Raw genomic sequence first — 57,671 nt, 5'->3', positions numbered from 1 at the left:
CCAGAAGCCGCAGGTGAAGCAGTTGCTGGGCATTGACAGCACTGCCGGCAGGGCGCTGGGGCTGCCGAATGATTATGTGGTGCTGGTGGTGAAGGCCGTTGGCAATTATGGCGAGAGCTATGAACGCAATGTGGGCACCGGCTCCAAGCTGGGTATTCCGCGCGGCATCAACCAACTCTGGAATATGGGTGGCATCCAGTATGCCCCGCCGGTGAAATAAGCTTCGATTCAGCGCTTTTTCCGCCCATCATGGTGCCGTCCGGTTGTTGCCGGGCGGCATTTTTATTGCGGGGATTCCGGGCTCATTTCCGGGTGCGCTGGTGCGGGCGCTTTTCATGGGCGGGAAGGCCGTGCATCGTAGGTCTCATATGGGCCTGCCATCAGGACAGGCCGGACTGGGCATGCAGCATCCGCGCCTCATGATCGCGCAGGAGCCGCCCGGAGCGAAGGGCCGGAGAGCACGATGAATACAGTATCCCGTCGCACATTTCTGGCTGGCGCGGCCGGGCTCGCCGGGGCCGGGCTTCTGGCGGATGCAACCGCAGCCGCCGCACCGGAGGCCGGGGAGATGGCCCCGGTGTCGTCATCTCCTACAGATGGCAGGCCATGGCCCAGCGCCTATCGCTACAGGGTGGGCAATGTCACAGTCACCGCGATTGCCGATGGGCTGCGTACTTTTCCGATGCCAGAGGGCTTCGTGCGCAATGCGCCGCGCGAGGCCGTAAATGCCGCGTTGGTTGCGGCGCATCTGCCTCCTGATGAGTTGTCCATTCCCTTCACCGTTCTGCTGTTGGAGATTGGCGGCCGGCGTATTCTGGTGGATACGGGCAATGGCGTGCCGCAAAAGGCAGGCAAGGGCGCAACCACTGGCCTTTTGCAGCCCACTCTGGCGGCTCTTGGTATTGCGCCGGAAAGCATTGACGAGGTGTTGATCTCCCATTTTCATGGCGATCACATCAACGGCCTGCTGACTGCGGAAGGGGCGAGCGCCTTTCCAAAGGCGCGGGTGCGGGTGCCAGAGGCCGAGTGGGGTTTCTGGATGGATGAAAGCCAGATGAGCCGCGCCCCGGAGGCATTGAGGGGCACATTCACCAATAGCCGGCGGGTATTCAAGCCGCTGCTGAAACAGGTGGAAACCTATGGCTGGCAGGATGAGCTGGCTCCGGGCCTTGAGGCTGTTGAGGCCGCTGGCCACACGCCCGGCCACACCGCCTTTGAGCTGGCTTCGGGGAAGGATCGGCTTTTCATCCAGTCTGATCTTACCAATATTCCGGCCCTTTTCGTGCGTCATCCGAACTGGCAGGTGATGTTCGACATGGATGGTGAAAAGGCGGCCCGCACGCGCAAGCGTATTTATGACCGCCTCGCCAGTGCGCGTATTCTGGTGGCCGGTTATCATTTTCCTTTCCCCGGCGCAGCCTGGATTGACCGCGACGGGGAAGGTTTCCGCTATGTGCCGGTTTTGTGGAATCCGGTGCTGTAAGGGCGTTCAGGCGGTTTCAGGGTGGCGCGTCTCGGTACTGATCCAGTCGAGATAAGCAGGCAGGCCGCCTTCCAGTGGAAGCACGATGATGGCTGGCACATCATAGGGGTGCATCTGTTGCAGGGTCTGAGTGAGTTCTTGCGTACGGTCATGCGTGGTTTTCAGAAGTAGAACGGCTTCCTCGGCCCGTTCCAGCACGCCATTCCAGCGGTAGATGGAGGCCACGCTCGGTATGATATTGGCGCAGGCGACAAGGCCGCTCTGCACCAGTTCACGCGCGGCTTCTTCCGCCGGTGCGAAGCCGGGGAAGGTGGCATAGACCAGACAGGCGCGTGTTGTGCCGGCTTTCTCTGCGCTTTCTGCCTGCTTGTGGGGGGCGGTTTGGGTTTCCATCGTGGCGTCCTCCTTTTGCGGCATGGCTGGCCATCATGGCCCATGGAATCGCATTCGTCAGCCGGAGGAGAACTCGACAAGGCGGGGCAAGGCGTTTAGACGAAGGCGCTATGTTTCACGCATCGGGGCGGATTCCATGCTTCCCGGTGTGCCCCACACTGCCATGCCAGAGGATGCCGCGCCCACATGAGCGACGCCGAAAACTGCGACGCAATGGCCAGCGCCGCCCATAGTGATAAAGGGGACTGCGCATTGGGGCGGATTGCCTTTGTTTCCAGCCAGACCCCGGAAGCTGAAGCCGCACGCATGCGCCTGAATGCCCGCTATAATGGCGTGCCCGAGGATGAGGCGGATGTGATTGTGGCGCTGGGGGGCGATGGGCTCATGCTGCAAACCCTGCATCGCTTTCGTGATCGGGGTATTCCCATTTACGGCATGCATCGCGGCTCTGTCGGCTTCCTGATGAACACCTATTGCGAAGATGATCTGGTGGAGCGGTTGGCTGCCGCGCAGCATGTGCGCATTCATCCGCTGCTGATGGAGGCCATGGATATCAATGGCGTGCGCCATCGGGCACCGGCCATCAATGAGGTTTCGTTGCTGCGCCAATCCTATCAGGCGGCCAAGCTGCGCATTTCCATTGATGGCAAGGTGCGGCTGGAAGAGCTGATCTGTGATGGTGTGATTGTGGCGACACCAGCCGGCTCCACAGCTTACAATCTTTCCGCCCACGGCCCTATTCTGCCGCTCGGCACCAATCTGCTGGCCCTCACGCCCATTTCGCCCTTCCGCCCGCGGCGCTGGCGCGGTGCCTTGGTGCCGGACAAGGTGCGCGTGGATATTGCGGTGATGGAAGCGGGCAAAAGGCCTGTAAGCGCTGTGGCGGATCATTTCGAGGTGCGCAATATCGTGGCGGTGACGGCGCGCCTTGATACATCTTCTGCGATTGATATGCTTTTTGACCCGGATCATGGGCTTGAAGAGCGTATTTTGCACGAACAATTTGTGTATTAGGGGCGTTAGGTCCTGTTATGGTCTTCTCGTCAGTCTCCTTCCTTTATTATTTCTTGCCCGCATTCTTGGCGTGTTACTTTCTCATGCCGAATGTGCGCGCGAAGAATTTCGTTCTGCTGCTGTTCTCGCTGCTGTTTTATGCGTGGGGTGGGCTGGCAGATCTCCTGATCCTGTGCGTCTCAATCATCGCCAACTATTTTCTGGCGCTGTTCATTGATGCGCGCCCGGACAAGACACGCCTGCGTGCGCTGGCCTTTGCTGTTGCTGTCAATCTGGCTGGGCTGATCGCTTTCAAATATGTGTTCTTCCTGACGACGAACCTGAATGTGCTGCTCTCCCCGCTGGGGGTGGCCGTGCCTGTGGTGCAGGCGGAGTTGCCGCTGGGCATCTCCTTCTTCACCTTCCACGCCATTTCCTATCTGGTGGATGTGTATCGCCGGAAGGCGAAGGCAAATGGTCGGTTCGAGGAAATTGCGGTCTATATCACCATGTTCCCGCAATTGGTGGCTGGCCCTATCGTGCGTTATTCCACCATTTCGCATCGCATCAGTGAGCGGCGCACAACGCTGGGGCGGGTTTCTGCGGGCCTGCGCATCTTCATTATCGGCCTGTCGTGGAAAGTGCTGATCGCGGATGAAGTCGCCCCCATTGTGGCGCAGGTCTATGACCATACGGCCCTGCCGACCATGGCTGAGGCGTGGCTGGGGGTCAGCGCCTACGCCATTCAGCTCTATTTTGATTTTGGCGGCTACTCCAACATGGCTATTGGCCTTGCCGTGGCGATGGGGCTCAAATTCCCGCGGAACTTCAATCTGCCTTACCGTTCCCGCTCCATTGGCGAGTTCTGGCGGCGCTGGCATATGAGCCTTTCAAGCTGGTTCCGCGATTATGTCTATATTCCGCTGGGCGGGAACCGGGCGGGCGAGCACCGCACCATAATCAATTTGTGGACCGTCTTCCTGCTGTGCGGCCTGTGGCACGGCGCAAGCTGGAACTTCGTGATCTGGGGCGTGCATCACGGTTTCTTTCTGGTGCTGGAACGCACACGTCTGGGGGGATGGTTGGCGCGGGCTCCGGCTGCGGTCGGCTTCATCTACACCCAGCTTGTGCTGTTCTCGGGCTGGGTCTGGTTTCGAACCACGACGCTGGATGAAGCCTTTGTGCTGTTCCGTTCCCTTGTGGGGCTGAATGGTGTGGGCGGCCTGTCTGTGGGGCTGATGACCGAGTTGCAGTGGTTCACTATTGCAGTGCTGGTGTTGGCCTGGCCGCTGGCCATCTGGGGGCTGCCGCGCCCAGGGCTGAAAGCCTGGCCGCAGAAGGTGCGCTATGCGATTTATGGCGCAGGCGATACAATTGTGATGCTGCTGCTGTTTGTGCTCTGCGTGCTTTCCGTGGGCGCGGCGGCTTACAGCCCGTTCCTCTATTTCCAGTTCTGAGCGGGAGGAACCTATGCCACTTCTCATGAAGTTCCGCCGCATCTGGGCCATCATCGTCTTTCTGGTGCTGCTTCTGCCCACCATTGGCTTCTTCGTGCGTGATCTGCCAGCACCAGTGCGCACCGTAGTGGCGCCGGAAGCGGAATGGTGGATGCAGGCCTCGCGCCGGCTTGACCCCTATATCAACAATGTCTTCGGTTTCCGGGGGGCTGTGCTGGCCGCCCATGAAACCTATGGCCGTTGGCTGGGCGGCGGTGAGAATGAGCGGGTGCTGAAGGGCGAGAATGGCGCGCTCTTCATTCGGGATGAGTGGGCGCTGGAGCAATCCATTGGCCAGATCATCCGTGAGCAGAGGGTTGAGGACACGGTTCGGTTGGCCGGCGAGATGGACCGGAAAGCCCGCACCCATGGCGGCACATTCGTCATGATCGTGCCGCCTAACAGCCAGACCGTGAACCCTGAAAATCTTCCGGCCTATGCTCGCAATAGCCGTAAAAGCCCCACCGAATATGATCTTCTGGCTGAGTTGCTGAAGGAGAAGGGCATTCACTTCGTGGATCTGCGCGAGACAATGGCGCAGGCCAAGAAGGATGGGCCAGTCTACCGTAACAATGATACCCACTGGAACATGCGCGCCGCGCTGGAGGCGTTCAACGCCACCATGGCGGGCATAGGCCACCCCGAGCTGACTTATGAGCCGAAGGATGTTCTGGGCGAGCGTTATATGCGCGATGATGGTGATCTGGTCCGCCTCAGCGGGGGCACCAAGGCAGATAAGCCGGATGTGGATTATCATCCCAAGGGCGCGATGCTGCCGAAGGGGAACCTCAAGCCCATGGAAGGTATTGCGCACATACCGGAAAAGCCCGGACCCTTCCCGCCACAGGTTTTTGAAACGGGCCATGCCGGCCCGCGTATCATGGTGGTTGGGGATTCCTTCACTCAGAATTTCTGGCGTGGCCTGCTGGCGGACCGGGCCTCGGCTTATGTGTGGATGCATCACAATAGCTGTGGCTTCGACAAGGGTGTGATCGACCGCTTCAAGCCGGATATTCTGATCTACGCGCCGACGGAACGCTCCTTTCCCTGCAAGCCGCAGCACATGCCCTGATGGCGTGGCCTGCCGGGTTTCTGGCAGGCTGCCGTTCAGTTCTGGTTTTTCGGTTTTTGTGCAGCCGCTTTCGCCACAGCCTCACGGATGCGGGGCAGGGCCTCTTCGGCTGCTTCCGCGCCAATGGCCATGGCCTCTTCAGTCCGGTGGAAATCGAACAGCCCAATATCCCGCAGGCGCGGCACCAAAAGCACTTCGGGCGGGTCTTCCGCCAGACGTGCGCGGGTGATGCGATCCTGGGTGATGGTGAAGGCATCCAGAATGACTGACGAGAGCGTATGCTGATTGCCGCGCATTCGCGGCGGCCCCAGAAATTTCCGGCGCAGTCGCTCGGGATTCAGAAAATCTCCAATATTCTCAATGCCCGGAGCGTCTTCAGCATGGGGTGAAGAGGGCTTTTCTGTTGTCGGGGCCGGGTCTTCCGTAGGGCGGGAGTGGGCCAGCGCATCTGCGTTGAGATCAACGGCAATGATGACATCTGCACCCGCAGCCCGCACAGGCGCGACGGGAACGGGGTTCACCAATGCGCCATCCAGAAGCCAGCGCCCTTCCACATGAGCAGGCGTGAAAATGCCGGGAAGGGCATAAGAAGCGCGGATGGTGGTGACGAAATCTCCCTGTGTCAGCCAGATTTCGCGGCCTGTGCCACATTCCGTCGCCACGGCTGTGAAAGGCGTGGGCAGCTGTTCCAGAGTGGTCTCGCCAACCTCTTGCTTCATCCGCTCCATCAGGCGACGGCCTGCGATGAGCCCGCCGCCATCCAGGGTGAAATCCAGAAAGCCCAGCATGTTGCGCCGGTTGAGCTGCATGGCCCATTCCGTCAGCTCATGAAGGCGCCCCGCCGCCCACAGCCCGCCCACGACCGCGCCTATGGAGGTGCCTGCGACCAGATGTGGACGGAGCCCCTCCCGCTCCAGCACATGCAAGATGCCCAGATGTGCCAGCCCGCGCGCCGCCCCGCCGCCCAGAGCAAGGCCGATCACAACAGGTCCTTGAGGGTTCGAGGCCAGAGCGAGTGGAGAGGAGGGGCATGGCGTCATGGTCTGTCACCCATAGGCTGGCTTATCCGTGCCAATCGGAAAGGTCAGGCCGGTTGCATGTTTCTGATGAGGTACAGGCTTCATTCGGAACAGATATGGAAACAAAGCTAGCGCACGCAGGTGTCGGAAGCGTGTCTTGCCGGACCAATGGATGCTGGGGAGGAAGCCTTGCCGTTCATGAGCTTGCGCCTCTATAGTCCCGCCAACCATGCTTTTATGTGCGGTGCGCGTGCGTACTCGCAAGGCCGGGGTATCCTCAGTGGACGGCCCAGCCATAGCCGGAGACCGTGATGTGAGCCGGAAGAGCAGCACATATCTTTCCATGCGGGTCTGTTTTCCTGACGGACGCCACATTGATGACAGCAGGATTGCGCTGCTGGAGGCCATTCGCGCGCACGGTTCCATGCTGGCGGCGGCCAAGGCCATCAGCATGAGTTACCGCCATGCCTGGCTGTTGATGGATGAGCTGGACCGGATGTTCGAGCAGAAGGTCATCATCACCCATCCAGGCCGGCGTGGCGCGGGGACGGAGGTGACAGCGTTCGGGGAGCGGCTCATCGCCCTCTACCGGGCCATGGAGCAGCGGGCCAATCGCAGCAACAAGGCCACGCTGGATGAACTTATGGCTGCTCTTTCCGTGTCGTCGGCACAAGATGAAGAGCCGGAGGCGCACGTTCAGGCCGGCTAGGCAGGCCGGCCAGTGGTTCGCTACGGGGGGCGAAGTGGCGGGAGCGGTTGTCCACCGCCACCGTTTTTATCATGGCCCAGACGGTCATGCCTGGTGCCAGTGCCAGCCGGGCGACGCTTTCAATGGTCACCAGGGCTTGCAGACGGCTGCCTTTGCCGTCCTTCCCCAGCCCCATTTCAACGTTCACATAAGGCCCTTCCTCCCGCCGCAGGGCATAGATGATACCGGGTAGGCGATTGGTGATGGAAACATCCATGGGCCGAGAGAGAGCGAGCGAGACATCGCGGGCGCGAATACGCGCGCGCGCAGCTGCACCGACGGGAAGATCCACCTGCGGCACCCGCAATTCGCCTTCCGGGAAGCGCAGGGTGGAGAGAGCCATTTCGGGGTCATGTTCCGCAACCTGGCATTCAAACACGCTGCCCAGATCAAACCGCCCGACAACAGGCAGTGCCTCTGGCCGGGTGAGAACATCCGCCAGCGGGCCAGAGGCCACAATCGCCCCTTCATGTACCATGACCACCGTATCAGAGAGGCGAACCACCTCTTCTATGGAGTGGCTGACATAGAGAATGGGTAGCTTCAGATCATCTCTCAGGCGCTCCAGATAGGGCAGAATCTCGCGTTTGCGCATCTCGTCCAGAGAGGCGAGGGGTTCGTCCATCAACAGGATGCGGGGTTGAGAGAGCAGGGCCCGTCCAATGGCCACGCGCTGCTTTTCACCGCCCGAAAGCGTATGGGGGCGGCGCTTCAGCAGATGGCCGATGCCAAGCAGTTCCACCACCGTATCAAAACTGATGAAGGCCCGCCCTCTGGCCCGGCGCAGGCCGTAGCGCAGGTTGCTGTTGACCGACATATGGGGAAAGAGGCGGGAGTCCTGAAATACATAGCCTACCCGGCGTTTCTCAATCGGCAGATTGATGCCGCGGGCGGCATCAAGAAACACCTCTTCTCCTACCTGAATGCGCCCGTGATCGGGTTGCACTGTCCCTGCAACGCTTTGGATGATGGTGGTCTTTCCCGAGCCGGAGCGGCCGAACAGGGCCGTGATGCCGGAACCCGGAACCATGATCTGGGCGGAAAGTGAAAAGCCGGTGCCGCGCTTCAGCGCAATGTCGATCTCAATCATGCGCGTCCCAGAGCCAGCTTGAGCCGGCGGTCGGCCATTTCAGCCAGCATCAGCGCACCAAGGGCCAGAAGGATGGAGACAAGCGTGAGGCGCATGGCGCTGGCGTCTCCATCCGGCATATGGGTGGCGCTGTAGATGGCCAGGGGAATCGTGCGGGTCTGCCCTTCCACATTGGAGACGAAGGTGATGGTCGCGCCAAACTCGCCCAGCGCTGAAGCCAGAGAAATCAGGCAGCCGGAAAGAATGCCCGGCAACATCAGCGGCAGGGTGATGGTGAAAAAGGCGTCCAGACGGCTGGCCCCCAGTGTGCGGGCGGCGGTTTCCACGCCCTTGTCGATACCATCCACGGCGATGCGAATGGCGTTCACGATGAGAGGGAAGCTCACCACGGCCGCGGCCACGGTGGCGCCTGCGGTGCTGAACATGAGATTGATGCCCAGCCACTCATGCAGATACTGTCCCAGATAGCCCCGGCTTCCCAGCGCCAGAAGTAGCAGATAGCCCACGACGACGCGCGGCAGCACAAGCGGCAGATGCACCAGCCCGTCAAACAGGCCCTTGCCGGGAAAATCCAGCCTCGCCAGCATCCAGCCCACCAGAATGGCCGGTGGCATGGTCCAGAGAGTCGCCCAGAAGGCCACGCGCAGACTGAGCGCGACCGCAGTCCATTCTTCAGGTGTCAGCATCTGGGCATCTCTGGGGCAGGGCGGAAAGCTGGCGCAGAATAATGCATCCGGGGTGGATGCGGCCAGTATCAAAGCTGTGTGTGAGGAGGGAGGGGCCGGTATGGAACCCGACGCTTCCCGCGTCATGGCATGGTGATGCGCCGGCTTACTGAATGGAGAAGCCGTATTTCTTGTACACGTCCTTGGCTTCCGGCCCGGTCAGATAGGTGAAGAAGTCTCTGGCTTCCGGCGTATCGTGCCCCTTGATGAGCGCGAAGGGGTATTGCACGGGCGGGTGGCTTCCGGCCGGAAAGGTGCCGATGACTTTCACATTTTTCGCAATGGCGGCATCCGTGGCATAGACGATGCCGAACGACGCCTCGCCGCGTTCCACCAGCGCCAGAGCTGCACGCACGCTGGATGCGCCGACAATGCGAGCCTTCACACTCTCCCACAGGCCCAGAGTGGTGAGGGCGGTTTTGGCGTAAATGCCGGCCGGTACGCTGTCCACCAGCCCGGTGACAATGCGACCGTCCTTGCCCAGCATGGCGGACAAATCCAGAGTCTTGCTGATTTCAACGGGCTTCACATCCGAAGAAGCGGATGTCACCAGCACCAGCGCATTGCCAATGGGCGTGACGCGGGAGGAGGAGATGATCATCTCCTTCTTCTCCAGATAATCCATCCACTTCACATTGGCTGATGCAAAAATGGCAGCCGGTGCGCCGGCTTCAATCTGCCGGGCGAGGTCGGACGACGCCGCGAAGGAGAGCTTCACTGCGGGGTTACCCTTTGCTTCCCACGCCTTTTCGATATCTTGCACGGCATTTGTCAGGCTGGCGGCTGCAAAAGTAAGGGCAGTGGCTGCCGCATTCGTGGTTGCAGTCGTTTTTTCGGCCTGAGCCGGAATGGCGAGAGCGGAGGCGAAAAGCAGGCCGAGCACAAGCCCCCGGCGGCGAAAACCAAAACTGAGCATGCCGAATATCTCCTTGGGTGCGAGCACGATAAAGAGACATTCAGATATGTTCAATAGTATATAGCTTATGGTTGAGGAAACGGCCAGTTCCACCTCTGTCCAGCTTTGAGCAGAGGCGGAAAACTATTTTGAAATCAATATGTTATTATTTCAGGCTGTCACATGCCAAACAGCTTCAACGCCAGCGCGCCCGGAGCCAGCATGGCGAAAGACCAGACAATGGCGCTGGCGACATTCGCCATCTGGAAATGGCTCTGCCGCATGGCCAGTATGCCGGCGATCAGCGGCACAACAGCGCGGATGGGGCCGAAGAAGCGCCCGATGGCGACACTCCAGATGCCGAAGCGGGAGAAAAAATGTTCCGCGCGCGCCACGAGATCCGGCCGGCGGGAGAGGGGCCAGAACATCTTGGCCCGCTCCTTGTAATGAAAGCCAAACCAGTAGGAAACGGCATCGCCCAATGTGGCCCCGAAAGCGGCCGCGAACCAGATGGGCAAAAAGCTTAGCCCGCTGGCTTCCACCAGCGCGCCTATAGCCAGCAGAAGAACTGTCGCAGGAATGAAGAATGAGAGCAATGCGATGGATTCGCCAAAGGCGAGGCCAAATACCACCAGCGGTGCAAGCTGGTGGTGTTCTTTTACAAAGGCGGTTGTGGCATCCACAATGGCCTGCATGTCAAACATTTTGTCTCCATCGCCTTCTGGCGGTGTTGCTGCCCTGAGAATCTTTGGCGGCAGAGCTGTACATGCAGGGACGCAGGTGAATCCAGCATCCGGCATCATGCTGCGCCGGAAATGTGTATGCCGGCTTCTGTGGCGGAGCACTGCGGCAAAAAAGCGGGTGTTCCGGCAGAATGCCTTGAAATTGTCATGGGTATGGGCCATATGGCGCTCTGTAGCGTTTCGCGCTGCCATGTTTTGGGCGTTCCATACGCACGGCAGGGGCACAGTTTGGCGAGGCGCTTTCGGGTCGCGTAGCGGAGACATACGGCATCTTCTTCCTGGCTTCAGGAAAGAGCCTCATGGGTCTTAGCCCGAATTGCTTTTCCTTCTGGACACCCCAGGCCACGCGGGATGTCGGAGACCTCGCGGACTGCATCGGCAGACGGTTTCCGCATGGCTTCGCTGGCCGGCTTCTGGTTGCCGGGCTTCATGCCAAAGCGCCGTCCTGCCTCACATATGCTGAGGCAGCATGTTGGTGTGGTTTGCGCCATGAAAGACAGAACTTGACTTCTTTTTCCAGTCTCGGCCTTGCCGAGCCTATTCTCCGCGCTCTTGATGACGCGGGTTATAAGGCCCCCACGCCCATTCAGGCGCAGGCCATTCCTGAAATTCTTTCCGGTCGCGACCTGATTGGTATTGCGCAGACCGGCACCGGCAAGACTGCCGCCTTCGCCCTTCCTATTCTGGACCATCTGATGCGCCAGCAGCGCCGGCCGGAACCGAAGAGCGTGCGCGCGCTTGTGCTTTCTCCGACCCGCGAACTGTCCGGGCAGATCGTGGACAATTTCCAGGCTTTCAGCCGCCATGCCCGCATTTCGGTGGGGCTGGCGATTGGTGGCGTGCCCATGGGCCGGCAGGTGCGCGCGCTGCATCGCGGCACTGATGTGCTTGTGGCGACGCCGGGCCGTCTGCTGGATTTGGCTGAAAACAATGCGGTGCGCCTCGATCAGGTCGAGGTGTTTGTGCTGGATGAGGCCGATCAGATGCTGGACATGGGCTTTGTCCATGCCATCCGGGCCATTCTGCGCCGCCTGCCGCGTCAGCGTCATTCGCTGTTCTTCTCGGCCACCATGCCGAAGGCGATTGCGGATCTCGCTGCCTCCATGCTGCATGAGCCGGCTCAGGTCGCTGTTACCCCCGTGGCCCGGACCGCCGACAAGGTGGACCAGCGCGTCGTGCTGGTGGACAAGGCCAACAAGGGGCGTCTGCTGGCCGAAGTGCTCTCCAGCGAGCCGATCGACCGCGCCCTTGTCTTCACCCGCACCAAGCATGGGGCGGACAAGGTGGTGCGCACTCTGGCGCGCACCGGTATTGCGGCGGAAGCCATTCATGGCAACAAGTCGCAGAACCAGCGTGATCGCGTGCTTGCGGCCTTCCGCAGCGGGCATGTCCGCATTCTGGTGGCGACGGATATCGCCGCCCGCGGCATTGATGTGACCGGCGTGAGCCATGTGGTGAATTACGATTTGCCGAATGTGCCGGAAAGCTATGTGCATCGCATTGGCCGTACCGCGCGCGCCGGACGTGAAGGCATTGCCATTTCCTTCTGCGATCAGGAAGAGCGCGCTTATCTGCGTTCTATTGAGCGCCTCATCAAGATCCAGATTCCGCACAGTGATCGTCGCGGGGCCGGGGCGCGCTTTGAAGTGCCGGCCGGCGAGCCAATCATTCTGCCGGAACCGTCTGCTGATCCGATGCCCGGTCGTGGGCGTCGTGGCGGTAACGGGCAGGGACAGAACCGTGGCCGGGCCCGGCAGGGCAATGGCGGGGAAGGCAGCTTCGGCGAAGCCCGTGGCGGCCAGCGCCAGAACCGTGCCAAGCAGGGCGAAGGTGCCCCGCGCGGCGAAAAGCGCGCCAGCGTCCAGGGTGAAGGGCGTGCGGATGCTCCGCGTGGTGAAAATCGCGGTGGCGAAGGGCGCGGCAAAGCCCGTGGCGCCCGTGGCCAGCGCGCGGCTTCAGAAAATGGCGGTCTGGGCACTCTCGGCTTCATGAAGGCCGTGCCGAGCCGTGATGGTGCCCGCAAGGGGGCTGCCAACAAGGCTGGCGTCAACAAGGGTGGCCTGCGCAAGGGGCGCACTGAAGGCGCGAAGAGCGGCGTGTGATATTGCTGGCCGCTTTGCGGCTGATCTGAACCCCGCGGGAGCCTCAATCTGATGGCTCCCGCAAGAGTCCTATGGGCTGAAACGCGATTTCGTGAGATAAGCCCGCCAGTATCGCCCCCGCCGGGGCCAATGGAGACGACTATATGGCGAAAGAAGAGATGCTGGAGTTCGAGGGCATTGTGACTGAAGTGCTCCCGGACGGTAATTTCCGCGTACGCCTGGATAATGACCATCAGATTCTGGCCTATGCGGCCGGCAAGATGAAGAAGAACCGCATCCGCACCATTGAAGGTGACCGTGTGGTGGTGGAAATGTCCCCCTACGATCTTGATCGTGGCCGGATTAACTTCCGTCACAAGGCTGAGGGTTCGGCCCCGCCTCCCGGTATGCGTCGCCAGAACTTCCGCCGTCGCTGAGCCTGTCCTGCTGCAAGCTTATGTTTGCGGCAGGTCGGGAAAAGGCCCTGTCGGGTCTGTTCCGGTATATTCCGGGGCCGGTTACCGGCCCTTTGGGAGCAGCACGCATGTGGCGGGCAGGCTCGGCCTGCCGCCACGCTTGCTTGACATCGCCTGAATATGGTGCGGCCTTCGGGGCGCGCTTTGGAGCGTGAAGCGTGTCATCTGGACACGCTTTTTGTCGGCAGTGTTCAGGCCTTGGCCTGAATGACGCGATGTAATGACTTGCTCCGTCGAGGCGCTTTTTTCTTCAAAGCACAATTTCAGAATTTCTGCGTGATGCTCCGCCAGTTTCAAGAAAATGGACGGTTGAAAGAATGTTCACCGTAGCACTTGAAATGGCTTCAAGCCTGCCTATCTCTATAACAGCCCCCCTGAAGCCGTATATATGGTGATGCTAGCGATCCATAATGGTGGGAGACGGACGGATGTACTCCGATCCTGCCGCGGCATCAGGTGTTCGTTCCTCCACATTATTTCTGGCGCAGCCATCATGCCGCGCTGATTTTGGTGGAGGAGCGGACGGGCGGGCAGCTTCCGTTTTCTTTGCTTTTGCCCGGATCAGTCTCTGATCCGGGCTTTTTATTGTGCGCACGTTTATGCGCAGCGCGCGCGAATGAATGTGGAGAGGGTGGCGTTGAAGCTTTCCGCAGCTTCCACAAAGGGGGCATGGCCAATGCCTTCAAACATTTGTAGCTCAGCCTCTGGAATGAGTGCTGCAATATGTTCTGCCATGGCCGGGGCGACCACAATATCCCGATCCCCCTGTGTGACCAGAACGGGCAGGTCGAGGGCACGCAGCATGGTGTCATGCTCGCATGGGCGGCCAAACAGGGCCGCGCGCACTGGCGCGGGCACCACCATATTTGCCGCCAGGAAGGTTTCGAACATCTCCTGATCAGGCTGGATTTCAAAGCAGTTGCGCAGGAAGGTGCGGGTCGCCGAGATGTTCTCCTCAAGATTTTCAGAATACATCTGCCGCATCAGGCGGTTGCAAGTGCCGTAGAAATGACGCTCATTGCTGGTTACCGCATCTACAAAAACAATGCCGCCCAGCGCAGCGCTGCCATGGATGGACAAATAATCGCTGATGATGCGCCCCGCATAAGACCACCCCACCAGAACAGGCTTTGTCAGTTCGCACTGTTCGAGAATGGCGGCCAGTTCGCCCGCCCAGCGTTCCGGCTCCTTGTAGAAGGTTGCATCCACAGGCTTGTCCGACGCGCCATGGCCACGAAAATCATAAGTCACCATCCGCAGATGGGCGAGTTCCGGCGCCATCACCTGCTTTTGCCAGCACAGGCCTGCCTGCGAAAAGCCGTGAATGAAGAGCACGTCTCGTCCTTCAGGCGCACCCCATTGTTGTGTGCGGATGCGCAATCCATCCGGTGTGAGAACATCCCGCAGGACAGGGGCCGGCAGGGTGGAGGCGGCAGAAGGCGCAACGGCCGGAGATGTGATGGGTGCGGGCATGAGCTTTCATCTGTCGGGGCGGGTGCGGGAAGGCCGGGCGGCTTCTCTCGCAGGAGTTCCGTAAGGAAGGCAGAGTAAGAAGTCTGAGCACAGTTCTGCAAGTGGTGGCGACAGAGCTGACAGGGTGGCCGAGTAGAGTTTCAGGAGCACCGGAATGGCGGCGAAGGTGATATCGAAGCAGGTCGGCAGGGGTGTGGGCGCATGGTTTCTGGCGGGCCTGATGCCGTTTTCCACGGCTTGGGCTGCTGAGCAATATATGGCCAAAGGCGCGCCTTTCTTTCCCCCTTACCGCACGGCTATTGTCACGTTTGATGTGCAGGAGGACGGCCATATCAGGGGCACGCTTGCGTCGCCGAAGGGTGACCCGCGTTCCGCTTTGCAGCTTAAAGGAAAGCGCGATGGCAGCGTCATGGAGCTGACCATCGGGAAGGGTGGGGAAGAGGTGCACCTCAAGCTGTTGCGCAGCGAGCGCGACGGGCAGGAGGTGTGGGGTGAGGCGGATTATATTCCAGGTGTGGAAGATGTGGTGCTGTTTCGTCCGCAAGCCGGTTTCTCGGATGCCGGGCGTGCCATCCAGCATATCAATGATGATTGGTGCGGCGTGCTGGTGGGAGGGCTTTCCGTCACGCTGCACGCCACGTCCCTGCGTAGCATGGATGAGCCCCCGCCGGATCTTGAAGCGCTGAATGTCGTACTGTCCTCCTCCGATGGGGAATTGCATACGGCAAAAATGAAGGCGTTATGGGACAGGCTGCGCCTTGCGGCGCTGGGCGGAAAGGATGTGCGTCTGGATATCGCCGTGCCCGTTGGCAGCGAGGCTGGCGTAGCTGAAGCCGTGCGTGGCCTGCCAGCGGTTGTGGCTGTGGGCCTGCCCAATAATTGCCGGGAGATGGCGCTGGTTTCCGTGCCGCGCCCCCGCATCATGGATGGAGACACGATCTCCGATACTAAGCTGAAAACCTATCTGGAAGAGGTGCTGGCGCGTCAGCTTTCCGGTGGAGATCCCGAGGAAGAGGCTTCAGGCAAGCAGCGTTACGCGCTGGCTGGGGCAAAGGTGGAGCGTAATGCCAATAATCAGCCTGTCTTTACCGCCACCCTCACAGTGGGTGCGGAGGTGACGGGGTTGGAGAAGGGCATGTGGAGCAGGTTCCAGCTTGCTGTTCAGCCGGTGGTGACGGCGGTGGATACGGCGGAAACCATCTCGCTTCTGGTGACCGTGAGCAATGTAGCCGAAGCGCAGGGCAAGAAAACCAGACATGCGCCTGTGCCTGCGGCAGAGGATTTCAAGCCGCAGGAAAGTGCGGAAGAGGCTGCTGCCCTGAGCCAGAAGATCGTGTCCTGGCTGGCTCAGGCGGAGAAGACGCACTGTTCTTTCGTCTCCGCCGCATATCATGAAGATGCAGAAGATAATCAGAGTTGCACCAATCCGGTGCGGGATGATCTGGCGCCTTTAAGTGGCGAGTGATGTGAACTGCAGCCCCTCATGGTTCGCCTTTTGGTAAACCATGCGGCCAGCCTTTCAACTGCGGGAGGCTGGTGGGGCCGAAGGCTGCTGTGGTGCAGGCTCTGGCGGCGTGTCTGGTGCAGAAGTGCCGCCCTGCTTTTCAGCCGCTTTCAGCAGTTTTTCCAGTGCCATCAGTCGTGCTGCGGATTGGGGGGAAAGCGTCACCGGGCGGCGATTGCCGCCAAGACCGGGAACCTCGATCAGTGGTGGCACCGGGTCCAGTTTCGGGATGGGGGACGTGATGCCGGGGATGGGTTTGATCTCGATGCCCTGATGGGCATAGGCCATCACCTTCTGCCAGGTCATGGCCGGAAGGGAGCCGCCTGTCATGCGGTTCATGGGTGTGTAATCATCATTGCCGAACCAGACCCCACCAACATAGTTGCCCGTGAACCCCATGAACCAGGCATCGCGATAGGCATTGGTGGTGCCGGTCTTGCCGGCCACCTTACTGTTCACCAGTCGGGCGCGGCGGGCAGTGCCGGCCTCCACCACCAGATTGAGCATGAAGTTGATGTCACTGAGCGTCTGCTGGGGAATGAGCCGCACCGGGGGCGGGGCGTCACGATCAAAGCGCCAGACCACATGCCCATTGCCTGTGCGCATCTCCACAATGGCATGGGGGTAAACGCTTAGCCCGTTATTGGCGAAGACCGAATAAGCGGTGGTCATATCGATCAGCGTGGCTTCCGCCGCGCCGAGGGGCAGGGCGGCATTGGCCAGCAGCGGGTGCGTCAGGCCCATTTTCTGCGCGAAGGCAGCGATTTTGCTCACACCGAAGGTCTGCCCCAGCCGCACAGCCACGGTGTTGAGCGAATATTGCAGGGCGGTTTTGAGCGGCAACCGTCCGCGATAGGAGCGCCCGTAATTTTGGGGGCACCAGTTGCCAAGGCAGATGGGCGCATCACGCACCATGGTATCAGGCCGGTAGCCATTCATCAGCGCGACGGTATAGACGAAGGGCTTGAAGGATGAACCCGGCTGGCGCAGCGCATCCGTGGCGCGGTTGAACTGACTTTCACCATAATCGCGCCCGCCTACCATGGCGCGCACTGTGCCGTTCGGCTCCATCACCACAATGGCCCCTTCAGAGACCTTGTAATCCGCCCCATACTGGCGCAGCGACTGATTGAGCGCGGCTTCGGAAACCTTCTGGATATTCGGGTCCAGTCCGGTGCGGACGGTGAAGTTTCGTTCCGTCATGTCGGGTGAAAACTGGTCCACCAGCTTCTTCACCTCATCAAAGGCGTAGTCGAGATAATAATCCGGCACGCCATCATCCTGCCGGTCCACCGGGGTGGCGGGGGTGCGGCGGGCCCCAAACACCTGGCCCTCTGTCATGAAGCCGGCTTCCACCAGATTGTCGAGCACGGTAGAGGCACGGGCGCGGGCGGCTGGCAGGTTCACATGCGGGGCATATTTGGAAGGGGCCTTGAACAGGCCGGCCAGCATGGCTGCTTCTGCCAGATTCACTTCACGCACGGATTTGCCGAAATAATAATGCGCCGCCGCATCCACCCCATAGGAGCCGCCGCCCAGATAGGCACGATCCAGATACAACTTCAGAATCTGGTTCTTGCTCAGTCGCGCTTCCAGCCAGAATGCGAGAAAAGCCTCCTTCACCTTGCGTTCCAGCGTGCGCTGGTTGGAGAGAAAGAGATTCTTGGCCAGTTGCTGGGTGATGGAAGAGCCGCCCTGTACCACGCCGCCGGCTCGGGCGTTGGAAACAAGGGCGCGGGCCGTGCCGGTAATATCTATGCCCCAATGCTCGTAGAAGCGCCGGTCTTCTGTGGCCAGAACAGCCTTGATGAGGGGATCGGGAAACTCGCTCAGCGGCACGGTGTCATTCTGGCGAATGCCGCGCTCGCCGATGACGTGGCCATAACGGTCCAGAAATGTGACGGCGAGTTCCGTGCGTTTCAGCCAGTCATCGGAGGTTTCGCGGAAGGCGGGCAGGGCCAGCGCCAGCATAAGCACAGCCCCCGCCGCGCCAAGGGTCAGGGCTTCGGAGGCGGTATGGGCCGCGAGGCGGTAGATGCCGGTGAGGTTGAAGCGCTCGGTAAAGGCGGCGTAGGAAGAAAGAGCATGGCGGCTGCCGGCGACCAGCGCATAGAGCGTGCTGTCCAGAAGGGCGTCAGCATCCAGCAGACGTTGCCGCAGCCGGATGCGCCAGTTCTGGCGCTGCTTCGGGCCATGCGGGCCGGGCGCGCTCTGGCCGGGGTCTGGTGTGGGCGGCGGCTCGGACAAGGGGCGAGGCTCTGCGCTGAAACGGACTGGCGATGGTTTCCGCCAAAGCCGGCACTTCCACGGCGAAAGTTTGCACAGCCCGCCGCCACCGGATGAGAAAACCGAAGCCCAGCTTAGCGGCTGGCGACTTGCGCCGCCAGCACCTGCATGTTCAGCAGAGGGCCGTTCAGCCCTGCGGCAGTTCCAGAGTGCCGTTCGGGCTCAGTTTGTCGATGAGCTGGGGCAGATGCTGGGAGAGCAGATCGCCCAGGGTTTCAGTGGGGATGCCCACCGCGCTGCCGATGCTGGCCAGACGGTCCGCGCCAATGGCCTCAATGATCTGCTGGGCCGAGACATCCAGATTGGCCCCGCTGGAGAGCCAGCTGGCGACCTGATCGCCAAGCCCGTTATTCTGCAATGCGCCCAGCAAACCTTCCAGATTGCCGAACTCCGTCTTGGCCAGTGCGTTGTTCACCATGCCGGGCAGGGCATCGCCCAGGCCACCGCTCAGGGCGGTGTTGAGGAGGCCGCTCATCATGTCGGAGCCGCCGGCCTTGCCCAGTAGGCCGCCAAGCGCCCCGCCCATCATCTGGTCGAACAGTCCCATAGTCTTTCCCTTTGCCGGAGCCTGCGTGGGATGCAAGGCCGAATCGCGGCTGATTGTACATGGTGGTGCGCCTGCGGATATTGGCCGGACGGTTAGCGAAGGTGCCGTAGGGGCGCTGTAGAGGGGCTCTGAATGGCGTCATTCCCTCATCTGCGGGGTTTTCCCCTGCGGCCCCACGCCGCTGGTGGTGTTTCTGCCCTTTGCTTTGGAGCGCTTACAGGGTAACGGCTACGACATGATCTCGGTTCCCCTTTTCATAGCCTTCGCGGCCATGACGGCGCTGGCCGTTCTGGTTGTGCTGTGGCCTCTGGCGCGTATGCGCACGCTGAAAAGCGAGCATGACGCGGATCTCGCCGTCTATCGTGACCAGCTTGCGGAAATTGACCGCGACCGTGACAGCGGACGCCTGCCATCGGCCGAAGCCGAAGCCGCCCGCACGGAAGTGGCCCGCCGGCTGATCGCCGCAGACAAGGCGCAGGATGCGCAGGACACCGCCGGTGAGCGCCAGCGTCTGTTACGCCGGCGCATGGCGGCCGTGATGGCCCTTATCGTGGTGCCGCTTCTGGGGGCCGGGGTTTATGGCTGGCTTGGTGCGCCGCAGATTCCGGGCGCTCCGCTGGCGGCTCGCCTTGCCGCGCCGCCAAACCGTGAAGATGTCGCCATTCTGGTGCGCAAGGTGGAGGAACATCTGGCCGCCAACCCGCAGGATGGGCAGGGCTATGCCATTCTCGCGCCCATTTATCTGCGTATGCAGCGCCCGCAGGATGCGGCCAAGGCTTATATTCAGGTCATCCGCCTGCTGGGGCCAACGGCAGAGCGTTATGCGGCGCTGGGTGAGGCCATGGTGATGGCGGAAGATGGCGTCGTTTCCGGGCAGGCCGTGAAGGCCTTCGAGGAAGCCGTGAAGCTGGACCCGACCGAAGAACGCGCGAACTATTTTCTGGGTGCTGCCGCCGAGCAGGATGGGCAGCCGGCCAAGGCGCTGGCCATCTGGCAGGCCATGGAAAAGCGGGCTGCACCGGAAGCCCCGTATCTGCCCATGTTGCGCCGCGCCATGGCGCGGGCTCAGGCCATGCAGGCGCAAGCGGGTGCGCCGGTGGCAGGCGGCCCTGCAATGCCGGGGCCTTCGGCTGAGGATGTGGCGAATGCGGCGCAGATGTCTGCACAGGATAGAAGCGCCATGATCGAGGGCATGGTCTCCCGCCTTGAGGACCGCCTGAATGAAGAGCCGAATGATCTGAATGGCTGGCTGCGTCTGGCGCGGGCCTTTACAGTCATGGGGCAGAAGGACAAGGCGTCTGGCGCGCTGGAAAAGGCCCGCACCGTGTTCGCCGGAGACCCGCAGGCGCTGGAGCGTATTGGGCTGGCTGCGCGCGATCTCGCACTGGAAGGGAATGAACCATGACACGCAAGGGCCGTCGCCTTGTGCTGATTTCCGCGGGGCTGTGTGTGTTGGCGCTGGCCGCCGGGCTCATTCTTTCGGCATTGAGTGATACCATCGTCTTCTTTCGCACGCCCACAGAGGTGGCGGAGCGACAGGTGGTCCCCGGCGAGCGGGTACGCCTTGGCGGGCTGGTGGAAACCGGCTCCGTCGTCAAGGCGGGCACCACCACCACCTTTGCGGTGACGGATGGCAACGCCACGGTGAAGGTGTCCTATACGGGCATTCTGCCGGATCTGTTCCGCGAGGGGCAGGGCGTGGTGACGGAAGGCGCGCTTGCGACCGACGGCGTGTTCATGGCGGATAGCGTGCTGGCCAAGCACGATGAACGTTATATGCCGCGCGAGGTGGCTGATGCCCTGAAGAAGCAGGGCCTGTGGCAGCATGAGGGCGGAGAGGGCAGACCCGCGCCCGGAGCTGCCTCTCCGGCCAGCCCCATGACGGTTTCTCCGGCTTCAGGGAGCTGATGGCGTGATTGCGGAACTGGGCCAATATGCGCTGGCACTTGCCTTTGCGCTTTCCATTCTTCAGGTGATCCTTCCGGCATGGGGCGCGGGGCGGGGAGATGCGGTGCTGATGGGCACGGCAGGGCCGCTTTCCGTCGGCTTCTTCGCCTTCATCACCTTTGCTTTCGGGGCGCTGATCCAGCTCTATCTCACCTCCGATTTTACGGTGGTGAATGTGGTGGAGAACAGCCATTCGCGGATGCCGCTGATCTACAAGATCACCAGCACATGGGGGAACCATGAGGGCTCCATGGTGCTGTGGGTGTTTGTGCTGGGGTTGTTCGGTGCGCTGGTGGGGGTGTTCGGCACCAATCTGCCAGACCGTCTGAAAGCCTATGTGCTGGCGGTTCAGGGCAGCATTGCCGCGGCTTTCCTCTCCTTTATCCTTTTCACGTCCAACCCATTCCTGCGCATGGTTCCGCCGCCGGCTGAGGGGCACGATCTCAACCCCATCTTGCAGGACCCCGGCCTCGCCATTCATCCCCCGCTTCTCTATCTGGGCTATGTGGGGCTTTCCATTTCTTTCGCCTTCGCCATTGCGGCGCTGATTGAAGGGCGGATTGATGCGGCCTGGGCGCGCTGGGTGCGGCCCTGGACACTGGCGGCCTGGGTGTTTCTGACTCTCGGCATCGCCATGGGTTCCTACTGGGCTTATTACGAGCTGGGCTGGGGCGGCTTCTGGTTCTGGGACCCGGTGGAAAATGCCTCTTTGATGCCATGGCTGGCCGCCACCGCGCTGTTGCACTCCGCCGTGGTGATGGAGAAGCGCGATGCTCTGAAGGTGTGGACCATCTTCCTCGCCATCCTCGCCTTTTCACTGTCGCTGCTGGGCACATTTCTGGTGCGCTCGGGCGTGCTGACATCCGTGCATGCCTTTGCGACGGATCCGACGCGCGGTGTGTTCATTCTGGCCATTCTGGTGTTCTTCATCGCAGGTGCGCTGGCCCTGTTCGCGCTGCGGGCTTCCGAATTGCGCAAGGGCGGGTTGTTCGCGCCCGTTTCGCGCGAAGGCGGGCTGGTGCTGAACAATCTGCTCCTCACGGCCGCGACCACGGCGGTGCTGGTGGGCACGCTCTATCCGCTGGCGCTGGAAGCGCTGACTGGGGCGAAGATCACGGTGGGCCCCCCCTACTTCAACCTCACCTTTGGCGGGTTGATGTTACCGCTGATGTTCGCCATGCCTTTTGGTGCGCTTCTCGCCTGGAAACGCGGTGATCTGCTGGGGGTGGCGCAGCGCCTGGTCTGGGCGCTGGGACTGGCTGTTGTCGTTGCCGTGGTGACTGCGGCGGCTACGACGGGCGGGCCAGTGTTGGCACCCGTGGCCGTGGGGCTTGCGGCCTTCGTGATGCTGGGCGCAGTGACGGATATTGCCGAGCGCGCCGGCATGGGGCGGGTGCCGCTGCGGGCCGTTTATGCGCGCCTCAGGGGGCTGCCACGTTCGGCCTATGGCACGGCGCTGGCGCATTTCGGCATGGGTGTCACCCTTCTGGGTATTGTCACGGCCTCCACCTGGGGGCTGGAGACTATTGCCGCAATGAAGCCGGGTGATACCATCAGTGTGGGCTCGCGCACCCTGACGCTGGAGCGGCAGGAAGACAGGGCCGGCGCAAATTTCGATGCCCGTGTGGCGATCTTCACCGTGGTGAATGATGGCAAGCCCGAAGGCACGATTGAGGCCGCGCGTCGCCTGTTCACAGCCCGCCAGATGGCGACGGCGGAGGCGGGTATCCGCACCTTCGGCCTGAGCCAGCTTTATGTGAGCGTGAGTGATGAGGAAATGGAGGGTGGCGCGGTTTCCGTGCGCGCGGCCTACAAGCCTCAGGTCACGCTCATCTGGTGGGGCGCGGTGGTGATGTCCATTGGTGGCATTCTGTCTCTGGCGGACCGGCGGTTGCGCATTGGCGCGCCCAAGCCTGCGCGGCGGCGGGTTGCAGCCGTACCGGCGGAGTAGGCCATGAGCGTATCAGGACGGGAGCATGGACACTTGAAACGCGGGATCTTGCGCCAGTTTCTGGCCGCCTCGGCCCTTGGCCTGTCCCTGGCCGGGGCACCTGGTGCCGCCAGTGTGGCGCTGGCTGTGCAGGCGGATGAGGTTCTGAAAGATCCGGCTCTGGAAAAGCGCGCTCGGGAGATTTCGGGCGAGTTGCGGTGCCTTGTCTGTCAGAACCAGTCCATTGATGATTCCGATGCGCCACTGGCCCGTGATCTGCGCCTGCTGGTGCGTGAGCGCCTGCAAGCCGGCGATAGCAATGGACAGGTGATGGATTACATGGTCCAGCGCTATGGCGAGTTCGTTTTGCTGCGTCCGCGCATGTCCTTGCAGAATGCCTTGTTGTGGGTTGCCCCTCTGCTGGTGTTGGTGCTGGGCGCGCTTTCCTTGCTGGTGTTTGCACGTCGCCGGAATGAAGCTGCTGGCGCTCAGCCTCTTTCTGCTGAAGAGGAAGCCCAGCTCAAGCAATTGCTGAAGGAAGAGCCGGGGCGTCACGCATCGCGTCGCTCAGCCCATTAGGGCCGTTGCCGGTTGTCCACATTACAGAAGCTTAATCTGGCCGCCAGACGGCTGTAAGAATTCTCCCGTTAGTGTCTCTCATGAAATGTCGGCAGCCGGGGCGTTTGCGCGATGCAGCGCTTGCGCCCGGCCCATGAGAGAGATGCGAGAGACATGAACCGTTCTGAAAAAGCCCTTGCAACCAAGACCTCTCCCGCCACGCGCCGCCGTCGCAATGTGCTGATGGCTGGTGTCGTGGGCTTTGCAATGGCGGGCGTGATGGCCGGTGTGCTGACCCCGGTGACGACCACCCCCGCTTTCGCGCAGATCACCACCAATGAGCCGGCCGATACCTTTTCCTTCGCGGATATTGTGGAGAAGGTTTCTCCCGCCGTGGTTTCGGTGAAGGTCAAGAAGGATATGGGTGAAACCGAAGGCGCCGGCCCCATGGGGGGCTTTGGCGGCCACGTGCCCCCGCAGATCGAAGAGTTCATGAAGCGCTTCGGCTTTGGGGAAGGGCCGGGCCCCATGGGGCCGCGCGGACCGCGTGGTCTGCGGGGCGCACGCCCGGTGGTGGGGCAGGGCTCTGGATTCTTCATCTCTGAAGATGGTTATGTCGTCACCAATAATCATGTGGTTGACGGGGCCGCCGAGGTGGATGTGACCACCACGGATGGCAAGGAATACAAGGCCAAGGTTATCGGCACTGATCCGCGTACGGATATTGCCCTGCTGAAGATTGACAATGTTTCCGGCCTGCCATGGGTGAAGCTGGCCCCCGCCGCCCCGCGTGTGGGAGACTGGGTGATCGCCGTAGGTAACCCCTTCGGCCTTGGTGGAACGGTGACGGCGGGCATCGTCTCGGCGCGGGGTCGTGATATTGGCTCTGGCCCCTATGATGATTTCCTTCAGATTGATGCGCCCATCAATCGCGGCAATTCGGGTGGCCCCACCTTCAGCCTGAATGGTGAAGTCATTGGTGTGAACACCGCCATTGTTTCACCCTCGGGTGGCAATGTGGGCATTGCCTTCGCCATTCCTTCCGAAACCGTTCAGGCGGTGGTGGATCAGCTCCGCGCGCATGGCACGGTGGCGCGCGGCTATATTGGTGTGCAGATCCAGCCCGTGACGGAAGAGCTGGCCTCCGGCCTTGGTCTCAAACAGGCGGAAGGCGCGCTTGTGGCGCAGGTTCAGTCTGGCACTCCAGGTGCGAAGGCGGGCCTGAAGGCTGGGGATGTGATCGTCAAGGTCAATGGCAGCCCGATCAAGGATGCCCGTGAGCTGACCCGCACCATCGGCATGATGAAGCCGGGCGAGGTGGTGAAGCTGGATGTGCTGCGCAATGCCAAGCCTATTGAGGTTGCGGTGACGCTGGCCCAGTTGCCTGGCGATGTGAATGGCAAGGGTTCCGAGACGGAGGAAAACAGCGCCGACGCCAAGGGACTGCCGCGCCTTGGCCTGCAATTGGCTCCGGCCAGCAGTGTGGAAGGGGCTGGCGAGGAAGGTGTGGTCGTGACGGGCATGGACCCGCGTGGCCTTGCCGCCGAGCGTGGCTTGCGCACGGGTGATGTCATTCTGAAGGTGGGTGAGAAGCAGGTTTCCACCCCGCAGGATGTGCGCGCCGGCATGCTGGCGGCCAAGAATGGCCCCGAAAAGCGCAAGGCTGTGCTGATGCAGGTGAAGAGCAAGCAGGGTGTGCGCTTCGTGGCCATTCCGCTGACTGAGAAGGCTGGAAAGTAAGGCGCGCCAAGGGCGCAAGTCAGTCACCAGAGACTGGCCAGCAAAGGGGATATGTTTCTGCCTCGGGTTTTTTCCTGAGGCAGCGCCCCATCGGCGCCATTGCGGCGTCCCGCCCCACCCAGCCGCATGGTTCCGAGCGCGCGGGAAGCCACCGATTCCGGCTTCCCGCGCATTTTCATATGTCACCCTGCATTTGCTGCGGGTGCGTCGGCGGATGGACCGGCAGCTCATCTGGGATAGAGTGCAATGAATACGAATCTCGATCCGGATTGTTTCTCCCCCATGCGTATCCTCCTTGTCGAGGACGACCGCGAAGCTGCGGACTATTTGCGTAAGGCTTTTCGTGAAGCCGGCCATGTGGTGGACCATGCGGCCGATGGCGAAGAGGGGCTGACGCTCGCGCTTGATGGCAAATATGATGTGCTGGTTGTGGACCGCATGTTGCCCCTGCGTGATGGCTTGTCTCTGGTGGCTGAGCTGCGTGGGCGCGGTTATGCCACGCCGGTGCTTATTCTCTCGGCGCTGGGGCAGGTGGATGACCGGGTGCAGGGCTTGCGCGCGGGCGGCGATGATTATCTGCCCAAGCCCTATGCCTTTACCGAGCTTCTGGCCCGTGTGGAGGCGCTGGCCCGGCGTGGCGGGCCGCAGGCTTCTGATGCCGTCTACAAGGTGGGCGAACTGGAGCTGGACCGGTTGGCTCATAGGGTGAGCCGTGAGGGCAAGGAAATTGTGCTTCAGCCGCGCGAATTTCGCTTGCTGGAATTTCTTATGCGCCATGCCGGGCAGGTGGTGACACGCACCATGCTGCTGGAAAATGTGTGGGATTATCACTTTGATCCCCAGACCAATGTGATTGACGTGCATGTTTCCCGTCTGCGTGGAAAGGTGGACAAGGGCTTTGATGCACCCTTGATCCATACTGTGCGCGGCGCCGGCTACATGGTGCGGGCTGGCGGGCAGGGTTAGGCGATGGCGAATGCCGCCGGGAATGCGCCGGATGGAGCGCAATCAGATGAAACGCACAAGCTTGCCACCCGGCGGGCCGGGACCGGGGCCAGGGGTGGAGCAGGGCTTTCATCGCCCATGCTGCTTGTGCGCTATGCCTCGCGGCTGATCCGCACCACGGCCTTCAAGCTGCTGGCGGCCTATCTGGTGGTGTTCGCGCTGTTTGCAGTTTTCGTCATCAGCTACACGGCCTGGCACACCCGCGAATTGATCCAGAATCAGGTGGCGGATGATCTGAATGGCGAGGTGGGCTTTCTGGCCAGCCAGTATCGCCATGGTGGCATTCAGCGGCTTGTTTTTGTGATTGACCGTCGCTCGCGTCGACCGGGCTCTTCCATCTATATGCTCACCAATTTTCAGGGTGAGGTTCTGGCCGCGAATGTGGGGGATCTGTCCCTCGGACTTCTGGACAAGACGGGCACCAGCTTCACCTCATATCAGCGCGCGGATGATAATGGCGATGTGCGCAGCCATGTGGCCTTCGTGCAGGTCATGCTGTTGCCGGGTGGCTATCGGCTGCTTGTGGGGCGCGATATTGAAGAGCGCGACACCATGCGTGATCTGGTGGCGCGGCCAGCGCGATGGGCTGTCGTGATCCTGGTGGTTCTGGGGCTGGCAGGCAGCATCTTTGTGACCCGCCGGGTGATGAAACGCATTGATGCGATGACGGAAACCAGTGCCACCATCATGGCAGGGGATTTATCCGGCCGCCTTGCCGTGGATGGCACGGGTGATGAGTTTGACCGTCTCGCCCTTTCCCTGAACGCCATGCTCGACCGGATCGAGACATTGATGCAGGGGTTGAAGGAAGTTTCCGACAATATCGCGCATGATCTGAAAACCCCGCTGACGCGCCTGCGCAATGGCGCGGAAGAAGCACTGCGCACGGCGCATTCCGAGGAGGAATGGCGCACTGCGCTGGAAAGCACCATTGAGGAAAGTGACAGGCTGATTGGCACCTTCAATGCGCTTTTGCTGATTGCACGGGCAGAGGCCGGGCAGGCGCGCTCCATGATGAGCCATGTCGATCTGGCCAATATCACGGAAAATGTCTGGGAGCTGTATGAGCCGCTGGCCGATGAGCAGGGGGTGGAGCTGACGGTGGAGGCCGTGCCCGTCAGCGTGCATGGCGTGGGTGAGCTGCTGGCGCAAGCGCTCTCCAATCTGGTGGATAACGCAATCAAATATGGACGCTCGGCTGATGGCGCGCGCGGGCATATCGCCATCACCCTCACCCAACAGGGCCGGGAAGCCGTGCTGAGTGTGGCGGACCGCGGTCCCGGCATTTCTGCCGAAGACCGGGCGCGGGTGGTAGAGCGTTTTGTGCGATTGGAGGCCAGCCGCACATTGCCCGGCTCCGGCCTTGGCCTGTCTCTGGTGGCTGCCGTGGCCCATTTGCATGATGGCCGCATGGAACTGGCGGATAATGAACCAGGCCTGATTGTGCGTTTGCGGTTGCCGCTAAAACGTGGTGGCGTGGCTTGAAGGTGCGGGCAGGCTGGTCTCTACTGGGTGATGAGCTTCGGAAAACGGGAATCGTCTGTTTTCCGGTGGGGCTTTCATATGGAAACGCGGCTGGCCCCAGCGCTTCCATATGAAAAGAGCCGGCGTGCGAGGTGCATTTTAAGTTTTTCTGAAACATTGAAATGCTTTAGTGCTTGCAGCAGTTCAGGCTTCTTCACGGTCGGGCTGTGGCTGTTTGGTGCGCAATACTCTTTTTTGCCTGCAAAGCAGGCAGGCGCCTTCATCCACTGCACGGCTGCTGGAAAAGCGTTTTTCTTGCCTTCAGGGATAGTTCATGCCCGCATCTTCTTCCATTTCGATTGCAGACCAGATCCTCGCCGCCGGTATGCGGGAAGGGCCTGTCATCGAGAATGAGGAAGCGGCAAGCCTGCGGCTTGCCCAGTCTCTCGAAAGCCTGACGGCGGAAGAACGTGCCCGGCTTGAAGAGCTTTTCTCCGCTCATCCGCTCAGCCGGCAGGTGTGTCTGGGGGTGATGGAGGGTTCGTCCTTTCTGACAGACCTGGTTCGCGCCGAGCCGACGCGCCTGCTGCGTTGCCTCTCCAGTGCGCCGCGTGCTCATCTGGAAACGCTCATCACTGCATGCGCGTCCGTCGCGGCCAGCAGCACGCAGGAGCAGGAGGTGATGCGCGCCCTGCGGCGGATGCGTGCGGAAGCCGCGCTGCTGATTGCGCTTTCCGATATTGGCGGCGTGTTTGATCTGGTTCAGGTCACGGCCGGGTTGAGCGATCTGGCGGATGCCGCCGTGCGCGCGGCGCTGACCTTCCTGCTTTCCGATGCCGCCCGCGCTGGTCGCCTGCTGCCGCCGGACGCATCTGATCCGGTAACCGGCTGCGGGCTGGGCGTGATCGCCATGGGCAAGCATGGCGCGCGGGAGTTGAACTATTCCAGCGATATCGACCTGATTATCGTTTATGATCGGGATGTTGCTCCGCTGCGCGACGATGTGATGGCCTCACCCTTCTTCGTGAAGATCACTCAGGGCCTTGTTCGTATGCTTCAGGAACGCACGGGCGATGGCTATGTCTTGCGGGTGGATCTGCGTCTGCGGCCTGATCCGGGCTCTACGCAGGTTGCTCTCTCTCTGAATGCGGCGCTGGATTATTATGAGCGCGAGGGCGCTACATGGGAGCGCGCGGCCTATATCAAGGCGCGCCCTGTTGCTGGGGATCTGAAGGTCGGGCGCGAATATCTGGCAGAGCTTGCGCCCTTCGTGTGGCGACGCGTTCTGGATTTTCAGGCCATCTCCGATGTGCACGCCATGAAGCGTGAGATCCATGCCTTCCGTGGCCATGATGTGGTGGCGGTGGAAGGGCATAATGTGAAACTCGGCCGTGGCGGTATCCGCGAGATCGAGTTTTTTGTTCAGACTCAGCAGCTTATTGCCGGCGGTCGGGACCCGATGCTGCGCACGCCTCGTACGCTGGAGGCGCTGGAGGCGCTGACCTCGCATCGCTGGATTGCCCCGCAGGTGCGTGATGAGCTGACGCAGGCCTATCTTTTCCTGCGCCGGGTGGAACATCGCATCCAGATGCTGGCCGACGCCCAGACCCATGAGCTGCCGGAAGGTGCGGAAGCGATTGAAGCCTTCGCGCGCTTCATGGGTTATGAGACACGAGACAGTTTCGCCGCTGCACTGGTGGCGCATATGCGCCGTGTGCAGGGGCATTATGCCCAGCTTTTCGAGGATATGCCTTCAGCTTTGCCAGATGGCGGGCTGGTCTTTCCCGAGGAGGGGCACGATCGCCAGACCCTCGCGGCGCTGGCGCAGATGGGGTTCAAGGAACCCGGTGCGGCCAGCACGATCGTGCGGGGCTGGATGGGCGGCAACCATCGTGCGTTGAAGGGCGAAACGGCGCGCCTGCGTCTGGGCCATTTTGTGCCGCTGCTTCTGGAATCCCTCGCCCGTGGTGGCGACCCGGATGGCGCGCTGATCGCAGCGGACCGCTTCCTCACGGATCTTCCCGGCCCTAATCTTCTGGCTGCTCTGGAGCGCCACCCGGATGTGGTGCGTCTTCTGGCAACCATTCTCACGGCCGCCCCGCGGCTGGGGGAAACGCTGGCCCGCCAGCCTTCTCTGGCCGATGCCCTTTTGGACCCGGCCTTTTTCGATGTGCTGCCGGACGAGGAGGCACTGAAAACGCATCTCGATCATCTTCTGGATACAGCCGATACAGAAGAAGAGAAGTTCGACAGGGCGCGTCGCTTCCGGCAGGAGCAGCATGTGCTGATCGGCGTGCGCATCGCTTCCGGCACATTGCCCGCCGCGCGTGCAGGCGAGGCTTATGCGCGTCTGGCGGAGGTTATCATCTGCGCCCTGCACAAGCGTGTCTGGGCGCGTTTCCGGGAGAAGCACGGCACCATTGCCGGGGCAGCTACCGCCGTTCTGGCCATGGGTAAGCTGGGCGGGCGCGAAATGACCGCCGGCTCCGACCTCGATCTGATCGTGTTGTATGATTATGACGCGGATGCGGACCCGAATTCCGATGGCCCGCGCCCGCTGATCGGGGCGCAATATTTCGCCCGCTTCACCCAGCGTCTCATCAGCGCGCTGACAGCGCTGACCAATGCCGGAAAGCTGTATGAAGTGGATTTGAGGCTGCGTCCTTCCGGCCGTTCCGGTCCGCTGGCGACACGCCTTTCTGCCTTCTCAAACTATCAGAAGCAGGAAGCCTGGACCTGGGAGCATATGGCGCTGACGCGCGCGCGCGTGATTGCCGCCGATGGGAGTTTTCAGCAGCGGGTGGAGGCTGTCATCCATGAGGTGATGTCCCAGCCGCGAGACCCAGCTGTTCTGGCCGGGGATATTCTGGACATGCGTCGCGCCATCGCCGCCGAGAAGGGCGAGGATGACAAGTGGAACCTGAAGCATGCCGCCGGCGGACAGGTGGATGTGGAGTTCATCGCCCAATATCTGGTATTGGCCTATTCCTGCGAATATCCGGATCTGGTGAGCACCGCCACTGCCCGTGTTCTCTCGCAGGCTGGCAAGCTGGGCCTGCTGAATACGGAAGATGCGCATGTGCTGACCAGCGCTTGCCGGCTGTATCAGAACCTGACTGAAGTGCTCCGGCTGGCGGTGGATGCACATGTGGTGCCGGCCGATGCCAGCCCGGCCTTGCGGGCCTTGCTTGCGCGTGCCGGCGAAACGCCGAATTTCCAGAGCCTCAGTGCTCATTTGTTTGAGACACAGGCGCGTGTGCGGGAGCTTTTCACCCGTATTCTGGCGGACCATGCCAGATGAGGCGGGATGAGAAACGAGTGGCGGTAGAGGCGCAGTAGAAACAGGCCGTAGAGCTGCGGCCTGTTGACGTGCTTTACATGCTGGCTGCTGAGGGGCTGAAGCATTCGCCCTGTCCTTGATCTGCTATCAGCGGCAAAGCAGGGTGTAGACAGGGGCTGGCCCGCCTGAGGCTTAAGCCCTGTCGGGCTTATCAGGCATTGGCTGCTATTCTGGGAAGCTCATTGGGCTGGGGTGGTCGGCACTGCACGGGCAGGCGCACCACCACAGCCGTTCCAACCCCTTCTTCAGAGCGGATGCGCATGGTGCCACCATGCAGTTCCACCAGCGATTTGGCGATGGCAAGCCCAAGCCCGGAGCCCTTATGGGTTTTGGTGAACTGGCTCTCCACCTGCTCGAACGGCCGGCCCAGACGTGCCAGTGCATCGCGGGCGATGCCGATACCGCTGTCCACGATAGCGATCATGGCCGTGTCGCCCCGCATCCGCGCCTTCACTGTGATATTGCCACCCTCGGGCGTGAATTTCACGGCATTGGATAGAAGGTTCAGCAGAACCTGCTTCAGCGCTCGCTTGTCTCCATGAATATCCAGAGGCTCTTCCGGCTCCGTCGTCATGGAGATACTCTTCTCATTGGCGTTCACGGCGGTTACGCGCATAGCGTCTGCAATGATTTCGCCCAGAGCGATTTCTTCCACCTCAAGCTGTATCCGCCCGGCCTCGATCTTGGACATGTCGAGAATATCGTCGATAACATCGAGCAGATATTTACCGGAATCCTTGATATCGGAACAATATTCCGAATATTTCGGGGCCCCCAGCGGGCCAAACATGCCGCTTTCCATGATCTCGGAAAAACCGATGATCGCGTTAAGTGGTGTGCGCAGTTCATGGCTCATATTGGCCAAGAACTCACTCTTGGCACGGTTGGCGCTTTCGGCGCGGTTGCGCTCTTCAGAGTATTTTTGCGCCAGTTCCACCAGTTCCTGCGCATTCAGTTCCAAACTCTGCGCCTGATGCTTCAGCGTATCTTCCGAGTTTCGCAGATCGGAAATTAGCTTTTTCTGTCGCTCTTCATTGGCCTTGAGGCGTTCCTCATGGCGTTTCATGGTGGTGATGTCGGTGCCCACCGACACATAGCCGCCATCCTTGGTACGGCGCTCGGCAATCTTGAGCCAGCGGCCATTGGAAAGCTGAGCCTCGAAGGCGCGGGTGCCTTCTTCCGGCTTGTCTTCCGGGGGCAGGGGAGTGCGGGTCACCGGGTGGCGGCCGAGAGAGGCGATGGTATCGAAGGAGGTGCCGGCGCGGATGGCTTCATCGGGCAACTCATGCAGGGTCTGGAACTTGGAGTTGCAGAGCACGAGGCAGTTCTGATTATCCCACAACACGAAGGATTCCGAGATACTCTCAATGGCGTCGCGCAGGCGCATGTCTGCGGTCACGGTGCGCTCGGCCATATGCTGGGCCTCGGTCACATCCATGGCGATACCGATCAGGTGAGGGCCTTCCTCGCCTGCCTGCTGCACCACTTCCGCGCGCATGCGCAGCCACACATAGTGGCCCTTGGCGGTTTGCATACGGAAAACGCGATCCACGGAAGAACCGGGGCGGTCGGCCAGTTCCTGCGCCAGTTCATACAGGTCGCCATCATCGGGATGCACGAGCTTGCGGATCTCGCCGAAGGAAATCAGCTCATCCTTCCGCTCCAGCCCGAGAATTTCATACATGGTGTCAGACCAGTACATGCGCCCACGCGCCATGTCCCAATCCCACATGCCGCAGCGGCCGCGGTTGAGCGCAGTGTGGATGCGCCGCTGTACGGTGTCGTAGATATGGTCCGCCTCGCGGGCACGGCGTGCCTGCCAGTGGAAGGAAAAGCCGAGAATGAGAAGCACCGCGCCCGTGGTGGTGAACAGCGTGACTGTAAGGGCCGTGGTGTCGGACCAGGTGGAGAGCGCACGCTCCGTCGGCTGGAGGTAGACAAGCTGCCCCAGAGGGCCGCGCAGATTGTGCACGGTGGCCAGCATGCTTTGCCCGGCCACGGGCACTTCGAGCACGCCGGCATGTTCGGCAAACACCACGAGGGGCTGTGCCGGGTCAATCAGCTGAGACAGGGCCTGCGGCGCCTTGAGGGTACGGGGGGCCGTGGCGATGATGCTTCCGGTGCTGTCCGTGACATAAACGCGCCGGCCCTGCTCCGTTGCGCGCGGAGGCAGGGCGGCGAGAAGAGCATCTTCCACGCCTTCAAGGCTTGCACCCATGCGCTGGGCCAGCCCTTCGCTGGTGGCCAGAGCCAGCAGCGAAAGGTCATCCTTCGCATTGTCCAGAACTGTGATGCGTTGCGTGTGCACCTGCACCAGTGCACCCACCCCGATCACCACCAGAAAGGTGACGATGAGTGCAGGTACAATGCGACGCAGAATGGGTTCTGCATCGAGCAAACGCTGATACGCAGGGCGCGCGATCGACCGCGCCAGGCCACGTATGGCCGGGTCGCGCGCGCCGGCGCTCGCCGCGTTGGCGCGTGCCATCGCCGGTCTCCTCAGGGTCCTTCGGGGGTCTGGAACGGCCTAAGTTCTTCGCCCCCACGTCCACGATCTGGAGGGACGTGCCGCATCTCTCCGAATCGGGTCCATTGGAATCGAATCGGGGGTGATTTGTCCAGCGTGGCGGGGGTGTCAAGGCACGTAATTTTTCGGCTGATTCCCCGCAAGTCCGCGGCAGCAATGGAAAGTCGGTTAACCATATTCTGCATTGCTTGTGGAAGAGGGGGATAATTGTCAAAATTGTGATTTGAAGCGGATTTGCAGGCCGCTCCCTTCAAATTTGAGAGGCATGCGGCGGGCTTAAAGTAGCCGGCTCATCATATTGGGCCGTCACCATGCCCGAAGGCTTGCTCTGAATCAGAATGGCCCAGTGTCCGGGTGGGACACTGGGCCATGTTTTGAGGCTGGGCAATTCAGGCGAGGGAGCGTGTGGCGATATCAGCCACATCCACGGAAAGGCCCTGGGTTTCTGCTACCCGGCGCAAGGCGCTTTCGGCTGCGGCGCGCCGCACGGGTTCCAGCTGACGCCAACTGCGGAAGGAGGACAGCAGGCGGGAGGCGACCTGTGGGTTCTTGCCATCCAGCTTCAGCACCACATCGGCTACGAAGTCATATCCGGCGCCGTCGGCACGGTTGAACTGGGTGGGGTTGCCATGGGCAAAGACCCCGACAAGCGCCCGCACGCGGTTGGGGTTGGCCAGCGAGAAGGCGGTGTGCGTCATCAGCCCCTTCACCCGGTCCAGCGTATCGGGTGCGGCAATCTGGGCCTGAAGCATCAGCCACTTGTCAATCACCAGAGGATCATTCTGGAACTGGTTGTAGAAGGCATTGAGAGCCTGCTCACGCTCAGGCACATCGTGCCGGCTCAACGTGGCGAGAGCAGCAAAGCGCTCTGTCATATTGTCTGCCACATTAAACTGTGTCAGGGCCCGCGCAATGCCATCCGCAGTAGCTGTCGTGGCCAGATAATCCAGCGCCAGATTGCGCAGGGCGCGCCGGCCGGCAGAGGCCGCATCCGCCTTGAAGCCGCCTTCCGGGGCGAGGTCTTGATAAAGGGTGGTGAACTCGGCCTGAAGGGTCGTGCCGAGTGCTTCGTGCAAGGTCTTGCGGGCGGTGTGGATTGCATCAGGGTCCACATTCTGCCCCAGTTCGCGGGCCACTTCCTGCTCGCCGGGCAGGGAGAGGGTCTGTGCCTTGAAGGCCGGGTCCAGAGCCTTGTCCTGCAGCAGGCGGTGGGCGGCGCTGGAGAGGGCGTCCACATGCAGTTCGCGGCCCTCGCGCGCGGCGGCCTTCAGCATGTCCAGCGCAATGCCCTGGAAGGCGTCAAAGCGGTTGAACGGATCACTGTCCGAGGTTGCCAGCAGCACCCGATCCTTCTGGGTGAGGTCGCTCACCACATTGACCGGCGCGGAGAAGCCGCGATTGAGCGAGGGAACCGGCGCGGCATCCAGCCCGGTAAACAGGAAGCTCTGCTGCGCCTGATTGATTTCCACCACGCCATTTTCCACGGGCTGGTTACCCAGCATCAGCGGCATGTCGGCACCATTCGGGCCAACAAGCCCTAGCGCCAGCGGAATGACCATGGGTTGCTTGTCGCTCTGGCCGGGGGTGGGGGGCACGGTTTGGGTCACATCCAGCCGGTAGGTGCCAGCGGAGGCATCATAGGTGCCGGAAACCTTGAGCTGGGGCGTGCCGGCCTGCTCGTACCACAGGGCGAACTGGGAGAGATTGCGCCCGGTGGCTTCGGCGAAGGAGGAGAGGAAATCCTCAATCGTGGCGGCTTCGCCATCATGATTCTGGAAATACAGATCCATGCCGGCGCGGAAGCCGCGCTCGCCCAGAAGGGTTTTGAGCATGCGCACCAGCTCGGCCCCCTTCTGATAGACCGTGGCCGTGTAGAAATTGTTGATCTCGCGATAGGCGTTCGGGCGCACCGGGTGGGCGAGGGGGCCGCCATCCTCGGTGAACTGGGCGGCCTTCAGAACGCGGACATCTGAAATGCGCTTCACCGGGCGTGAGCGCGCATCCGCCGAGAATTCCTGGTCGCGATAGACGGTGAGCCCTTCCTTCAGGCACAACTGGAACCAGTCGCGGCAGGTGATGCGATTGCCGGTCCAGTTATGGAAATATTCGTGGGCGATTACGCCCTCAATGCCGGCATAATCACCATCTGTCGCGGTCTGCGGGCTGGCGAGAACATATTTGTCATTGAAGACATTCAGCCCCTTGTTCTCCATCGCGCCCATGTTGAAATCCGACACGGCGACGATGTTGAACACGTCGAGATCATATTCACGGCCGAACTTTTCCTCGTCCCAGCGCATGGAGCGCTTGAGCGAATCCATCGCATAGCCGGCCAGTTTCTCCTTGCCCTGCTCCACATAGATGCCAAGTTCCACCGGCTTGCCGGAAGCAGTGACGAAATGGTCGGCTACCTTGGCCAGCTTGCCGCCCACAAGCGCGAACAGATAAGAGGGCTTCGGCCACGGATCATGCCACACCGCATAATGACGGCCGGGCTTGTCCTCCACCGGGCCGCTCTTTTCGAGGTTGCCATTGGAAAGAAGCACGGGCGCCTCTTCCTTATCGGCCTCGATGCGGGTGGTGTAGACGGACAGGACATCCGGCCGATCCGGGAAATAGGTGATGCGGCGGAAGCCTTCCGGCTCGCACTGGGTGCAGTAATTGCCGGATGAGCGGTAAAGGCCCATGAGCTGGGTATTGGCCGTGGGGTCTAGCAGCGTTTCGATTTCCAGCGCGAAGTCGTCTGCCGGCGGGTTGGGCAGGGTCAGCCTGTCAGGTGTGGCGCTGTAGCTGGAACCGGCCAGAGGCGTGCCGTCAATGGTGAGGCGCACCAGCGTCAGGCCATCACCTTCCAGCACCACCGGCGCACCGACCGTTCCCTTCGGGTTGCGCTTCAATGCGAGGCGGGCTGTGACACGGGTCTGGGTAGGGTGCAGCGACACATCGAGATGAACCGTCTCCACCAGCCATTCGGGCGGGCGATAATCGGCAAGGCGGATAAGCTGGGTCTCGGTGTCGTGCGACATGAAAGAACTCCTGACGGTACCATATGGCGGGAAAGGACTCAGGGCCCGCCGGCCCGCATGACATGTGCAGAGTAGAATGCGTGGCGGGCCGAGGAAAGCTGGCCCGCCACTGCTGGGCTTTGTTTTCACGTCTGGTCAAGCGCGGAGCTCTCCGCTAGAAGGCCGGCATGCAGCAGAGCCGCGCGGGGCGCGTGAAGCGACGCCATGTTTTCTTCGTGGCGGGATATCATCCGATGAGAGCGGATGAGCATTTCCGGGTCTTCACTCGGGAATTGCAGCGTTTTGCCTCGGTGTGGTCGGTCTCGGCCCGGTGTGAGGATGCCCGGCCTATTCCCACATCCACCGGCGCGCTGTGGCATGTGCATACGCAGGGGCAGGGCTGGGAAACTGACGCGACCTTCGAGCTGCTGGCATGGGATGATCTGGTGCGGGCAGATATGGAGCGCCCGCTCTGGTCCCATTTTGCAGGCTCGGTGCGGGCGCTGGCGGATATGTTCACCAGCGGCACGCTGAAACGTTATTTCGGGGCCAGCCGCCGCTACGGGCTGTTCTTTCTCTTCACTTATCTGGCCCTGCTGGTCATCTGGGCGCTGGCCATGGGGCTGGGTTTTGTGATGGGGCATCTTTTGGCGCCATATCTGGGAACTGCGCCTGCGGCTCTGCTGGCCGGGCTTGCGGGCCTCGCCTGCGGGCTGGGGTTGATGCGTTGGCCCGGCCGGCGGCTGAGACTGCGCCAGTCTCTCGATCTGGCAGAATTCTCGGTGGATTATGCCCGCAATCGCCATCCGGCGCTGGATGCGCGGGTGCGGGCCTTTGGCCGCCGCATCGCCGAGGTCGTGAAGCAGGCTGACGCTGAAGGGCTGGATGAGGTTGTCATAGCCGGCCACAGCCTTGGCGCGATGCATCTGGTGAGCGCGGTGGCTGAAGCCCTGCGGGAAGACCCGGATTTTGGGCGCCATGTGCCGGTGCGTTTGCTGACCCTTGGCAGCACCACCATCAAGTTTGCCCTGCATCCGGCCGGGGAGCGCCTGCGCAAGGCTGCTCATGAAGTGGCGGCAGCCTCATGGATCGGTTGGCTGGAGATCCAGTCACGCGATGACATTGTGAGCTTCTACAAGGTCAATCCGGTCACATTGGCACCGGCGCAGATCATGGATCAGAACAGCGTGGTGGGGGATTTCTCGGCGCGTCCGCTGATCCGCCACACGGCCATTGAGGATATGCTGACCCCGGCCACCTACCGGCGCTTCCATTTCGATATCATGCGTCTGCATTGTCAGTGCTTTCTGGCTAATGACAAGCGCTCGACCCATGAGTTTCATGCCTATATCTGCGGCCCGGTGCGGTTTGACCGGCTGGCTGCCACAACAAGCGGCCTGATGGATTTCGTGGATGAAGCCGGTGCCTTGCGCAACGTATCGAAGGATGCTGCCAAGGGTGGAGAGTCTTCCCCCGACGTCGCGGTGTCGGGATGAGGCAAACTCCCTTTTCCGGTTGCATTGCCGCGCCAGCGCGGCTTTCTGTTCTCTTCTGCCGCCGCATGGGCATGTGTTGTCCGGCTGGCCTTGTTTCTCTCTTCAGGAATGTTTGATGAGCCTGCTTGCCATTTCGAAAATTGCCTGGGCGCTGGGTGTCGTGTGCTGGTATGTGCTGCGCATTCCCTTTCAGCGCAAAGCGCGCCGGCAGAAGGTGAAGGATGCGAGCCACCGCAATTTGCGGGATATGACGCTGCTCACCATCTCCACCTGTGGGTTGGGCATCATTCCGGGCATCTATGCGGTAACTGGCTGGCCGGCCGCTGCATCTTACCCCATTACGGGTGTGCAGGTGGTGGCGGGCATCGCAGTATTCATTGGCGCGCTTTGGCTGTTCTGGAGCACGCACAAGGCCATTGGCCGCGATTGGTCGGTGACGCTGGAAATCAAGGAGCAGCACAAGTTGGTGACGGATGGCGTCTATCGTCATGTGCGCCACCCCATGTATTCGGCCTTTTTTCTCTGGGCCGTGGCGCAGCTTCTGCTGCTGCCAAACCTGATTGCCGGCCTCGCCGGGCTGGTCGGTTTCGGCATTTTGTTCTTCTTCCGCGTGGGGCGGGAAGAGCAGATGATGCGGGAAGCCTTCGGCCCGGAATATGATGCCTATATGCAGCGCAGCAAGCGCATCATTCCCGGCATTTACTGAGCCAGAAGGCCGGCCCGTTCATCTGCGGGAGGGGGGTGATTCGACCCTCTCCCACTTGGGGTATGGAACAAACCGGGCTTTATCCACAGGGCCCGATTCGGACGCGATGCGTTCGCCTTATCTTCCCATTCAGCAATTTGCTCGGGGTGGGATCAGGGCCGGCTGTGCCAGAATGAGACAGCCGGCGGCTTTTATTCAGTCGCGCTGGTCCAGCGGGGCTGTGCCGATGGGAGCGCCATCGGCGTCGCGGGTGATGGTTTCCACCCGCGCTTCCGCCGCCTTCAGCAGAGCTTCACAGCGCGCCTTGAGGGCTTCTCCGCGCTCATAAATGGCGATGGATTGCTCCAAAGGTACATTTCCGGCTTCCAGGCTGGAGACAATCGCTTCCAGTTCCTCCAGAGCACGTTCAAAGCTCAGCGTGTTCACGTCCACGCCCTTTGCGCCGGCTTTGCCCTTCGCGGCGCCTGCTTCCATCTCGGCCATGTCGTCTCCTCTGGCTGGTTCGCCGCCACCATAGACGAGCTACGCCCCGGCCTTAAGACAGCCTGTGGAGAAAGCCGGTGCAAACGACAGCATGGCAGGCCGAGGGCCATTGGGGTGGCCCAAAGGGCGCGCCTTTGCTAGAAGCGCGCTGACATTCCCATGGAAGAATAAGATATGTCTGCCGCGGTGCCCGCGCCCAATCTCACCCAAGACCCGCGCCTTCTTGAGGAGGCGCTCGTCGCGCACTTCGACGCTGCCGGGTTCCGGCGCGTTCATCCCCCCATTCTCCAGCCGGCGGATGTGTTTCTGGATCTTTCCGGCGAATCCATCCGTCGCCGGATGTATTTCACCAGTGATGCGCAAGGCCGTGAATTGTGCCTGCGGCCGGATCTGACCATTCCGGTGGCGCGCGCCGTGCTGGAAGAGGACATGCCGCTGCCGGCTACAGTGAGCTATCTGGGGCCGGTGTTCCGTTTCCGTGGCACCGCGCCGGGCGAGTTCCTGCAAGCTGGCGTTGAATCCTTCGGTCGGCCGGATCTTGAGGCTGCCGATGCCGAGATGCTGGCACTGGGCCTTGAAGTCTGCGCCATCTACGGTCTGGATACACCAGAGATCCGGCTGGGTGATGTGGGCCTGTTCTCGGCCCTGCTGGATGCCTTGCCGCTGGCTCCGGCCCAGCGCCGTCGCCTGATGAAGGATTTCGGTCAGGGCCGGATCAGCACGGATTTCCGCCGCAAGACAAACGGGCAGGAGAGTGGACCGGCGGAGGCCCGCCATGCGGGCGTGCTCGCTGCGCTGAACGGGGCAGACCCGGAAGCCGCGCGTGCGCTGATTACCGATCTGCTCTCCATCGCCGGCATTTCCACCGTTGGTGGGCGTTCCGTCACGGAAATCGCCGAGCGTTTTCTGGAGCAGGCAGAGCTGGATGCCGGTGGTGTTTCCGATGAAGCCGCCGAAATTCTTTCGCGCTACCTCGCCATTTCCGGGGAGCCGGATGAAGCTTCAGCCCGCATGCGGGCATTGGCGCAGGAAGCGGGTATCGACCTTTCCGCCGCACTGAAGCAGTTCGATCAACGCGCCGGTTTCTTCACCGCGCTGGGGGTGGACCTGTCCGCCGTGCGCTTCTCTACGGCCTTTGGTCGCCCGCTGGATTATTACAGCGGCATGGTTTTCGAGCTGCATGATCCGGCCGGCCGGGCTGATGGGCCGCTGGTGGCCGGTGGGCGCTATGACAAGCTGCTGGGGCGGCTGGGGGCCTCGGAAACAGTGCCCGGCATTGGTCTGGCGGCCTGGCTGGAACGTCTGGCGCTTCTGGAAACTCCTGTGCAGGAAGGTGCATGATGAGCGGCCCCCTGATCCTTGCTGTGCCCTCCAAGGGGCGTCTTCAGGAGAATGTGCACGCCTATTTCGCCCGCGCCGGCATGCCGCTGAAGCAGGCACGTGGCGCGCGTGAATATCGCGGTGCGCTGGCCGGGGTGGCGAATGTGGAGGTGGCTTATCTCTCCGCATCCGAGATCGCCGGTGCACTGGCCGCTGGCACGGCTCATATCGGCGTGACGGGTGAAGACCTCGTCCGCGAGAATATTCTGGATGCGGACAGCCGCGTGACCCTTCTGGAAGCGCTGGGCTTTGGCCATGCCAATGTGGTGGTGGCCGTGCCGCAGGCCTGGATTGATGTGCGCACAATGGAGGATCTGGACGATGTGGCCAGCCATTTCCATGGTCGCACCGGGCAGCGTATCCGCGTCGCCACCAAATATGTGAATCTGACGCGGAGCTTCTTCGCCCGCCACGGCATCATTGATTACCGCATTGTGGAGAGCGCGGGCGCGACGGAAGGCACGCCCGCAGCCGGCACGGCGGAGCTGATTGTCGACATCACATCCACGGGTGCCACCCTCACCGCCAATGGGTTGAAGGTGGTGGATGATGGGGTGATGCTGAAGTCTCAGGCCAATCTCGTCGCCTCTCTCACGGCGCCGTGGGATGATATCACGCGCGCTGCGGCTTGTGATATGTTCGACAGGCTGGGGGCAGAGAAGCGGGCCCGCACCATGCGTGAGGTGCGCACACGCTGCGTCAATCTCGATACGAATCTGGTGGAAGAAGCGGTGCGCGATTATCAGTGCGTCGCTCCCTTCGGTGGGCCGACCTCTTCTGGCATGCTGACGCTGCATTGCCCGCCGGCCACGCTGCATGGGCTGACCCGTTTTCTGCGTGAGAAGGGGGCTGGCATGGTGACGGTGAGCCCGCTGGAATATGTCTTCGCTTCGGATAATCCGCTGTATGAAGCGCTGGATGCACGCCTGAACGGGCGCTGAGACCCGTGCATTTCCAGCTGGCTAGAAAGGTCGCATGTGCGTGCATGCGGCCTTTTTCGTTCTGGTGTGGGCACCCCCCTTCATGCTTCCGCCAGCAGATAATCCCGCAGCACCAGCGCCTGATTGTGCGCTTCATCCTGGGCTGAATAGAGCAGGGTGACAGGTCCGCGCTCCATATATCCCCGCAAGGTGGCGACGGCTCCGGTATTGGTCCTGAGCTCATCCAAATAGCGCTGCCGGAAAACCTCCCAGCGTTCTGGGAGATGACCAAACCATTGGCGCAGCTCAGTGCTCGGGGCGATCTCTTTCAGCCACAGCTCAAGATGCGCTTTCTCATGCGACATGCCGCGGGGCCAAACCCGATCCACCAGAATGCGGAAACCATCATCCGGCCCTGCGGGCTCATATATCCGTTTCACATGCAGCATCTTGCCGGAAGGAGCGGGCATTCCACCATTTCCTGACCTGAAGGGTCCAGCGAAGGGCAGAATAGGACATTTCTGCGGAAAAAAGCCGCGTCAAATATCCAGCAGTTCCTCATCTGCGAAGGCGGCATGTTCGGTAATGAAGCTGAAGCGGGCTTCGGGCTTGTTGCCCATCAGCCGGCTCACCAGATCCGCCGTGGCCGCCTCTTCCGCATCGGCTATGGAAACCCGTTGCAGGGTGCGGGTGAGAGGGCTCATGGTCGTTTCCTTCAACTGGGCCGGCATCATTTCGCCAAGGCCCTTGAAGCGGCCAATCTCCACCTTGCCCTTGCCTTTGAATTCCTTCTTCAGAAGCTGATCCTTGTGGGCGTCATCGCGGGCATAGAGGGTCTTGGCCCCCTGTGTGATGCGATAGAGCGGCGGCACAGCCAGATAAAGATGGCCATGCTCTATCAATTTCGGCATCTGCCGGAAGAAATAGGTGACGAGAAGGGAGGCGATGTGGGCACCATCCACATCCGCATCGGTCATGATGATGACCTTCTCGTAGCGCAGATCGGCTTCTCGATAATGGCTGAGAGTACCGCAGCCCAGCGCCTGGCCAAGGTCTGTCAGCTGCTGGTTCTGGGCCAGCTTGTCGCGTCCGGCACTGGCGACATTCAAAATCTTGCCGCGCAGAGGCAACACCGCCTGTGTCTTGCGATCCCGCGCCTGCTTGGCGGAGCCGCCGGCCGAGTCGCCCTCCACCAGAAACAGTTCTGAGCCCGTGGCGTCTGTATTGGAACAGTCGGCCAGCTTGCCGGGCAGGCGCAGCTTGCGCACGGCGGTCTTGCGGGCAACTTCCTTTTCCTGCTTGCGGCGCAGGCGTTCTTCGGCCCGGTCAATCACATGGTCCAGCAGGCGGGTGGCCTGTGCCGGATTGGCCGCGAGCCAGTGATCGAACGGGTCTCTCAGGGCGCTTTCAACAATGCGTGCGGCCTCTGTTGTGGCGAGGCGATCCTTGGTCTGGCCCTGGAATTCCGGTTCGCGCACAAAGACGGAGAGCATGGCTGAACAGCCAGCCATCACATCATCGCCGGTGATGATGCCGCCGCGCTTGCCGTGGCCGGAGCGTTCTGCATGGTCTCGCAGGCCTTTCAGCAGCACGGCGCGCAGGCCATTTTCATGGGTGCCACCATCCGGCGTGGGAATGGTGTTGCAGTAGGAATCAATGCTGCCATCGGCCCCCGCCAGCCAGGCGACGGCCCATTCCACGGAGCCATGGCCGCCCTTTTTTTGCAAACGGCCGGCAAAAATATCCGGATGCACCAGCGTGTGGCCGGTAATCTCGCTGGCGAGATAGTCCTTCAGACCATCAGGGAAGCGGAAGACGGTCTTGGCGGGAATATCGCCATCCGGCTTCAGCAGGGTTTCTTCACAATTCCAGCGGACTTCCACGCCGCCGAACAGATAGGCCTTGGAACGGGCCATGCGGAACACACGCGCCGGCTCGAACCGGGCGCTGTCGCCGAAAATTTCCGGGTCGGGGTGGAAACGCACACGGGTGCCGCGGCGGTTGTTGATGCGCCCCACCTCCTCAAGCGGGCCTTGCGGAAGACCGCGCGAGAAGGTTTGCCGGTAGAGAGTCTGGTTGCGGGCAACCTCCACCTCCAGCACATCAGAGAGCGCGTTGACCACAGAAACGCCCACGCCATGCAGGCCGCCGGAGGTTTCATAAACCTGGCTGTCGAATTTGCCGCCGGCATGCAGCGTGGTCATGATGACTTCGAGCGCTGACTTGCCGGGAAATTTCGGGTGGTCCTCAACCGGAATGCCACGGCCATTATCGGAGACGGAGAGGAAGCCATCAGCCGAGAGCTGCACCTCGATGAAGGTGGCATGGCCGGCGACAGCCTCGTCCATCGCATTGTCGATGATCTCGGCGAAGAGATGGTGCAGGGCCTTCTGATCCGTGCCGCCAATATACATGCCGGGGCGACGGCGCACGGGCTCCAGCCCCTCCAGCACCTCGATATGCGCGGCGGTATATTCGCTTGCCATGGTGGGCACGCTGACAGGCGCCTTCGATCGCGCCGGGCGGGATGAGCCGGCGGCCTTGGGGCTGGCGGATGGGGCGGCGAAAAGATCGTCGGACTCGGACATGGACCTCGAAAGCCGAATAGAAGCCTGAGCAGGCACAACAGCAGCCTTTCCGGCCATGCCGGAGAGTGCCATTCCACTTCTGCCATGTGACCCTTAACAAGTGAAACTTAACAAGGGCCAGCAGGCGGAGGGAATCTGTGCCTGAAAGCACCATTTTGGCATGAAAGCTCTCTCAGGCCGAGTCTCATGCGGAACAAAAAGAAAACAAATTCTGGGTCAGTTGGCGGGCAGAACTGGAACTGGCCTGCGGCTTGTGCTTTCGTCTGGTGTGGGAAGAGTGTAGATAGCCTTACCCGGCGCAGATACGCTGACGCGCGCCGGAGGAGAATGGAGAGAGGACAATGGCTGAAGCAAAGGCGAAAATCGCGGTTCTAGGCGCTTCCGGTTACACCGGCGCCGAACTGGTGCGCCTGCTGCTGCGCCATCCGCGAGTGGAGCTTGTTGCGCTGACGGCGGACCGGAAGGCCGGTCTGTCCATGGCAGAGGTCTTTCCCCAGTTTGCTCCCTATGATCTGCCCCGGCTGACCACCATTGATGAGGTGGATTATTCCGGCATTGATCTGGTGTTCTGCGCTTTGCCCCATGGCACCACGCAGCAGGTTATCCAGAAACTTCTGGCAACTTACCCGAAGCTCAGGATCGTGGATCTTTCGGCCGATTTCCGGCTGAAGGATCCGGGGGCCTATGAGCAGTGGTATGGCCACCCCCATGCGGCGCTGGAATTGCAGAAGGAAGCAGCCTTCGGGCTGGTGGAGATCTACCGGGAAGATATTCGCAAGGCGCGCCTTGTGGCCAATCCGGGCTGCCACACCACCACGTCCATTCTGCCAGTGGTGCCGCTGCTGGAAGCCGGTGCGATCGACCCGGAAACCATCGTGGTGGATTCCAAGACGGGCATGTCCGGGGCAGGGCGTGCGGCGAAGGAGGCCATGCTGTTCTCCGAGGTTTCGGAGGGCATTCATGCCTATTCCGCCAGCGGCCACAGGCATATGGGTGAGCTGGACCAGGAATATTCCAAGGCGGCCGGGCGGCCGGTTACGCCCATGTTCGTGCCCCATCTGGTGCCGATGAACAGGGGTATTTATGCCAGCATCTATGTGCGCACCACGGGTGGCACGGCTGAAGACCTGCATGGCGTGCTGGCCAGCTTCTACAAGAATGAGCCTTTCGTGCATGTGCTGCCCATGGGGCAGGTGCCGCAGTCGCGCCACGTGCGCGGTTCCAACATGGTGTTTCTCGGTGTGGTGGCAGACCGGGTGCCGGGCCGGGCCATCGTCTTTTCCACCATCGACAATCTGGTGAAGGGCGCATCCGGGCAGGCGGTGCAGAACATGAACCTGGTGCTGGGCTTTGCGGAAACGGATGGCTTGCAGCAAGTGGCGCTGATGCCCTGAGGCATCTGCCTTTCCAGTCTGGAACAGAAAAGGGCGCTCCCATGGGGCGCCCTTTTTTATTGCCTGTGCCGCGAGGCTGTGGAGCCCCTCTTCCGCATCAGGAGGTGCGGGAGAGGGGCGTCGCCTCAGCGGGCGACGATATCATAGGTGATGCGGCGGTTATGGGCCCGGCCTTCCGGTGTGTCATTGGTATCCACCGGGTTGGCATTGCCATAGCCGGTGGCGGAAATGTCGTCCGCCGGGAGGCCCGCTTCGATCATGATGGCCTTCACAGCATCTGCCCGCTGCTGCGAGAGCTGCTGGTTCATGCCATCTTCGCCAACATTGTCGGTGTAGCCTTCAATGATGATCTGTGCGCCATTGGGCAGAGCCTTGATAAGCTGCGCAGCTTTCAGAATCACCTCATGCCCGCTGGCCGGCACCGTGGCGCTACCGGTCTCGAACTCGATGGCGACGCGGTTCAGCGTGTTGGCCACATCATTGCCTGCATAGCCGGATTGAAGGGCGTTCAGCGCATTCATGGCGTTTTCAGCAGAAAGACGCGGGGTGGCGAGGTCCGGCAGCTTCACCTGGGCATCGGTGCCCAGCAGTGCCTTCAGCTTTTCCACCAATGCCGTCTGATCCACACCCGGCAGCAGGGAGCGGATATTCAGATCCGGTCCATTGAAGCTGATATTGAAGCCGGGGCTCTTCAGCAGGCCGAGAATTTCGCCCAGCTTGGAGAGCCAGCCCGGCGTCTGATAGCGCGGGTCCACTCGCAGGTCACCGGAGAGATTGTTTGCACCGAAAATCTGCGCCAGCGTGGCCTTGACGGAATCCGCATCAGCCGTGGTGGGCACGGAACCACGATAGAGGATCTTGTCTCCCAGAGCGCGCAGGGAGAGACGGGCAGGGCGGTCGGCAGCCGGCTGCACGGTCGAGGGCAGGGTGATGGAGCCGGATGCGAAGGACTGGCGCAGCGCAGCCAGAAGGGCTGCCCGGTCCGTACCCGCAGGTAGCGTATTGACCTTGAGATTGTTGCCATCAAAGCCCGCGTCAAGGCCGGGCATTTTCAGGGAGGCCAATTCGGCATCAAGGTTGGGTAGCCAGGGGGCATTGGTCGCCTGCGGGTTCACCTTGATGTCTCCGCGAATGGCATCCGCTCCAAACATGTTTTCAAGCGCGGCGAGCACCCGTTCACGGGTGTCGTCATCGGCGACAACACCACTATAGGTGAGAACGCCATTGTCTTCTTTCAGGGTGAGCTGCGCTGGAAGAATGGTGATGTTTTCAGCCGCAGCCTCTTCAGTGCCGGGGGTGGTTTCATGAGGTGCGGCCCCATCTGTGGGGGGCTCATGAGTAGGGGCGCCATGCGCGGGCATTCCGTGCGCGGGTGCCGTTTCAGCCGCAGGTTCCGCCGCGTCCGATGAGGTGGGTAGAGATTGCCAGGGCGTCAGCCAGGCCAACGCGCCCAGCATGGCGGAGAAGACGATGCCGCGCGCCAGCCAGTCTCCCATCTTGGAGGGCACGAAGGCGTCGGCGGGCAGGCCGGCCGGCATTCCAGCTCTATTCAGAAATTGCCGGGCGGTATCCGGCAGGGTTGCGGGGAGCAGACCATGATCCGTCACAAGCCCCAGAAGCTTCGGCAGGGCATAACCCAGAGCATTGCCAGCCTGCTGGGCCGCATTGCCCAGAAGCGGAGCCAGAGAGGAGATGGCGACGCTGCCCATCACCTTGCCTGCGCCCTCGGCGTCCAGGCCGGGGGTGGAAAGATTGGCCCAGCTTTCCGGTTCACCGGAAAGGCCGGCGGCCTTCACCTGTTCCACCACCCCAGCCAGCCCTTGCGGTGCCTGCTCGAGAAAACCAAGCGCCGCTCGGATGACGGCTTCTGCCTGGGTGGCGCTGAGGCCGAATTTCTGGCTGATCTGAGCGATAAGTGAAGAGAACATACGCTGCCCCTCAATGCGATGGCGCGGTGTCGCCGGCCATCTGCTCCTGATGTGCGGTGCCCGGATGGAGGGTGGCTCGCAGCCCGCTCTTATCCCCTATCCGGTACATGACGCTTTCTGGCTTATAGACGTTTCAACGTAAAGTGGGCACCAGCTCTGGGCCCGAAGAGAGCGGAAATGAGGGCAATTTCCTTGGGCATTGAGGCATCAGGCCGGTTCCGCCACATCCTTCAGGCGCAGGGCGACCTGTGTTTCGCCGCGCCAGCTGTCCAGCTCCAGAGAACCTGCCACATGGAGGGGCCGCCCACGCCCATGCAGCAGGGCCTGCCCCAGCGGGTCCTGCGCGCAGCGGAAGGCGATGGCCTTCAGGCTGGTGCCGTCGGGTGAGGTGATGCGGGCTCGCACATGTCCGGCCCCGAAACTTTCCGCATAGCTGATGCGATGGTTGGGGAAGGCGAAGACGGGCTCTGGATTGCCGGCCCCGAATGGTCCGGCGCGCATGATGGTTTCCACCAGGGTGGGTTTGGCGGCGGTGGCTGTCAGCGCGCCATCAAGGCTCATGGCCCCTTCTGCACGGGCGCGTTCCACATCTGCCGCCAGCCGGTTTTCAAAATGGGCGCGCAGATCGCCGAGGCGGGCCTTTTCCACCGTTAGTCCGGCAGCCATGGCGTGCCCACCGCCCTTGAGCAGAAGCCCGCTATCCACAGCCTCCCGTACGGCCCGGCCCAGATCCACACCCGGAATGGAGCGCCCGGAGCCGGTGCCGGTTTCCCCCGTCATGGCTATGGCGAAGGCCGGGCGCTGGAAGCGCTCCTTCAGGCGGGAAGCCACAAGGCCGACCACACCGGGATGCCAGCCCGCACCGCTGACCACCACGACAGAGGCTGAATCACCCTGACCCATGGCCATGTCGGCTTCGGCCTCGGCGGCGGCCACGATGTTGCGTTCCACCTCCTGTCGCTCGGCATTAAGCCGGTCCAGCTCGGTGGCAATGGTTTGGGCTTCGATGGTGTCTTGGGTCAGCAGCAGGCGCGCCCCCAATGTGGCATCGCCGATGCGACCACCGGCATTGATGCGAGGGCCGAGAAGAAACCCCAGATGGAAGGGGCGGGGTGGTCCATCCAGCCGCGCCACATCCATCAGTGCCGTCAGGCCCATGCGGCGGCGCTGGCGCAGGGCCAGAAGCCCCTTGGTGACAAAGGCCCGGTTGAGTCCGCGCAGCGGCACCACATCCGCCACCGTGGCCAGAGCCACCAGATCCAGCGCGGCCAGAAGGTCCGGCGCCGGACGGACGGTTGTGAAATGCCCACGCTGGCGCAGCTCGCGCAGCAGGCCCACCATGGTGACGAAGGTGATGCCCGCCGCACACAGATGCCCGAGGCCGGAGAGGTCATCCTCCCGGTTCGGGTTCACGATGGCGCAGGCTTCCGGTAATGCCTCATTTGCCTGGTGATGATCCAGAACAAGCACATCCATGCCAAGACGGCGGGCCACGGCCAGCGGCTCGGTTGAGGTGGTGCCACAATCCACCGTCACCAGCAGGCGCACGCCCTGTGCGGCAAGCTGCTCGATGGCCGGTACATTGGGGCCGTAGCCCTCGAAGATACGATCTGGAATATGGAAGAGCGGGTCCAGTCCGCAGGCACGCAAAATACCCACCAGAAGCGCCGTGGAGCAGGCGCCATCCACATCATAATCCCCGAAGACGGCGACCTTCTCTCCGCGTTGTACGGCATCAGCCAGCCGGTTCACGGCGGCGGCCATGTCCGTCAGCGTATCCGGGTCTGGCAGCAAAGCGCGGATGGTGGGATCGAGATAGGCCTCCACATCCTCCAGCGGAACCTCCCGTGCGGCCAGCACGCGGGCCAGCAGCTCGCTGATGCCATAGCGCTGCACCATGGCCAGGCTGGTTTGCGCCCCGCGCACATCCAGCCGCTCGCGCCAGGCGCGCCCGGTGACAGAATGGGAGACATTGAGGAAGTGGCGTTTTATCGGCTGAGCAATCACGGTTGTCTATCTAGCCGCTGAGGGGCCTGTGCGTCGAGAGATGGTCTGTCACAGGCTGCGTAGCAGCCCCAGAACGGCAAAGCCTATGACCAAGGATATCAGCGTGACCGCACCGAGGCGAAAAGCAAAGGTGCGGGTGCCGGCCGCAGCTGCAAAACCTGCTCGTCCCAGCGCATTCATGCTGATGGCGATGAGGATGCAAAGGGCTGCGCCTTCTTCAGAAATCCCATTTCCGGCCAAGCGCGCCGCATTCAGTGAAGGCACATCCACATCCACAATGCCGGCGACGGCGCTGACCAGATAGAGGCTTTGCGGCCCTACTGTCTGAATCAGAAATCCGCTGAAAGCCGAAACAGCACCAAACATGCCAGCGAATGCCATGAGCGGCACGAGGTCGAATGGATTGCCGAGATTCGTTTCACCCCGCGCCTGTGTTCCGTGGTGCATGAGTAAAGCGCCCGAAAGGCCGAAAGAGGCAGCTGCCGCAACCACTGGCGGGCCCAGAGGTGAAAGCAAGCCCGGAGCCACCACGGCGCAGATCACCAATACTCGCAAAAGGGAAATCATGGCCGCAAGAGCTGCGCCGCCAGCCAGAAGGCCGGGCGCTTCTCCACCCTGGGAGCGGCGCGCAAAGGCGATGGTGACCGCTGTTGAGGAGACCATCGCTCCACCCAGCGCGCTGAACAGGATGCCTCTTTCCGGGCCGGCGACCTTCACCGCCACATACCCGGCAAAGGAGATGCTGGCAGTCAGCACCATGAACAGCCAGATTTGCCGGGGATTGATGCTGTTCCATGGATCAAGAGTGTGGTTGGGTAGCAGAGGCAACACAATCACCGTCATGCCCAGCAGCAACAGGGCCGAACGCAATTCCGGCCAGGTGATGTGGCGAACAGCCTGATGCAACATACCCCGCGCCGCCAGAAGGCCGGTTGTCGCGATGCCGGCTGCCGCGGCCACGGAAACATTGCCCAGTACAGCCAGTGCTCCCAGTGCGAACACCAGCAGGGCGGCCATCAGGCTGGTGAGGGAATAGTCATTATCCTGCACCATTTCGCGATACTTGAAGAAGGCAAACAGGGCTGCATAGACAACCCCGGCGACCACAAGCGGTACAGGCGTTTCAAGCGCTTGTGTCAGCAAGGCGGAAACGCCACCGAAAAGCCCGCACAGCGCATAGGTGCGGATGCCGGCAGTGCGGCTGCCTGCGGGTTCTTTCCGTTCACGCCAGCCGCGTTCCACACCCACCAGCAGACCAATGGCCAGGGAAATGGCGAGCCGGAAGATCAGATTTTCCATAAGGCGGCTCCCTGCCTGCTGAGGCGATCATGCCTGCGGAACAGACATTACGGCTTTTCTGGCAGAGGAGCACGTATTTGCCGGTGCGGCTTGTCCATGATTTACCCATGATCTGCGCTCTGGTGCAGCCCCGGAGAGGGGCTCCTCAGCGTGCAAACCGGGCCCGCGACTCAGAAATGGAATTTGCGGAAATCGCGATGCTCGGTAGCGATGCGCCGCACGGTGCCCGTGGAGGCCCGCAACACCATGGTGTCTGTCTTGATGACATCGCGGCCGAAACGCACTCCGCCCAGTAGCGCGCCATCCGTCACGCCAGTTGCGGCCACGATGCAATCTGCCTGGACCATATCGGCCAGCGTATAGGTGCGGTTGAAATCCGTAATGCCAAGCGCGCGGGCCTGCTGGCGCTTGTCTTCATTGTCGATCACCAGCCGGCCTTCCATCTGCCCGCCAATGCAGCGCAACGCCGCAGCGGCCAGCACACCTTCGGCAGCACCGCCAAGGCCGAGATAAATATCAATTCCGCTCTCATGTGGATTGGCTGTCTGGATGACACCGGCCACATCGCCATCCGAGATCAGTTTCACGGCGGCGCCTGTCTTGCGCACGGCCTCCACCAGTTCTGCGTGGCGGGGGCGATCCAGAATCAGCACCGTGATTTCTGATGGGGGAACGCCGCGCGCCTCGGAAAGCGCCTGCACATTTTTCTCGGGCGGGCAGGAGAGGGAAACAATGCCTTCCGGATAGCCGGGGCCAATGGCCAGCTTTTCCATATACACCTGCGGCACCTTCAACAGTGAGCCGCGCTCGGCCACGGCCACCAGAGAAATGGAGCCTTCCAGATTCTTGGCGCACAGGGTGGTGCCTTCCAGAGCATCCACGGCGACATCCACAGTATCGCCGCCGGAGCCAACTTCCTCGCCCACAAAAAGATGTTCAACCTCACCTTCCGCGCCTTCGCCCACCACAACGATGCCGGAAATCGAGGTGCGCATCAGTTCACGATAACAAATGCCGGATGCCGCAATATCAGCTGCCTGCTCATCACCGCGCCCGCGCAGCCGCGCGGCGGCCACGGCTGAACGCTCGGTAATCTGCGCAAGCTCAAGGGCCAGCCGCCGATCAAGAGACTGGAGCATCCGGTTGTCGCTCATACTTATCAATCCTTCTCGATGCGGATCACCTGAGGCAGGGAGGCCACGACGCCATCGGCCTCAATGGCGGCAATAGCGCGACGCACAGCCTGCTCTGTCGTGGCATAGGTGATGAGAATGACCCGCGCTGTCGCATGCACCTTGTTGCCCGCGCCTTCTGCCGGGCGATGCTGAACGATGGATTCAAGCGAGATATTTTCTTCCGCCATGTGCCGGGCAATGGTGGCGGCCGTGCCGGGGCGGTTGGTGACGGTGAGGCGGATATAATAGCCGCCCTCATGGCGCTGTATGGCTGCGCGGGAGGGTTTCTCCAGCTCGCTGACAGGCTTGCCGAAGGTGAAGCAGGCATTACCCCGCGCCACATCCGCCAGATCGCCCACCACAGCGGCGGCCGTGGCATCGCCACCGGCGCCGGGGCCGACAAGGGTCAGGTCCACAGCATCACCATCAATGGCGACGGCATTGGTGACATCGGAAACACGGGCGAGAGGCCAGTGCTTGGGCACCATGGTGGGGTGCACGCGCTGCTCGATGCCAGTTTCCGTACGCTGGGCCACGCCCAGCAGCTTCACCTTGTAGCCAAGGTCATCTGCTGCCTCGAGATCCTCCAGCGTGAGCTGACGAATGCCTTCCACATAAAGGGATTTGGAATCCACCTGTGTGCCGAAGGCCAGGGAGGTGAGAATGGCCAGCTTGTGGGCCGTATCGAAGCCATCAATATCGAAGCTGGGGTCAGCCTCGGCATAACCCAGGCGCTGGGCGGCGGCGAGGCAGTCATCAAAGGTAATGCGCTCGTCCAGCATGCGGGTGAGGATATAGTTGCAGGTGCCGTTGAGAATGCCCGACACACGTTCCAGCTGGTTGCCAACCAGTGATTCGCGCAGGGTTTTCACCACCGGAATGCCGCCAGCCACAGCCGCCTCGAAATGAAGGCTTGCCCCGGAAGCCTCGGCCCGGATGGCCAGATCCAGACCACAATCGGCCAGAAGCGCCTTGTTGGCGGTGACGACCGGACAGCCGGCATCCAGAGCTGCGCAAACTGCGGCCTTGGCAGGGTCTCCCGCGCCGCCCATCAGCTCCACGAATACATCAATATCCGGGTCCTGCGCGAGCGCGACAGGGTCATCATACCAACGCATGGCGGAGAGATCGACGCCGCGATCACGGTGACGGTCACGGGCGGCGACGGCCACAACCTTGATGTCCCGGCCCGTGCGCGCTGCCAGTTCGTTGGAACGGCGCTCAAGCATGCGGATGACAGCAGCGCCAACGGTGCCAAGGCCCGCGAGGCCTACTTTCAGATCATTCATGAAACGAACCGACTTTTTCCGACTGGTCAGACATTGACGCCGCCTTCACGAAGACAACGCCTAGGGAGGGACATGGCTCGCATTGTTGCCAGCCCATGCGTGGAAGAGGCCCGTTGCAGATGGGCAAGATGCCGCGCCTGCAACTGGCAGAAGACAGGCAAGGCCGGCGCGCAAAGAAAGGCCGGCGCCGGCCCTGTGCAATTATTCTGAAGGGTTCATGGCCAGCACATTGTGAAGCGCGGGCGCATCATGCTCGAAGAAGCGGCGAATGTTGCGCGCTGCCTGACGGATGCGCTGTTCATTTTCCACTACGGCAATGCGCACAAAGCCTTCGCCATGCTCACCAAAGCCGACGCCAGGGGCCACGGCCACCTCGGCCTTCTCGATCAGCAGCTTGGCAAATTCCACGGAACCCATCTCACGGAAGGGCTCGGGAATCGGGGCCCAGGCGAACATGGAAGCCTTTGGCGTGGGGATATCCCAACCTGACCGGCCAAAGCTGTCCACCAGTGCATCGCGGCGCTTCTTGTAGGTTTCGCGCATTTCCGAGACATAATCCTGCGGGCCGTTCAGCGCTGCGGTGGCCGCCACCTGAATGGGCGTGAAGGCGCCATAATCCAGATAGGATTTGACCCGCGCCAGCGCTGCAATCAGGCGTTCATTGCCCACGGCGAAGCCCATGCGCCAGCCGGCCATGGAATAGGTCTTGGACATGGAGGTGAACTCCACCGTCACATCCATGGCACCAGGCACTTGCAGCACGGAAGGGGGCGGATTGTCGTCAAAATAGAGTTCGGCATAGGCGAGATCAGAGAGAATGATCAGCTCATGCTTCTTCGCGAAGGCGACAACATCCTTGTAAAACTCAAGATCCGCCACGCAGGCTGTGGGGTTTGAGGGGTAACACAGCACCACAGCCAGAGGCTTGGGAATGGAGTGCTTCACCGCTCTTTCCATCGCGTGGAAAAATTCTGGCCCCGGTTCCACAGGCACGGAGCGGATGACGCCGCCCGCCATGAGAAAGCCGAAGGCATGGATGGGATAGGACGGATCGGGCGCGAGAATCACATCACCGGGTGCGGTGATGGCCTGCGCCATATTGGCGAAGCCTTCCTTGGAGCCCAGCGTGGCGACAACCTGAGTATCCGGGTTCAGCTTCACGCCGAAGCGGCGCTCATAATAGGCCGCCTGTGCCCGACGCAGACCGGGAATGCCTTTGGATGCAGAGTAGCGGTCCGTGCGGGGCTTGCCGATGGTTTCCTTCACCTTCTCAAGCACATGGTCCGGCGCCTGCAAGTCAGGGTTGCCCATGCCGAGATCAATGATATCCACACCTGCATTACGGGCTGCGGCCTTCACACGGTTCACTTGCTCGAACACGTAAGGCGGCAGCCGGCGAATGCGGTGGAAATCGGTCGTCATCTTCTAGGCTCCAAGGCCGCGCGTATGACATTTCTGGCGCGGGGTCGGTCTTTTTAACACTGATCTTCAATTCGGAAAGCACTGAATGCGCTCTGTAGGGCTGGAGAGGCTGTAAAATCCTCAGTAAGTCCCCGCATTGGCTGCGCTTTCTGCCTCAAGGCGGCTTTCGATGCTGCGCCCGTTGTCTTTGCCGGAACGCGCCAGCTCCCGTTCAAGAGCCACACGTTGTTGGGGCTTCAGAACGGTACGACCTGTACTCTCGGTTGTGCCGACAGTAGGGTATTGGTCGTGTTCCACATTGGCCACATTCGGATGTGCAGGAGGCAATGGCAGGGAAAGACGGTCCTCGCCAGAGCAGGCAGCCAGGCAGGACAGGGCCAGAACGGCCAAGGCCCCCTTCCATGCCGCCGCGGTGAAACGCGGTGCGGAAAAAGTTGGGGTACTGTTCGTGTCGGGTCGCATGGAGGACATGGACTGTCACTTATCCCTGAAAGAAGAAGCGGACACCTCGTATTTGTGCGAGGCTCGCTCCAGGCCGGTTCGCCCGTTAATATGCGCAAATCAGGACGCGTGAAACAAGGCGAACCGGATTTTATGCAAATGCGGTGCGTGTGAAGGGGTTGGGGAATGGCGCCGAATGAGCAGAAACCAGAAAATACTGGCTCCAGCGGTGGGGGGATTTCCGATGTCGCAAGAGAAGAGGGACTGAGCGTCCAGGGGACTGCGACTGGCGCGATGGGTGCGCAGGCTGCCGGCAAGAGCGCCGGCAACACAGGCGCAGGGGCCAAGGGTGCCGGTCGCGGCGGGGCCGGGCAGGAAGACGACCGTCAGCTGAATGTGGAAACTCTGGCCCACAATCTGGCACAGCTTGTGGAAGAGGGTGGCAAGGCCATGGCCGCCTATCTGGCCCCGCGTGAGGCGGGCCAGAAAAAGGACGACATGAGCGATGACATCGCTGACGCGCTGAAGACATTCAGCCAGGTGGCGGAATACTGGATGGGGGACCCCCAGCGCACGGTGGAGGCCCAGACCCGGCTGATGACGGACTATATGTCCATCTGGTCCAACTCGCTGAAGAAGATCTCCGGCGAGAATGTATCCCCCGTGGCTGCGCCAGAGCCGAAGGATGGGCGCTTCAAGGATGATGGCTGGAACGTCAGCCCCTTCTTTGATGCCCTGAAGCAGACCTATCTGGTCACATCCAACTGGGCGGAAGACATGGTGAAGGAGGCCGAGGGCCTTGATCCCCATGTAAAGCACAAGGCCGAGTTTCTGGTAAAGCAGGTCTCGAACGCCATCGCGCCGTCCAATTTCGTGCTGACCAACCCGGAACTGATCCGTGAAACTCTGAGCTCTTCGGGCGAAAATCTCGTGAAGGGCATGCAGAATTTCACCGAAGACCTGAAGGAAGGGAAGGGCGATCTCAAGATTCGCCAGACCGATATTCGGGCTTTCGAGGTGGGGCGCAATCTGGCGACAACGCCCGGCAAGGTGGTGTTCGAGAATGAGCTGATGCAGCTCATTCAATATGAGCCCACAACGCCGACGGTGAAAAAGACGCCGGTGCTGATTTCACCGCCATGGATCAACAAATACTACATTCTGGACCTGACGGCCGAGAAATCCCTCATCAAGTGGCTGGTGGGGCAGGGGCTCACGGTTTTCGTCATTTCCTGGGTCAACCCGGATGCGCGCCTCGCCGAAAAAAGTTTCGGCGATTATATGCGCGACGGCATCATGAAGGCTCTGGACGTCGTGGCCCTGGCCTCTGGCGAGCGGCAGGTGCACGCCGTGGGTTACTGCATCGGCGGCACGTTGCTGTCGATCACACTGGCCTATATGGCCGCCACGGGTGATGATCGTATCGTCTCCGCCACCTTCCTGACCACGCAGATCGACTTCACGTATGCGGGCGATCTGAAGGTGTTCGTGGATGAGGGGCAGATTTCCGCTCTGGAACGCAAGATGAAGGCGGCTGGGTATCTGGAGGGCAGCCAGATGGCGCGGTCCTTCAACCTGCTGCGCTCGAATGATCTGATCTGGCCTTATGTGGTGAACAACTACATGAAGGGCAAATCGCCATTCCCGTTCGATCTGCTGTACTGGAATTCCGATTCCACGCGGATGCCGGCGGCCGGGCACTCCTTCTATCTGCGCAACTGCTATCTCACCAACAGCATCTCCAAGGGTGAAACCGAGATTGGCGGTATCCGTATTGATATCAGCAAGGTGCAGGTGCCTGTCTATTCGCTGGCCACGCGGGAAGATCATATCGCCCCGCCGAAGTCGGTGTATGTCGGCGCCAGCCTCATGTCCGGGCCGCTGCGCTATGTGATGGCCGGTTCCGGCCATATTGCCGGCGTGGTCAATCCGCCTGCGCGGAACAAGTATCAGTATTGGAGTGATGGACCGGCGGGTGCGCCCTTCGAGGACTGGGTGGCCGGTGCGCAGGAGCATGCCGGTTCCTGGTGGCCGGATTGGTATCAGTGGTTCTCCAATCTGCACCCTGAAGAGGTGGATGCACGCCCGGTGGGCGGTGGTCGGTTGACGCCGATCGAAGATGCGCCGGGGCGTTATGTGAAGGTAAAGTCCTGACCGCACAACGCAAAGCGTCTGAAAAAGCCATGAAAGCAGAAGACCCGGCCTCCAAAGGGCCGGGTCTTTTCATGTTCCCACCCATGGGTGTTGAGAGGGTGGGGGAGCTGCCAGAGATCATCAGCACTGGTCGCGATCATGTGTATGCGCATATTCTGAGACACATGATTCCTGCCGGCAGATGGCCGGCTGCACATTTTCCGGGGCCATTTTCGGCGTGATGGTCCGGGGCCCTGCTTCCTGCCGATATGTCTGAGCCGATGTCTGCCCGTCTGAAAATTGATCCGTTCCTGCCGGCGCTTGTCGCTGTGGTTCTTCTCGCCCTGCTGTGGCCGCAGCTTGGTGTCTCCGGTGGCCCTCTGCATGCGGACAAGGCCGCCAGCTGGGGCATCGCCATTGTCTTCTTCCTCTATGGCGTCTCCCTCTCCACCCGCAAGCTGGTGGAAAGC

46 protein-coding genes (1 of these 46 running past the window's edge) are annotated in these 57,671 nt (G+C 61.5%); 24 read left to right on the top strand and 22 right to left on the bottom strand.

Annotated features, from left to right (window positions below; all coding sequences use genetic code 11):
- Both ACT6QH_RS12760 and ACT6QH_RS12755 read left to right on the top strand, forming a co-directional pair.
- Positions 1 to 220, top strand: partial view of an amino acid ABC transporter substrate-binding protein gene (locus ACT6QH_RS12760; RefSeq protein WP_444975200.1) — the end only. The gene continues 806 nt to the left of window position 1, outside the view; the window shows 220 of its 1,026 coding nt (coding positions 807–1,026); its start codon lies beyond the left edge, outside the window; the stop codon is at positions 218 to 220.
- Positions 221 to 463: 243 nt separating this feature from the next.
- Entirely contained in the window at positions 464 to 1,483 is a 1,020-nt protein-coding gene (locus tag ACT6QH_RS12755; RefSeq protein ID WP_444975199.1) for an MBL fold metallo-hydrolase, read from the top strand.
- 6 nt (positions 1,484 to 1,489) lie between these two features.
- Here ACT6QH_RS12755 and cutA read toward each other — a convergent pair whose 3' ends face one another.
- On the bottom strand, positions 1,490 to 1,900 hold the full coding sequence (gene cutA / locus ACT6QH_RS12750) for a divalent-cation tolerance protein CutA (protein WP_444975198.1): 411 nt from the start codon (positions 1,898 to 1,900) through the stop codon (positions 1,490 to 1,492).
- Positions 1,901 to 2,089: 189 nt separating this feature from the next.
- Here cutA and ACT6QH_RS12745 point away from each other — a divergent pair, with 189 nt between their 5' ends.
- From ACT6QH_RS12745 to ACT6QH_RS12735, 3 genes are all read left to right on the top strand, one after another.
- A complete protein-coding gene (locus ACT6QH_RS12745; protein WP_444975357.1) occupies positions 2,090 to 2,890 on the top strand; it encodes an NAD kinase in 801 nt (266 codons plus the stop codon).
- 83 nt (positions 2,891 to 2,973) lie between these two features.
- Entirely contained in the window at positions 2,974 to 4,326 is a 1,353-nt protein-coding gene (locus ACT6QH_RS12740) for an MBOAT family O-acyltransferase (protein WP_444975197.1), read from the top strand.
- Between the two features lie 13 nt (positions 4,327 to 4,339).
- Positions 4,340 to 5,437 (top strand): alginate O-acetyltransferase AlgX-related protein, encoded by a 1,098-nt coding sequence (locus ACT6QH_RS12735; RefSeq protein ID WP_444975196.1) that lies wholly within the window; start codon positions 4,340 to 4,342, stop codon positions 5,435 to 5,437.
- Between the two features lie 35 nt (positions 5,438 to 5,472).
- Here ACT6QH_RS12735 and ACT6QH_RS12730 read toward each other — a convergent pair whose 3' ends face one another.
- Entirely contained in the window at positions 5,473 to 6,477 is a 1,005-nt protein-coding gene (locus ACT6QH_RS12730; RefSeq protein WP_444975195.1) for a patatin-like phospholipase family protein, read from the bottom strand.
- Between the two features lie 292 nt (positions 6,478 to 6,769).
- Here ACT6QH_RS12730 and ACT6QH_RS12725 point away from each other — a divergent pair, with 292 nt between their 5' ends.
- Positions 6,770 to 7,165, top strand: coding sequence for a winged helix-turn-helix domain-containing protein (locus tag ACT6QH_RS12725; RefSeq protein ID WP_444975194.1), 396 nt, complete (start codon positions 6,770 to 6,772; stop codon positions 7,163 to 7,165).
- On the opposite strand, the gene modC is transcribed toward ACT6QH_RS12725, so the two are convergent.
- The 4 genes from modC to ACT6QH_RS12705 form a co-directional block, all read right to left on the bottom strand.
- The gene (modC, locus tag ACT6QH_RS12720) at positions 7,098 to 8,294 is read right to left on the bottom strand and encodes a molybdenum ABC transporter ATP-binding protein (RefSeq protein WP_444975193.1); all 1,197 of its coding nucleotides are present in this window, start codon (positions 8,292 to 8,294) and stop codon (positions 7,098 to 7,100) included. The genes ACT6QH_RS12725 and modC overlap by 68 nt on opposite strands.
- Complete coding sequence (gene modB / locus ACT6QH_RS12715; protein WP_444975192.1) at positions 8,291 to 8,980, bottom strand: molybdate ABC transporter permease subunit; 690 nt, start codon at positions 8,978 to 8,980, stop codon at positions 8,291 to 8,293. The genes modC and modB overlap by 4 nt, the downstream gene beginning before the upstream one ends.
- Positions 8,981 to 9,125: 145 nt before the next feature.
- Positions 9,126 to 9,935, bottom strand: a complete 810-nt coding sequence (gene modA, locus ACT6QH_RS12710) for a molybdate ABC transporter substrate-binding protein (RefSeq protein ID WP_444975191.1) — start codon at positions 9,933 to 9,935, stop codon at positions 9,126 to 9,128.
- Between the two features lie 158 nt (positions 9,936 to 10,093).
- The gene (locus ACT6QH_RS12705) at positions 10,094 to 10,618 is read right to left on the bottom strand and encodes a DedA family protein (protein WP_444975190.1); all 525 of its coding nucleotides are present in this window, start codon (positions 10,616 to 10,618) and stop codon (positions 10,094 to 10,096) included.
- 542 nt (positions 10,619 to 11,160) lie between these two features.
- Here ACT6QH_RS12705 and ACT6QH_RS12700 point away from each other — a divergent pair.
- A complete protein-coding gene (locus tag ACT6QH_RS12700) occupies positions 11,161 to 12,759 on the top strand; it encodes a DEAD/DEAH box helicase (RefSeq protein ID WP_444975189.1) in 1,599 nt (532 codons plus the stop codon).
- Between the two features lie 143 nt (positions 12,760 to 12,902).
- Complete coding sequence (gene infA / locus ACT6QH_RS12695) at positions 12,903 to 13,175, top strand: translation initiation factor IF-1 (protein WP_444975188.1); 273 nt, start codon at positions 12,903 to 12,905, stop codon at positions 13,173 to 13,175.
- A 636-nt stretch (positions 13,176 to 13,811) separates the two neighbouring features.
- Here the strand turns inward: infA and ACT6QH_RS12690 are convergent.
- The gene (locus tag ACT6QH_RS12690; protein WP_444975187.1) at positions 13,812 to 14,687 is read right to left on the bottom strand and encodes an alpha/beta fold hydrolase; all 876 of its coding nucleotides are present in this window, start codon (positions 14,685 to 14,687) and stop codon (positions 13,812 to 13,814) included.
- A 154-nt stretch (positions 14,688 to 14,841) separates the two neighbouring features.
- Between ACT6QH_RS12690 and ACT6QH_RS12685 the strand changes: the two genes are divergently transcribed.
- Positions 14,842 to 16,152: a hypothetical protein gene (locus ACT6QH_RS12685; protein WP_444975186.1), complete on the top strand. Its 1,311-nt coding sequence runs from the start codon at positions 14,842 to 14,844 to the stop codon at positions 16,150 to 16,152.
- A 54-nt stretch (positions 16,153 to 16,206) separates the two neighbouring features.
- Here the strand turns inward: ACT6QH_RS12685 and ACT6QH_RS12680 are convergent, their stop codons facing one another.
- Together ACT6QH_RS12680 and ACT6QH_RS12675 are read right to left on the bottom strand one after the other, a co-directional pair.
- Positions 16,207 to 18,438 carry a transglycosylase domain-containing protein gene (locus ACT6QH_RS12680; protein ID WP_444975185.1) on the bottom strand — a complete coding sequence of 744 codons (2,232 nt, stop codon included), beginning with the start codon at positions 18,436 to 18,438 and terminating at the stop codon, positions 16,207 to 16,209.
- A gap of 166 nt (positions 18,439 to 18,604) precedes the next feature.
- Positions 18,605 to 19,060 carry a YidB family protein gene (locus ACT6QH_RS12675; RefSeq protein WP_444975184.1) on the bottom strand — a complete coding sequence of 152 codons (456 nt, stop codon included), beginning with the start codon at positions 19,058 to 19,060 and terminating at the stop codon, positions 18,605 to 18,607.
- Positions 19,061 to 19,259: 199 nt separating this feature from the next.
- Between ACT6QH_RS12675 and ccmI the strand changes: the two genes are divergently transcribed.
- The 7 genes from ccmI (at position 19,260) to ACT6QH_RS12640 (ending at position 27,689) form a co-directional block, all read left to right on the top strand.
- Positions 19,260 to 20,429, top strand: a complete 1,170-nt coding sequence (gene ccmI / locus ACT6QH_RS12670) for a c-type cytochrome biogenesis protein CcmI (protein ID WP_444975183.1) — start codon at positions 19,260 to 19,262, stop codon at positions 20,427 to 20,429.
- The gene (ccmE, locus tag ACT6QH_RS12665; protein WP_444975182.1) at positions 20,426 to 20,932 is read left to right on the top strand and encodes a cytochrome c maturation protein CcmE; all 507 of its coding nucleotides are present in this window, start codon (positions 20,426 to 20,428) and stop codon (positions 20,930 to 20,932) included. The genes ccmI and ccmE overlap by 4 nt, the downstream gene beginning before the upstream one ends.
- Before the next feature lie 4 nt (positions 20,933 to 20,936).
- Positions 20,937 to 22,922 (top strand): heme lyase CcmF/NrfE family subunit, encoded by a 1,986-nt coding sequence (locus ACT6QH_RS12660; RefSeq protein WP_444975181.1) that lies wholly within the window; start codon positions 20,937 to 20,939, stop codon positions 22,920 to 22,922.
- 60 nt (positions 22,923 to 22,982) lie between these two features.
- Positions 22,983 to 23,480: a cytochrome c-type biogenesis protein gene (locus ACT6QH_RS12655; RefSeq protein ID WP_444975356.1), complete on the top strand. Its 498-nt coding sequence runs from the start codon at positions 22,983 to 22,985 to the stop codon at positions 23,478 to 23,480.
- Positions 23,481 to 23,633: 153 nt separating this feature from the next.
- Positions 23,634 to 25,199: a Do family serine endopeptidase gene (locus ACT6QH_RS12650; RefSeq protein ID WP_444975180.1), complete on the top strand. Its 1,566-nt coding sequence runs from the start codon at positions 23,634 to 23,636 to the stop codon at positions 25,197 to 25,199.
- 246 nt (positions 25,200 to 25,445) lie between these two features.
- Complete coding sequence (locus ACT6QH_RS12645; RefSeq protein ID WP_444975179.1) at positions 25,446 to 26,165, top strand: response regulator transcription factor; 720 nt, start codon at positions 25,446 to 25,448, stop codon at positions 26,163 to 26,165.
- Positions 26,166 to 26,282: 117 nt separating this feature from the next.
- Positions 26,283 to 27,689 carry a sensor histidine kinase gene (locus ACT6QH_RS12640; RefSeq protein ID WP_444975355.1) on the top strand — a complete coding sequence of 469 codons (1,407 nt, stop codon included), beginning with the start codon at positions 26,283 to 26,285 and terminating at the stop codon, positions 27,687 to 27,689.
- Positions 27,690 to 27,763: 74 nt separating this feature from the next.
- Here ACT6QH_RS12640 and ACT6QH_RS12635 read toward each other — a convergent pair whose 3' ends face one another.
- Positions 27,764 to 27,952, bottom strand: a complete 189-nt coding sequence (locus tag ACT6QH_RS12635; protein ID WP_444975178.1) for a hypothetical protein — start codon at positions 27,950 to 27,952, stop codon at positions 27,764 to 27,766.
- Positions 27,953 to 28,002: 50 nt separating this feature from the next.
- Between ACT6QH_RS12635 and ACT6QH_RS12630 the strand changes: the two genes are divergently transcribed.
- Positions 28,003 to 30,969 carry a bifunctional [glutamine synthetase] adenylyltransferase/[glutamine synthetase]-adenylyl-L-tyrosine phosphorylase gene (locus tag ACT6QH_RS12630; protein WP_444975177.1) on the top strand — a complete coding sequence of 989 codons (2,967 nt, stop codon included), beginning with the start codon at positions 28,003 to 28,005 and terminating at the stop codon, positions 30,967 to 30,969.
- Between the two features lie 190 nt (positions 30,970 to 31,159).
- Here the strand turns inward: ACT6QH_RS12630 and ACT6QH_RS12625 are convergent, their stop codons facing one another.
- Together ACT6QH_RS12625 and pepN are read right to left on the bottom strand one after the other, a co-directional pair.
- A complete protein-coding gene (locus ACT6QH_RS12625; protein WP_444975176.1) occupies positions 31,160 to 33,496 on the bottom strand; it encodes a PAS domain-containing sensor histidine kinase in 2,337 nt (778 codons plus the stop codon).
- A 428-nt stretch (positions 33,497 to 33,924) separates the two neighbouring features.
- Complete coding sequence (gene pepN, locus ACT6QH_RS12620; protein WP_444975175.1) at positions 33,925 to 36,561, bottom strand: aminopeptidase N; 2,637 nt, start codon at positions 36,559 to 36,561, stop codon at positions 33,925 to 33,927.
- A 167-nt stretch (positions 36,562 to 36,728) separates the two neighbouring features.
- Between pepN and ACT6QH_RS12615 the strand changes: the two genes are divergently transcribed.
- Both ACT6QH_RS12615 and ACT6QH_RS12610 read left to right on the top strand, forming a co-directional pair.
- On the top strand, positions 36,729 to 38,036 hold the full coding sequence (locus tag ACT6QH_RS12615; protein WP_444975174.1) for a hypothetical protein: 1,308 nt from the start codon (positions 36,729 to 36,731) through the stop codon (positions 38,034 to 38,036).
- Positions 38,037 to 38,151: 115 nt separating this feature from the next.
- Entirely contained in the window at positions 38,152 to 38,742 is a 591-nt protein-coding gene (locus ACT6QH_RS12610; RefSeq protein WP_444975173.1) for a protein-S-isoprenylcysteine O-methyltransferase, read from the top strand.
- Between the two features lie 195 nt (positions 38,743 to 38,937).
- Here ACT6QH_RS12610 and ACT6QH_RS12605 read toward each other — a convergent pair whose 3' ends face one another.
- Positions 38,938 to 39,216: an exodeoxyribonuclease VII small subunit gene (locus ACT6QH_RS12605; protein WP_444975354.1), complete on the bottom strand. Its 279-nt coding sequence runs from the start codon at positions 39,214 to 39,216 to the stop codon at positions 38,938 to 38,940.
- A gap of 183 nt (positions 39,217 to 39,399) precedes the next feature.
- On the opposite strand from ACT6QH_RS12605, the gene ACT6QH_RS12600 reads away from it, so the two are divergent.
- Positions 39,400 to 40,566, top strand: coding sequence for an ATP phosphoribosyltransferase regulatory subunit (locus ACT6QH_RS12600; RefSeq protein WP_444975172.1), 1,167 nt, complete (start codon positions 39,400 to 39,402; stop codon positions 40,564 to 40,566).
- Positions 40,566 to 41,546 (top strand): ATP phosphoribosyltransferase, encoded by a 981-nt coding sequence (hisG, locus tag ACT6QH_RS12595; RefSeq protein ID WP_444975353.1) that lies wholly within the window; start codon positions 40,566 to 40,568, stop codon positions 41,544 to 41,546. Before ACT6QH_RS12600 ends, hisG begins: the two co-directional genes overlap by 1 nt.
- A gap of 80 nt (positions 41,547 to 41,626) precedes the next feature.
- On the opposite strand, the gene ACT6QH_RS12590 is transcribed toward hisG, so the two are convergent.
- Positions 41,627 to 41,995: a DUF488 domain-containing protein gene (locus ACT6QH_RS12590; RefSeq protein ID WP_444975171.1), complete on the bottom strand. Its 369-nt coding sequence runs from the start codon at positions 41,993 to 41,995 to the stop codon at positions 41,627 to 41,629.
- A gap of 69 nt (positions 41,996 to 42,064) precedes the next feature.
- Positions 42,065 to 44,113: a DNA topoisomerase IV subunit B gene (gene parE / locus ACT6QH_RS12585; protein ID WP_444975170.1), complete on the bottom strand. Its 2,049-nt coding sequence runs from the start codon at positions 44,111 to 44,113 to the stop codon at positions 42,065 to 42,067.
- A gap of 341 nt (positions 44,114 to 44,454) precedes the next feature.
- On the opposite strand from parE, the gene argC reads away from it, so the two are divergent.
- Entirely contained in the window at positions 44,455 to 45,507 is a 1,053-nt protein-coding gene (argC, locus tag ACT6QH_RS12580; RefSeq protein ID WP_444975169.1) for an N-acetyl-gamma-glutamyl-phosphate reductase, read from the top strand.
- 125 nt (positions 45,508 to 45,632) lie between these two features.
- Here the strand turns inward: argC and ACT6QH_RS12575 are convergent, their stop codons facing one another.
- The 7 genes from ACT6QH_RS12575 to ACT6QH_RS12545 all read right to left on the bottom strand — a co-directional run bounded on the left by ACT6QH_RS12575 (position 45,633) and on the right by ACT6QH_RS12545 (position 55,017).
- Positions 45,633 to 47,435, bottom strand: a complete 1,803-nt coding sequence (locus tag ACT6QH_RS12575) for an OmpA family protein (protein ID WP_444975168.1) — start codon at positions 47,433 to 47,435, stop codon at positions 45,633 to 45,635.
- Between the two features lie 207 nt (positions 47,436 to 47,642).
- The gene (recJ, locus tag ACT6QH_RS12570; RefSeq protein WP_444975167.1) at positions 47,643 to 49,442 is read right to left on the bottom strand and encodes a single-stranded-DNA-specific exonuclease RecJ; all 1,800 of its coding nucleotides are present in this window, start codon (positions 49,440 to 49,442) and stop codon (positions 47,643 to 47,645) included.
- A 48-nt stretch (positions 49,443 to 49,490) separates the two neighbouring features.
- The gene (locus tag ACT6QH_RS12565) at positions 49,491 to 50,741 is read right to left on the bottom strand and encodes an MgtC/SapB family protein (protein ID WP_444975166.1); all 1,251 of its coding nucleotides are present in this window, start codon (positions 50,739 to 50,741) and stop codon (positions 49,491 to 49,493) included.
- A gap of 170 nt (positions 50,742 to 50,911) precedes the next feature.
- Complete coding sequence (locus ACT6QH_RS12560; protein ID WP_444975165.1) at positions 50,912 to 51,895, bottom strand: class II fructose-bisphosphatase family protein; 984 nt, start codon at positions 51,893 to 51,895, stop codon at positions 50,912 to 50,914.
- A 5-nt stretch (positions 51,896 to 51,900) separates the two neighbouring features.
- Positions 51,901 to 53,205: a homoserine dehydrogenase gene (locus ACT6QH_RS12555; RefSeq protein ID WP_444975164.1), complete on the bottom strand. Its 1,305-nt coding sequence runs from the start codon at positions 53,203 to 53,205 to the stop codon at positions 51,901 to 51,903.
- A gap of 201 nt (positions 53,206 to 53,406) precedes the next feature.
- Positions 53,407 to 54,627 carry an LL-diaminopimelate aminotransferase gene (locus ACT6QH_RS12550; RefSeq protein WP_444975163.1) on the bottom strand — a complete coding sequence of 407 codons (1,221 nt, stop codon included), beginning with the start codon at positions 54,625 to 54,627 and terminating at the stop codon, positions 53,407 to 53,409.
- A gap of 120 nt (positions 54,628 to 54,747) precedes the next feature.
- Positions 54,748 to 55,017, bottom strand: coding sequence for a hypothetical protein (locus tag ACT6QH_RS12545; RefSeq protein WP_444975162.1), 270 nt, complete (start codon positions 55,015 to 55,017; stop codon positions 54,748 to 54,750).
- 501 nt (positions 55,018 to 55,518) lie between these two features.
- Between ACT6QH_RS12545 and phaC the strand changes: the two genes are divergently transcribed.
- Both phaC and ACT6QH_RS12535 read left to right on the top strand, forming a co-directional pair.
- The gene (gene phaC / locus ACT6QH_RS12540; RefSeq protein ID WP_444975352.1) at positions 55,519 to 57,222 is read left to right on the top strand and encodes a class I poly(R)-hydroxyalkanoic acid synthase; all 1,704 of its coding nucleotides are present in this window, start codon (positions 55,519 to 55,521) and stop codon (positions 57,220 to 57,222) included.
- Positions 57,223 to 57,482: 260 nt separating this feature from the next.
- A partial coding sequence (locus ACT6QH_RS12535; RefSeq protein WP_444974682.1) for a bile acid:sodium symporter occupies positions 57,483 to 57,671 on the top strand: 189 nt, incomplete at its 3' end.

It is taken from the genome of Haloleucobacter albus, assembly GCF_052492075.1.
This window is presented reverse-complemented; position numbering and strand designations above follow the sequence as displayed.

What these genes read in the sequence shown, in the direction of transcription:
- ACT6QH_RS12755 (WP_444975199.1), top strand. Translation starts at nt 464, where the DNA reads ATGAATACAGTATCCCGTCGCACATTTCTGGCTGGCGCGGCCGGGCTC.
- cutA (WP_444975198.1), bottom strand. Translation starts at nt 1,900, where the DNA reads ATGCCGCAAAAGGAGGACGCCACGATGGAAACCCAAACCGCCCCCCAC.
- ACT6QH_RS12745 (WP_444975357.1), top strand. Translation starts at nt 2,090, where the DNA reads ATGGCCAGCGCCGCCCATAGTGATAAAGGGGACTGCGCATTGGGGCGG.
- ACT6QH_RS12740 (WP_444975197.1), top strand. Translation starts at nt 2,974, where the DNA reads ATGCCGAATGTGCGCGCGAAGAATTTCGTTCTGCTGCTGTTCTCGCTG.
- ACT6QH_RS12735 (WP_444975196.1), top strand. Translation starts at nt 4,340, where the DNA reads ATGCCACTTCTCATGAAGTTCCGCCGCATCTGGGCCATCATCGTCTTT.
- ACT6QH_RS12730 (WP_444975195.1), bottom strand. Translation starts at nt 6,477, where the DNA reads ATGACGCCATGCCCCTCCTCTCCACTCGCTCTGGCCTCGAACCCTCAA.
- modC (WP_444975193.1), bottom strand. Translation starts at nt 8,294, where the DNA reads ATGATTGAGATCGACATTGCGCTGAAGCGCGGCACCGGCTTTTCACTT.
- modB (WP_444975192.1), bottom strand. Translation starts at nt 8,980, where the DNA reads ATGCTGACACCTGAAGAATGGACTGCGGTCGCGCTCAGTCTGCGCGTG.
- modA (WP_444975191.1), bottom strand. Translation starts at nt 9,935, where the DNA reads ATGCTCAGTTTTGGTTTTCGCCGCCGGGGGCTTGTGCTCGGCCTGCTT.
- ACT6QH_RS12705 (WP_444975190.1), bottom strand. Translation starts at nt 10,618, where the DNA reads ATGTTTGACATGCAGGCCATTGTGGATGCCACAACCGCCTTTGTAAAA.
- infA (WP_444975188.1), top strand. Translation starts at nt 12,903, where the DNA reads ATGGCGAAAGAAGAGATGCTGGAGTTCGAGGGCATTGTGACTGAAGTG.
- ACT6QH_RS12690 (WP_444975187.1), bottom strand. Translation starts at nt 14,687, where the DNA reads ATGCCCGCACCCATCACATCTCCGGCCGTTGCGCCTTCTGCCGCCTCC.
- ACT6QH_RS12685 (WP_444975186.1), top strand. Translation starts at nt 14,842, where the DNA reads ATGGCGGCGAAGGTGATATCGAAGCAGGTCGGCAGGGGTGTGGGCGCA.
- ccmI (WP_444975183.1), top strand. Translation starts at nt 19,260, where the DNA reads ATGATCTCGGTTCCCCTTTTCATAGCCTTCGCGGCCATGACGGCGCTG.
- ccmE (WP_444975182.1), top strand. Translation starts at nt 20,426, where the DNA reads ATGACACGCAAGGGCCGTCGCCTTGTGCTGATTTCCGCGGGGCTGTGT.
- ACT6QH_RS12650 (WP_444975180.1), top strand. Translation starts at nt 23,634, where the DNA reads ATGAACCGTTCTGAAAAAGCCCTTGCAACCAAGACCTCTCCCGCCACG.
- ACT6QH_RS12645 (WP_444975179.1), top strand. Translation starts at nt 25,446, where the DNA reads ATGAATACGAATCTCGATCCGGATTGTTTCTCCCCCATGCGTATCCTC.
- ACT6QH_RS12640 (WP_444975355.1), top strand. Translation starts at nt 26,283, where the DNA reads ATGCTGCTTGTGCGCTATGCCTCGCGGCTGATCCGCACCACGGCCTTC.
- ACT6QH_RS12635 (WP_444975178.1), bottom strand. Translation starts at nt 27,952, where the DNA reads ATGAAGGCGCCTGCCTGCTTTGCAGGCAAAAAAGAGTATTGCGCACCA.
- ACT6QH_RS12630 (WP_444975177.1), top strand. Translation starts at nt 28,003, where the DNA reads ATGCCCGCATCTTCTTCCATTTCGATTGCAGACCAGATCCTCGCCGCC.
- ACT6QH_RS12625 (WP_444975176.1), bottom strand. Translation starts at nt 33,496, where the DNA reads ATGGCACGCGCCAACGCGGCGAGCGCCGGCGCGCGCGACCCGGCCATA.
- pepN (WP_444975175.1), bottom strand. Translation starts at nt 36,561, where the DNA reads ATGTCGCACGACACCGAGACCCAGCTTATCCGCCTTGCCGATTATCGC.
- ACT6QH_RS12615 (WP_444975174.1), top strand. Translation starts at nt 36,729, where the DNA reads ATGCAGCAGAGCCGCGCGGGGCGCGTGAAGCGACGCCATGTTTTCTTC.
- ACT6QH_RS12610 (WP_444975173.1), top strand. Translation starts at nt 38,152, where the DNA reads ATGAGCCTGCTTGCCATTTCGAAAATTGCCTGGGCGCTGGGTGTCGTG.
- ACT6QH_RS12605 (WP_444975354.1), bottom strand. Translation starts at nt 39,216, where the DNA reads ATGGAAGCAGGCGCCGCGAAGGGCAAAGCCGGCGCAAAGGGCGTGGAC.
- ACT6QH_RS12600 (WP_444975172.1), top strand. Translation starts at nt 39,400, where the DNA reads ATGTCTGCCGCGGTGCCCGCGCCCAATCTCACCCAAGACCCGCGCCTT.
- hisG (WP_444975353.1), top strand. Translation starts at nt 40,566, where the DNA reads ATGAGCGGCCCCCTGATCCTTGCTGTGCCCTCCAAGGGGCGTCTTCAG.
- ACT6QH_RS12590 (WP_444975171.1), bottom strand. Translation starts at nt 41,995, where the DNA reads ATGCCCGCTCCTTCCGGCAAGATGCTGCATGTGAAACGGATATATGAG.
- parE (WP_444975170.1), bottom strand. Translation starts at nt 44,113, where the DNA reads ATGTCCGAGTCCGACGATCTTTTCGCCGCCCCATCCGCCAGCCCCAAG.
- argC (WP_444975169.1), top strand. Translation starts at nt 44,455, where the DNA reads ATGGCTGAAGCAAAGGCGAAAATCGCGGTTCTAGGCGCTTCCGGTTAC.
- ACT6QH_RS12575 (WP_444975168.1), bottom strand. Translation starts at nt 47,435, where the DNA reads ATGTTCTCTTCACTTATCGCTCAGATCAGCCAGAAATTCGGCCTCAGC.
- ACT6QH_RS12565 (WP_444975166.1), bottom strand. Translation starts at nt 50,741, where the DNA reads ATGGAAAATCTGATCTTCCGGCTCGCCATTTCCCTGGCCATTGGTCTG.
- ACT6QH_RS12560 (WP_444975165.1), bottom strand. Translation starts at nt 51,895, where the DNA reads ATGAGCGACAACCGGATGCTCCAGTCTCTTGATCGGCGGCTGGCCCTT.
- ACT6QH_RS12555 (WP_444975164.1), bottom strand. Translation starts at nt 53,205, where the DNA reads ATGAATGATCTGAAAGTAGGCCTCGCGGGCCTTGGCACCGTTGGCGCT.
- ACT6QH_RS12550 (WP_444975163.1), bottom strand. Translation starts at nt 54,627, where the DNA reads ATGACGACCGATTTCCACCGCATTCGCCGGCTGCCGCCTTACGTGTTC.
- phaC (WP_444975352.1), top strand. Translation starts at nt 55,519, where the DNA reads ATGGCCGCCTATCTGGCCCCGCGTGAGGCGGGCCAGAAAAAGGACGAC.